We start from the raw sequence: 57,671 nt of genomic DNA on the forward strand, positions 1-57,671 counted from the left end.
CAATGGATTTAACTCGACCTGGCGCTGCCAAGGTTACTTTTGCTATTGGGATGACGGAAGAAATTTTTCCACAAAAGATTGAAAATAAAACACTATTGTCTGATGAAGAACGTCAGACAATCAATGATACTTTAACGGAAAACCAATATTTACGTGGGACAACCGGACGCAAAATTGCGCAAGAACCTTATGTTGCGTATCTCGTCTTTTCTTCAGCGCGAGAACGGTTATATTTAACCTATCCAAGTGTTAAAGACACCGCTCAAGAAGTCAAACCGTCTCCTTATTTTAAAAATATCCAAAAAGATTTAAACTTGCCCGTTTTTGAAAAAAATGAAACAACCATTTTCGATGATGAAACGACCAGTTTAGCCCATATTAGTACGTATCGGACGTTAATCGGTGAATTAACGCGTTTGAAAAGACAACGGAAAGAAACACAAGAAGGATTGTTGCCTTTCTGGTTAAATATGGAAAAAGCGCTAATGAACCAATCAATTGCGCCGCTAGCCAAGCAAGTTTTCGAAAGTTTAACGCATCAAAATATTCCTGAAAAGATTGATGAGGTCTTAGCAGAACCTTTATATGGTAAAGATATTTATACATCCGTTTCTCGGATGGAGAGTTTTTATCGGTGTCAATATCAATACTTTTCTCGCTATGGCTTACGTTTGAAAGAAAGAGATGTCTTTGGGCTTTCGCCAGCAGCTACAGGGGAATTTTTCCATGAAGCATTGGATCAGTTCTTTAAATTATTGATTATGAATCAACGGAACTTATCTGAATTAACCGATCAGGAAGTCAATTTATTGGCGGAGGAAGTGCTAAATAGTATTTTAGGGGATGCGCGTTTTTCTGTATTAACGACCTCTAGTCGCATGAACTATATTCGCTATCAATTGAGTCAAACAATTAAAAAAGTCAGTTGGGCGCTGAAACGTCAAAGCCAACGAAGTGGCATGACGACTGTTCAAACGGAAGTGTTATTTGGCCAAATTGCCGCTAAAAAAGGAATTTCTGGTTTGGAATTACCATTAAAAAATCAAGGGAAGATTCATGTTCGGGGGAAAATCGACCGGATTGATCAATTGGTTACACCCGAATCAACCTATTTAGGTGTGATTGATTATAAATCGAGTCACCGTAAATTTAATATGACAGAAGCGTATTACGGCTTAGCCATGCAAATGCTGACGTACTTGGATGTGGCTTTAATGGATGCTGTGCAATTAGTTGGTCAAGAAGCTAAACCTGCTGGCTCACTTTATCTGCATGTACACAATCCTACGTTATCTTATGAAGGCAAAGACGACATTGAACAACAAATGCTTAAAAAATATCAGTTTGATGGTCTTTTGATGAAAGACCCAGATTTATTGGATCATTTAGATACGAGTCTGCAAGCTAAACAAAGTTCGTTGCTGTTTCCGATTGAAGAATCCGCCAAAGAACAAATTAAACCTGGTCGTCGCCAAGAAGATAAATTTGTGACAGAACCAGAATTAGGCGCGTTGCTTTCCCATAACCGAAATAAATTTATTGAAGCGGGGAATCAAATTATTGGCGGCGAAGTTCAACTTAATCCCGCTTATCAAGGCAAGGAACGGATTGCTTGTCGCTATTGTCCGTTTCGAAGTGTCTGTGATTTTGATGTGATGCTAAAAGAAAATAATTATCATCGTATTGAGAATTTATCCAAAGAGGAAATTATGGCGCGCTTGTTAAACAAAGATGAGGAAGGAGCAACCGAAGATGAGTAAAACAATTCCACTACGTCCAGCCAATGAGCAATTCACCGACAGTCAATGGCAAGCGGTGTTTGATGGCGATGAAAATATCTTAGTTTCTGCTTCGGCTGGCTCAGGAAAAACCACCGTTTTAGTCCGCCGTGTCATTGAAAAAGTCAAAAGCGGCGTCGATATCGATCGTCTCTTGATTGTGACGTACACTGAAGCCGCCGCCCGTGAGATGAAAGAACGTATCCAAGTGGCTTTACAAAAGGCAATGAATGAAGAACAAGATCCAGAAAGAAGACGGCATTTTTCTCGTCAAATTGCTCTTTTGCCAACAGCCAATATCAGCACGTTACATGCCTTTTGTTTAACTGTTATTCGTCGTTTTTATTATTTAATTGACATAGATCCAGTTTTTCGGATGTTAACAGATGAAACAGAAACATTGTTATTAAAAGAAGATGTTTGGGATGCATTACGTGAACAATTTTATGCGGAAAATCAAGAAGCGTTTTACCAATTAACAGCGAATTTTTCCAATGACCGTAGTGATGACGGACTCACTAACTTAATTTTTTCTTTTTATGAATTTGCCAAAGCCAATCCTGATCCAGAGGCGTGGATTAATGGCTTAACACAAGCCTACGAAGTAGGGGATCAGCTAGGCGAATCAAAGTTATTTCAGACGTATTTAAAACCGCTAGCCGTTGAGACGTTACAACGAACTCTTCAGCGTTACGAAGAAATGGTGACCTTAACAGAGGGCGAAGAGAAACTTCAAAAGATTTGGTATTTAGCTCAAAATGAAAAGGAACAAACAAAACAATTTTTACAATTTTTAGAGAGAAATGATTTAGAGAGCGCCTATAATTTGACTGAATTGTTGAGCTTTGACCGCTACCCAACGGTTCGTGCCGAAGAGTTGAAACCAACCGCGGAACAAGCCAAACAGTTACGAGAACAAAATAAAAAAGCGTTAAATGATTTGAAAAAGCAACTGTTTACACTTTCTCCAGATGCCATGAAACAAGTCTTGAAAGAGGCCACGCCCATTGTTCAAGAAATGGCTCACGTGGGGAAACAATTTATGGAGGCCTATGGCGCAGAAAAACGGCTTAAAAATTTAGTGGATTTTAACGATTTAGAACATTATACGTTAGCTATTTTAGCGAAAAATCAGGCAGATGGCTGGCATGCATCAGAAGCCTCTCTTTACTATCGCGAAAAATTTGATGAAGTGTTAGTCGATGAATACCAAGATATCAATCAATTACAAGAATCTATTTTGTATTGGTTGCGCCGTCCGCTTAGCACAGAAGGAAACCTTTTTATGGTAGGAGATGTGAAACAGTCTATTTATTCTTTCCGCTTGGCAGATCCTACATTGTTTATTGAAAAATACAATCAGTATGGGCAAGGCAAAGAGGGCAAACGAATTATTCTAGCTGAAAATTTTCGTTCCCGCAAAGACGTTTTAGACTTTACGAATTTAGTATTTAGTCAATTAATGGATGAGCGAGTGGGCCAAATTGCTTACGATGAGTCAGCCGCTTTGGTTCATGGTTTTGATCAATTTTCGGAGGCGGCTGATTATTCAACTGAATTGCTAATTTATGAAAAAAAAGCAACAGAATCAGTTGAATTTCCAGAATTACAATCCCCTGAGTTGTTGATTGAAGATAAGACAGAAGGGGAACTTTACGTTACTGCTTTGAAAATTCGTGAATTAATTGACCAAAATTTCTTAATTTATGATAAAAAGCTGAAAACGGATCGACCGATTACTTATCAAGATATTGTCTTATTAACGCCTACAAAGAAAAATAATTTAACTATTTTAGATGTTTTTAAATCATTAGAAATTCCAGTTCAAGTCAATGATGCTCAAAATTATTTCCAAGCAACGGAAATTCGTACAATGATTGCCTTGCTTCAATTGATTGATAATCCCTATCAAGACATTCCTTTGGCAGCTGTGTTACGTTCACCAATTGTTGGATTAAAAGAAAACGAATTAGTGCTTATTCGTTTGGCTAGTAAGGAAACCAGTTACTACGAAGCATTTTTAACGTTTAATCAAAAGATGGAACCAACCATGGAGGAAGCAGTTGTTCAGGAAAAAACTATACGTTTTGCTGAATCATTAGAAAAATGGCGGGAACAGGCTCGACGCAACCAGATTAGCACCTTGCTGTGGACGATTTATCGTGAAACGGCCTATCTTGATTATGTTGGCGGGTTGCCTGTTGGCAAACAACGCCAAGCCAATTTATATGCGTTGGTCGATCGGGCCGCGGCGTATGAAAAAACAACCTTCCGCGGATTATTTCAATTTGTTCGCTTCATCGAAAAAATGCAAGAAAAAGACAAAGATTTAGCGGAACCAGTCGTTTTAAGTGAAGAGAATGCCGTACGCGTCATGACGATTCACGCTAGTAAAGGGTTAGAATTTCCGGTGGTATTCGTTTTAGATATGACCAAAGAATTTAATGTCAGTGATTTGAATGAACGCTATATCTTTGAAGAAAATTTAGGGGTAGGCATTCGTTATTTACAACCTGAAGAACGAGTTATGTACGATACTTTACCATTTTTGGCGATTAAACAAGTACGATTGAGAAAATTACTATCCGAAGAAATGCGGAAGTTATATGTGGCGTTGACACGTGCAGAACAGAAACTTTTTCTGGTAGGCTCCTATAAAGACCAAGCGGCAATGTGGAAAGAGTGGCTGAAAGTTGGCGATGTAGAAACACTGGTGCTACCAGCTGAAAATCGCTTGCAAAGTAAAAGTAGTTTAATGAATTGGGTTGGGATGACATTGGTACGCCATCAAAAAGCCGATGAATATCAGCAAGAAGTAGTAGTAAGTAACGTTCCGCAAGTCAAAAAGCACCCAGCTAACTTTCATATTCAGTGGTTCAACGAAGAACAACTACGAGCAGCCATTCAGCAATTACAATTGCCAGAAAGACAAGCAGAGGATTTAGCCGAAAAAGCGCAATTATCTGCTGACAAAATCAATCGTGGTCTTGCACGGTTAAGTTTCAATTATCCGTTTGAAGTGGCTACTCGGACCACCAGTTATCAGTCTGTTTCTGAAATCAAGCGAGTATTTGATGACCCCGATAACAAAGAAATTGGTAAAATTGAGGTTCGGGAAGACAATACTATTCAAGCGCAACCGTTGATTGTCAATCGAATGATTGAAGGAGATTTAAGTAAGCCTAAATTTTTAGATACGGTTCAAGCGCCCTCAGCAGCTGAAATTGGGACAGCAACCCATTATTTATTACAACTAATTGATTTAAGTAAGCAACCTTCTTACGAGGAAGTGCGAGCTGTTCAAGAACGCTTAGTGGAAAATAAATTGATTTTACCAGCAATTGCTGAAAAAATGAATCTGGAACAAATCGTGGCCTTCTTTGACACCGCCTTAGGAAAACAATTGATTCAACACCATCAAACCGTTAGAAGGGAACAACCTTTTTCTATGCTGATTGAAGCAGAAGAGCTCATTCAAAATTATCCAGAGACGACACAAGATGATTTATTAATTCATGGGATTATTGATGGCTATATCGAATTAGACAATCAATGCATTTTGTATGACTATAAAACCGATCATGTAAAAAGCACCTCTCCCCAAGCGATTTCTGAAATTGTCGAACGGTATCGCGGACAGATGAATCTTTATCGTAGAGCACTACAAGAGGCAACGCATAAAGAGGTGTCGCACGTCTATTTAATTTTATTAAATGGAGGAGTAATTATTGACATGCAGACAGGAAATGTTGTAGATTTTATAAAGTAGAAAAAATTAGAAGCAGAAACACTTACATTTTGTAAGGAATGTGCTATACTCATTGAAGAGGTGAGGAAGATGGAAAAAGTAAAAACAGAATCGTTTGTACTTTGTCCCAAATTTGAAAAATCATTTTCAATACTTGGTAAAAAATGGAATGGTTTAATTATTGATGTTTTATTAGAACGAGGTCCTCAACGTTTTGGCGAATTAAAAGAAAAAATTCCAATGTTAAGTGATCGTGTCTTAGTAGAGCGATTGAAGGAACTAGAAGCTGAAGGAATTATCACCAAAGCTGTTCGTTGCGGTGAAGGAAATCGCTTAGAATATTTCCTGACCGAAAAAGGCGAAGACTTGCAATTAGCAATGGAACAAATTCAACATTGGGCAGAAAAATGGGTAAAAGACGAAGAATGCAGTTGACCGCAAGCAAAACTTCTTGTAAACTAAACGTAATTAAATAACTAAAAAAACAGTGATGGAAACAAGTAGTTTGAATTGACGTGTTTTAGGGAGAGTCAGCCAGAGACTGGAAGCTGATTTACACAGTCACCAAGCGAAATTCACTTCCTGAGTTTGTTTGTTTTCAAGAAGAAAGCAAACCGGTAATTGCCGTTAAATGAAATGAGTGCATGACAACAATTTGTTATGAATTAGGATGGTAACACGATAGCTCGTTCCTTTGAAAGGAATGGGTTATCGTTTTTTTTAGTTTAAATAAAAGATAGAGGGGAACGCATAATGACATTACAAGCGCAATTAGAAGCTCTTAGAGACAATACGCTCAAAGAAATCGCACAAGTTGCTACTTTAAAAGAATTAAACCAAATTCGCGTAGAAACATTAGGAAAAAAAGGGCCAATCACCGAAGTATTAAGAGGCATGAAAAACCTTTCACCAGAAGAACGACCAGTGGTGGGGGGCTTTGCAAATGAAATTCGTGATTTATTAACAGAAGCAATTGAAGCGCGCAAAGTTGTTTTAGAAAACGAAGCGTTAAATGCGGCACTAAAAGAAGAAAGTTTAGATGTAACTTTACCTGGAAAACAAATGCCTCAAGGCACACGTCATATTTTGACACAAGTTATGGAAGAGATTGAAGATATTTTCTTAGGCATGGGTTATCAAGTAGTGGAAGGATACGAAGTAGAATCGGATCACTATAATTTCGAACGCATGAATCTACCAAAAGATCATCCGGCACGCGACATGCAAGATACGTTTTATATTTCAGATGAGATGTTAATTCGTACGCATACTTCACCAGTTCAAGCTCGAACAATGGAAAAACACGATTTTTCAAAAGGTGCATTACGAATGATTTCTCCTGGGAAAGTATTCCGTCGTGATACAGATGATGCGACACATAGTCACCAATTCCATCAGATTGAAGGCCTTGTTGTCGATAAAAATGTCACAATGGGTGATTTAAAAGGGACGTTAGAAGTCATGATGAAAAAAATGTTTGGTGAAGATCGTAAAATTCGTTTACGTCCTAGCTATTTCCCTTTTACAGAACCTTCAGTCGAAGTAGATGTTAGCTGTTTTAAATGTGGCGGCGCAGGTTGTAACGTCTGCAAACATACAGGTTGGATTGAAATTTTAGGTGCGGGGATGGTTCATCCAGATGTGTTACAAATGTCAGGGATTGATCCAACAGAGTACTCAGGCTTTGCCTTTGGCTTAGGACCAGATCGCGTTGCTATGTTACGTTACGGTGTAAATGATATCCGTAATTTTTATCAAAATGATTTACGTTTCTTAAATCAATTCAAGGTAAAGGAGTAGTTGAAAAATGTTAGTTTCTTATAAATGGTTAAATGAATATGTTAATCTTTCAAATGTTACTCCGCAAGAATTAGCGGACAAAATGTCTGTGACAGGTATCGAAGTTGAGGGCGTTGCTGTACCTGAAGAAGGATTAAAGAAAATTGTTGTCGGTGAAGTAAAAGAATGTGTTCCTCATCCAAACTCTGACCACTTATCAATTTGCCAAGTAGACATCGGTGAAGAAGAATTGTCACAAATTGTTTGTGGAGCACCAAATGTAAAAGCCGGAATTAAAGTCATCGTAGCATTACCTGGTTCAAGAATTGCAGGAAATCAAAAAATTAAAAAAGGTAAAATGCGTGGCGAAGTCTCTAACGGAATGATTTGTTCGTTAGAAGAGCTAGGATATTCAGATAATGTCGTACCAAAAGCCTATGCTGAAGGGATTTATTATTTACCTCAAGAAGCAGTGAATGGGACACCTGTTTTCCCTTATTTAGACATGGATGATGCGATTATTGAATTATCAATTACACCAAACCGTGCAGATGCACTAAGTATGAGAGGGGTAGCCTATGAAGTTGGCGCAATTTATCGTCAAACACCTCAGTTTAATGATCCCGAACTCAAAGAAGATGCTTCAGATAACGTGGGAAATTACGTAACAGTGACTGTTGAAGATTCACAAGATGCACCAGCGTATCAAATTCGTGTCATTAAAGATGTGACGATTGCAGAAAGTCCTCAGTGGTTGCAAAATCGATTGATGAATGAAGGAATCCGTCCGATTAACAATGTGGTGGACGTGACAAATTATATTTTATTATTATTTGGTCAACCATTGCATGCATTTGATTATCAAAAATTAGATAGCAAAGAAATCTTGGTTCGTCGAGCAACAGCAGCAGAAGAACTAATTACATTAGATGGTGAAACACGTCAATTAACAGAAGAAAATATCGTCATTACGAATGGAAAAACGCCTGTCGGCTTAGCCGGAGTAATGGGTGGGGCTAATTCTGAAATCAGTCAAGAAACAACAACTGTGGCTTTAGAAGCGGCATTGTTCAATCCATTGTCTATTCGCAAAACGTCTAAACAATTCAATTTACGGAGTGAATCTTCAAGTAGATTTGAAAAAGGCATCAACCAAGCGACAGTTGGGCTAGCTTGTGATGTGGCAGCCGCGATGATTGCAGAGTTAGCCGACGGAACAGTGGTCTCAGGCACTGCAGTTGGTTCTGAAGTGGCCGTTAAAGAAGCGCAGGTAGCTGTGACTTTAGAACGAATCAACCAATATTTAGGCACTGCATTAGATGAAGCAACGGTGAATGAAATTTTTGAAGCACTCGGTTTTGCTTATGAAGTAAATCAAGGCGCATATGAAATTACGATTCCACCAAGACGTTGGGATATTGCGATTGAAGCAGATATTATTGAAGAAGTGGCGCGCATTTATGGATATGATCATTTACCTTCAACATTGCCAAGTGGAGAAACAGTTGCTGGAAGTCTAACCAAAGCACAACATGTTACGCGCCAATTAAAGAGCTTACTGGAAGGTCATGGTACGAGTGAAGCCATCAGCTATGCGTTGACAACAGAAGAAAAATCCCGTCAATTTATGATGAAAGAAAGTCAAACAACACGTTTGCAATGGCCAATGAGTGAAGAGCGTTCTGTGTTACGTATGAACTTAATTTCTGGTTTATTAGATGATGTCGCATACAATGTGGCGCGTAAAAATAATAATATCGCCTTCTACGAAGTAGGACGCGTTTTCTACCAAACAGAAGATCCAACAAAAAATTTACCTACAGAAGAAAATCACTTAGCACTTGCTTTAACTGGTAATACAATGGTTAAAGATTGGCAAACAAAAGCAACAGCCGTTGATTTTTATACAGTAAAAGGCTTAGTGGAAAGTATTGTAGCTGTTTTAGGATTAACAGAAAAAATCAGTTATCAAGCGACAACGGCGATTCCAGAAATGCATCCAGGCCGGACAGCATGGATTTATTTAGAAGATGAAGTGGTTGGTTTTGTCGGACAAGTTCACCCAACGACAGCAAAAGCGTACGATATTCCTGAAACATATGTTGCTGAATTAAACTTGCAACAATTAGTAGCCACAGAAGCAGGCGGGGTTACTTATGAAGCAGTTTCTAAATTCCCAGCAGTTTCTCGAGATATTGCTTTATTAGTCGATGAAACAGTTACCAATCAAGAACTAGTTAAAACTATTTCAGATAACGCAGGTAAATATTTGAAAGAGATTCATTTATTTGATGTATATCAAGGTGAAAAACTAGGTGCTGGCAAAAAATCAATGGCGTATAGTTTAACTTTCGTTAATGCAGAAGCGACATTAGTGGATGAAGAAATTAACCGTTCAATGGAAAAGGTTGAAAAAGCGCTAATTGAAAAACATCAAGTAGAAGTAAGATAAAATAAAAACAGGAAAGTGGGGCATAAGTCGAAATGACTTATGCCCCACTTTCTAAATCTTAAGATAATCAGCTGAACAAAAGCAGCTCCTTCGGAAATAAGCCGAAATTCTCCAAAAATTAAAGAACAATTTTCGGAAATTCCTTCTTATTTCTTGGAGCTAAACACTTTTGTCTCAGCCTCCTGTTTTTAACTACATTAATAACTTTTCGCCCAATTTCGTGAAAGCCAACGTGAAAATTGTGAGATACTAAAGTTAATAATGAAATAAATTAGGGCGACGATTCCGTAAATAGTGAATACTTGTCCTGTTTGTGCGTAGCGCCCCATTAAGATATAAGATTTGCCAAAGAGTTCTTGTAAAGCAATCACGGAATACAAGAAACTTGTATCCTTGATGACAGTAACAAACTGAGAAACAATTGCTGGTAAGACATTGCGAATGGCTTGAGGCAAAACAATATGATAAAGAATTTGCCAATTTGAAAAACCTTGAGAACGTGCCGCTTCAATTTGTCCTTTATCAACACCATTTAAACCACCACGAATAATTTCCGCTAAAGCAGCGGTGGTAAACACAGTAAAACTCACAATTCCAGCAGGAGTGGATTTGATTTTGAAAATCAAAAAAATAACATAAATCCACAATAAGTTTGGAATATTACGCACCACTTCTACATAAATACTGGCAAGTAACTTCAGTGGTCCATGGGTTTGATTTCGCAAAACGGCTAGAATGGTGCCAAAAATCGTACTCAAAATAATTGAGACGAAGGAAATATAGAGAGTCAATTTTAAGCCGTTAAATAGAAATTGAAAATTATTTGCTGTCAGTAATTGACGCATTTCTTCTGAAAAAGGCATCTGTTTTCCTCCTATCTGCTATATGCTTTCTTATTTTTTTCTTCCATTTTTCTAGCCAAATTCGCTAATGGGAAGCAAAGAATGAAATATAAGAAACCAGCAAGCGCAAAGGCGGGAATATAGTTCAAGTTGACAGACGACCAACTATTGGCAGCAAACATTACGTCAGCGCCAGAAATAATGGCAACTGTTGACGTATTTTTAATTAGGTTCACTACTTGATTGGTTAAAGGCGGTAACATAATCCGCCATGCTTGTGGTAAAATCACATACCGCATCGTTTGACCATACGTTAATCCTTGGGAGTAAGCCGCTTCAAATTGCCCTCTTGGGACAGCTCCGATTCCTGAGCGAACCACTTCAGAAATGTAGGCGCCATGATAGAGGCCTACACACAGAATGGCAATCGTAGTAATAGAAAATGAAAGCAGCGGGCTTAGCAGAGGAAAGCCGTAATAGACTACGATAAATTGAATCAACAAAGGTGTGTTTTGAAAAAATTCTACATAGACACGACTAATTGCGTGTAAAAGTTTACTTTTGGTCGCTGATAAACTGCCAAAGAAAATGCCTAAAGCAAAGGCAACTAAGATCGCTCCTAAAGAAAGCAGAATAGTATAGAGAAATGCCTGACCAAAAATTCGCCAATCTTGAAATAAAGCTTCCCAACGATATAAGGCAAATGGCCCTTCTTCAAGCCAGGAAATATTGGCTAACAAAAACATAAAAATCCCTCCTAAAATTTTTGATTCTTCAAGTCTTAGGAATGATTAATTTTTTAAGCCCCAGTCTTGATAAATTTTTTCTAGTGTGCCGTCTTTTTCCCATTTTTCAATTAAACCATTTAGATAATCATTTAATTCAGTATTTGCTTTCTTTGTGGTAATTCCATATTCTTGTGGCGAAAAACCATCTTTTAAAATTTCTGTCTTGCCATCCACATAGCCAGATAGGATTGATTTATCCACTGAAAATGCATCAATTCGTTTAGAAGTTAACGCTGTTTTTAATTCTGGATAGGAACCTAATTCTTGATAAGTAAATTTGATTCCTTCCTCTTGCGCTTTTTTCTCTAAGTTTTCTTTTGTCGTAGCAGATTGTGCAACGCCGATTGTTTTTCCGTCTAAATCTTTCATGCTGGAGAAGTTATCCTCTTTGCGCACAAGGAAACCAATCTCATCTGTATAATAAGGAGTTGTAAAATTATAAGTCTTTTTACGTTCATCAGTAATTGTAAATGTAGCAATTACCATATCTAGTTCACCATTGTCTAAAAGGGGACCGCGCGTTTTCGCTGTCACGCCCACAAATTCCACATTCTCTTCGCTGCCGGTAATTTCTTTCGCAATCAAGCGTGCAATATCTGGTTCCATTCCTTCATTTTTGTTTGTATCAGGATTCATATAGCCAAAATTAGGAATGTCTTCTTTGACACCTACTTTAATTTTCCCTGCTTTTTTTAATTGTTCTACTGTGACCGTTTTGTTTGATGAAGCACTTTTGGAAGTTGAGTCATTGTTGCCGCTACCACAGCCCACAATGATGCCTGCTAATACAAGTAAGGAGAGTCCAGCCAGCCATTTATTTTGTTTTTTCATTCCTTCATTCCTCCAATTTTTTGTTTTTTATTCATTACCCGTTATGAATAATTTTACTTAGAAATTCTTTTGCACGAGGGTTTTCAGTGCTTGTAAAGAAATGTTCAGGCGTTCCTTGTTCAATAATCTGTCCTTGGTCCATGAAGATTACACGGTCAGCCACTTGACGAGCAAAGCCCATCTCATGTGTGACACAAACCATGGTAATATTTTGTTTGGAAAGATCGACCATTACATCTAAAACTTCTTGAATCATTTCTGGATCAAGTGCCGAAGTCGGTTCATCAAAAAGGATAATCTCAGGATGCATATTTAAGGCACGAGCAATAGCGACCCGTTGTTGCTGCCCACCAGAAAGCTGCGAAGGATAAGCAGAAGCTTTATCAGCTAAGCCGACCCGTTCTAAATACTCCATGCCAGTACGAACCGCTTCTTCTTTGGAAACGCCCATCACTTTAATCGGTGCTAACGTTAAATTATCAATAATCGTTTTGTGAGCATATAAGTTAAAATTTTGAAAGACCATGGCAACTTTCTGGCGAACCTTTTGAATCGGTGCTTTCGGTTTGGTGATGTCAATGTTATCAATTACGACGGAACCATCATTGACTTTTTCCAATTGGTTCATACACCGAATTAATGTACTTTTGCCAGAGCCGGAGGGTCCGATAATGACAATTTTTTCTCCTTGATCTACATTCAAAGTAATATCTTTTAAAACGTGATGCTCCCCAAAATACTTATTTACATGTTCTAAAGAAATCATAGGCAGTCTCCTTTGCAATCATTTGGTAGAAAAGATAACAGAGGATTCGGTGAGAAACATGTTATTTAAATTAAATTAACCAAATGTATTTCTAATTGTATTCTCAATGTTAGGAATTATAACATACAAAAAAATGAATTACTAGTTTTTTAATCGAAAAAGATTTCCTTCAAAAAAAGAAATAAATGAGAGCAAAACAGGAAAAATTGACAATAGTCCTTAAAAAGTAGAAAATAAAGGCAGTGAATAAAAGGCAAAGGTAGGATGAGAATGAGCAATCAAGAAGCCATTGGATTAATTGATTCTGGCGTTGGTGGATTAACTGTTTTAAAGGAAGCGCTAAAACAATTACCAAATGAACGATTAATTTATTTAGGAGATACAGCCCGTTGCCCATATGGTCCACGACCAGCCGAACAAGTCGTTCAGTTTACTTGGGAAATGGCCGATTTTTTATTGAAAAAACGAATAAAAATGCTAGTAATCGCATGTAATACCGCGACGGCTGTCGCATTAGAAGAAATTAAAGCTGCCTTGCCAATTCCAGTTGTCGGTGTTATTTTACCTGGCGCACGAGCAGCCGTTAAAGTCACAAAAAATAACAAAATTGGTGTCATAGGTACCTTAGGTACAATCAAAAGTGCTTCCTATGAAATCGCCATTAAAAGTAAGGCACCAGCAATTGAGGTGACTAGTTTAGCTTGCCCTAAATTTGTCCCCATTGTTGAAAGTAATCAATATCGTTCTTCCGTAGCAAAAAAAATTGTGGCAGAAACACTTCAAGCACTACAATTAAAAGGACTTGATACGTTGATTTTAGGTTGTACCCATTACCCGTTGTTACGTCCGGTGATTCAAAATGTGATGGGGAGTCATGTGACATTAATTGACTCAGGAGCCGAAACAGTTGGCGAAGTCAGCATGCTTCTCGATTATTTTGACATTGCCCACACGCCTGAAGCGCCTACACAGCCCCATGAATTTTATACAACTGGTTCTGCAAAAATGTTTGAAGAGATTGCAAGCAGTTGGCTTGGTATAGAGAACTTAAAAGCACAACAGATTCACTTAGGAGGAAACGAAAATGATTAGACATGATAGTCGTGCACCAAAAGAATTGCGAAAGATCACTATTGAAACCAATGTTTTTAAACATCCAGAAGGTTCGGTGGTTATTTCGTTTGGCGATACAAAAGTAATTTGCTCAGCCACTGTCGAAGAAAAGGTTCCCCCATTTTTACGAGGCGGGGGAACAGGTTGGGTAGCAGCTGAATATAGCATGCTCCCTCGCGCGACGAACACAAGAAATATTCGGGAAAGTGCGAAAGGAAAATTAACAGGGCGAACAATGGAGATTCAACGTTTGATTGGGCGGTCATTGCGAGCTGTTGTTGACTTAGAAAAGTTAGGGGAACGGAGCATTGTTGTCGATTGTGATGTGATTCAAGCAGATGGGGGAACCCGTACAGCTAGTATTACAGGCGCTTTTGTTGCTCTACGCTTAGCAGTCAATCATTTATTGATGACTGGTGCGCTAGCGGAAGACCCAATTAAAGAGCATTTAGCTGCTGTCAGCGTGGGTATTTTACCCGATGGTTATTGTGTGCTGGACTTAGATTACGCAGAGGACTCGAATGCTGCAGTGGATATGAACATCGTGATGACCGAGTCTGGTGAATTTGTGGAAATTCAAGGAACCGGTGAAGAAGCTACCTTCTCAGGAGATGAGTTAAATGCCATGCTCTTTTATGGAAAAACAGGGATTGAGGAATTAATTACGTATCAGAAAGAAGCGCTTTATGCTTTAGCCTCTGAAGAAGTCCCTTCGCAAGATTCAGAAGAGAAAGTGATTGTCATTGCGACTAGAAATCCTGGTAAAGCGAAAGAGTTTAGTTCAATTTTTGGTGAAAAAGGATATACAGTTAAGACGTTATTAGATTATCCGAATTTGCCAGATGTAGAAGAAACTGGTCGAACATTTGAAGAAAATGCTCGTCTAAAAGCTGAAACAATTGCAGAAATTTTACAGAAACCAGTATTAGCAGATGATTCAGGATTAATTGTTGATGCGTTAGGGGGAATGCCAGGAATCTATTCTGCTCGTTTTGCTGGTGAACCAACTAATGATGCTTCAAATAATGCGAAACTATTGCACGAGTTAACGGGCGTGCCAAAAGAAAAAAGACAAGCGCGTTTCCATTGTACATTGGTTTTTGCTGAACCAAAGAAAGAAAGTCTGGTGGTCGAAGCTGAATGGCCAGGAGAAGTCGGTACGATTCCTCGTGGTGAAGGAGGCTTTGGGTACGATTCACTTTTCTATGTTCCAGAGCTTGGTAAGACGGCAGCTGAATTGTCTGGAGAAGAGAAAAATAAAGTCAGTCATCGTGGACAAGCAGTGGCAAAATTAAAAGAACAATGGGAAGAATGGCTAAAAAAATAGGAGTTGAAACGTATGAAAATCTTGGTAGTAAGCGATAACCATGGCGATCGCGACTGTTTAGTTGACTTAGTGAATCATTATGAAGGACAAGTCGATGCACTCTTTCACTGTGGTGATTCTGAATTAGAACCGACAGATGAACTTTGGCAGAAATTAATTGTAGTCCAAGGAAATTGTGATTTTTATGATGAATTTCCCAAAACTGTGACTAAAAAAGTGGGAGATCAAGTTATTTATATGACACATGGTCATTTGGCCAATGTTAGAATGGGGCTCACGACACTTGCTTTACAAGCGGAAGAAGCAGGAGCGACAATTGCCTTATTTGGTCACACTCATGTACTCGGCGCAGAGCGACACAATAACATTCTCTTTGTTAATCCGGGAAGTATTCGTTTACCTCGTGGACCAGTTCAAGAGAAAACATATGCCATAATTGAAAGTACACCTGAACAATATCTCGTTCAGTACTATAACAAAGAGCACCAACCATTGGAACGATTAAAGGCAACGTTTACGAAGTAAGTGAATGTTAAGAAATAAGTGCTACTTTTTTATTTATCAGATTTTGAGCGTAGGACAAAAATCCAAAAGAGATTTTTGTCCTACGCTCTTTTTTAGTCGACTTGGATAACCTTTAAGCCGGTCTTACGAAGTTCTGTAATTAAAGTTGATGAGCAATGTTTGTCTGTAATCAAACAATCAAAAGCGGTAATATCAGCAATTTTAAATTTAGATGTCAAGCCGATTTTTCGATGGTCCGCGACCAGAATTTTTACTTTTGTTGTTTGTTTTATCATAAGCTCATTAATTTTTGCTTCATTGAAAATTTTTGTAGTGACGCCATGTTCTAAACTGACCCCGCTACAGCCAATTACGCAAACATCGGCATGCGTTGCGGTGATTGTGTTAATGGCAATATCTCCTACCAGAACTTCTTTGGGAAAACGTAATTCGCCTCCGGTCAAAATATAATTGTATTGAGAAACATGAGGCTTGGTGGCAATTTTTAAATTATTCGTTACGATGGTCAGATGATCGGCCTTTAAATAATGGAGAATATTCAAAGCAGTGGAACTTGAATTAATGAAAACGGTATCATAATCACTTAGATAGCTACAAGCAACACGAGCAATGGCTTGTTTTAATAACTCCGGTCCTGATTGATCAAAGTCTTTCTGATTTTGGTCGTTGTAAATACAATACCCATATTTTCGAATGATGTCATTCTTAGTTTCTAAGACATTTAAATCACGACGAATTGTGCTTAAGGAAACATTTAAAACATCTGCTAATTTATAGGTAGTCATTTGTTTGTTTTTTTGCAGCAGCGCGAGAATATTTTGTTGCCTTTTTTCAATGGTTTCTAATGAACTTTTCAAGTAATACAACCTCCTTTAGTTATTTCTTTGGACACGGTCCCCCATGAAATAGTATAACTCATAGGAAAACAAAACACGTAAAAGAATCATTAAAAGTGCAAACAATCATATAAAAGGGTTTTCATTGTGATTTTTTGCGGCTATGATTTTCTTATAAAGCATAACACAATCATTTGAGAAGAGGAGTGGTAGCATGAGCAAATCGATTCATGAAATTACAAAAGAAAGTTGGTTGAAGGCGACATTTCCAGAATGGGGCACTTATTTAAACGAAGAAATTAATCAGACAAATGTGCTTCAAGGAACGGTTGCACTCTGGTGGCTTGGTTGTACAGGCATTTGGCTGAAAACGCATGAGAACACGAATATTTTATGTGATTTATGGTGTGGAACAGGAAAACAAACGCACGGGAACGGCTTAATGAAAAATGGCCATCAAATGATGCGCATGAGTGGTTGCCAAAAAATGCAACCTAATTTAAGAACACAACCTTTTGTGATTGATCCTTTTGAAATAAAAGAGGTAGATGCTTTAGTTGTCACACATATTCATTCAGACCATTTGGATATTCACACAGCTGCTGCTGTTCATCAAAATTGTCCTAAGGCTCTATTTATTGGTCCAAAAGAAGTAGTGAAAACATGGCAGCGTTGGGGTGTTCCGGCAGAAAAAACACGGGTTATAGAACCTGGTCAAGAAATAAAAGTGAATGATGTGAATGTAGTGGCCTTGGAAGCTTTTGATCGAACCGCGCTAATTACTTCTGATGATCCTGAAAATACATTTAAAGGTAAAATGCCTCAGGACATGAATGAACTAGCTGTCAATTATCTATTTGAAACCTCAGGTGGTACGGTATATCACGCCGGAGACTCTCATTATTCTAACTTGTTTGCGAAACATGGTAATCAATATGCAATTGATGTTTGCTTAGGAGCATATGGCGAAAATCCTCGCGGTATCACAGATAAAATAACTTCTGTTGATATGTTGAGAATGGCCGAATCTTTAAATGCGAAAGTAGTCATTCCTGTTCATTATGATATTTGGTCTAATTTTATGGCGGATCCAAAAGAAATCATGGAAATTTGGAAATTTAAAAAAGATCGTTTACATTATCAATTTAAACCATATATTTGGCAAGTGGGTGGCAAATTTGTTTATCCAGATGACAAAGACAACTTAGAATTTAACTTTGATCGTGGCTTTGATGATGTTTTTGTTAAAGAAAATGATACACCATTTCCTTCATTCTTGTAAGAAAGGCTGGATGTACAATGTTAACTTATTTTTGGGAGCAAGAGCTTATTCATTACCCTGATAAAGAACCGGTTAGTTGGCAAGAGGCGATTCAGGAAAGTTGTTTGATTTTACTCCAAAAACACATCATCGATCAGAGTTACGTCGATGAGATTATCCAGTGTGTCGAAACGTTTGGACCTTATATCATCATTGCTCCTGAAGTAGCCATGCCACATTCATCAGAGGAAAGCGCAGGCGTTTTTGGAACGGCCATTTCTTTTACAAAATTTAAGCAAGCAGTCACTTTTGCTGGCGATCAAGAAGCAAAAACAGCAACATTATTTTTTACATTGGCAGCCCAAAATCCCGCCGAACATCTGGAAAATATCCAGCAATTGATGGATTTATTGATGACGGATGGCGTGATTGCTGACTTGTTAGAAACAAACACGCCAATGGATTTTAAAGAAGTTATGGAGAAATATCAATTATAGGGGGAAAAATCAATGGGGGAGTTCTTGTTAAATAGTTGGACTTATTTTGCCACGAACGTTTTAACACAGCCAGCATATTTGATTGGTTTCATCGTGTTATTAGGTTATCTCTTGTTACGGAGGCCCTTTTATGAATGTTTAGCAGGTTTTCTGAAAGCGACAGTTGGTTATTTTATTTTGAGTGTTGGTTCTGGTGGTTTGGTTAATAATTTTCGCCCTATTCTAGTAGGCTTGAAAGAGCGATTTAATTTACAGGCGATGGTTACCGATCCATATTTCGGGCAAAATGCAGTCGATGCAGGATTGATGAAAACCTTTGGACGAACCTTTGGTGATGTGATGATTTTGTTATTGATTGCATTTATTATGAATATTTTGTTGGTTCGTTTTCAAAAATATACAAAATTGAGAGCCGTTTTTACAACAGGGAATGTTCAGATTCAACAAGCAGCTACCGCTTTCTGGATTTTACTCTTTTGTTTTCCTAACTTAGGTAGGATCGAAGTACTAATTTTTATGGGCTTAATTCTTGGGTGTTATTGGGCAGTTGCTTCAAATTTAACGGTAGGGATTACGCAGGAATTAACAGAAGGTGCTGGTTTTGCGGTAGCCCATCAACAAATGTTTGGCATATTTATTTTTGCAAAATTAGCAGAATGGTTGAAAAAACGTGATCAAAAGAAACATCGTTCAGAGAAGGTCGATAAAAAATTGGAAGATATTGAATTACCAGGATTTCTATCCATTTTTAATGAAAATATGGTTGCTACGTCCATTTTGATGCTCTTTTTCTTTGGCATTATCCTGCTTGTTTTGGGACAAGATTATTTAATTCAAGCTAAATTTATGCAAGAAGGGCAGAGTTTCTTCTTTTATATCATGACCACTTCATTAAATTTTGCTGTCTATTTAGCTATCTTACAATTAGGCGTTAGAACCTTTGTCGACGAGTTGACGCAGTCATTCCAAGGGATTTCAAATACCATTTTACCAGGCGCTGTTCCTGGGATTGACGTAGCAGCGACTTTCGGATTTGGCTCGCCCAACGCAGTAACAATTGGGTTTCTCTTTGGCGCATTAGGCCAGTTTTTAATGATTGGCTTACTGATTCTATTAAAGTCTCCGACAATCGTTATTGCGGGTTTTATCCCATTGTTTTTTGATAACGCTGTCATAGCTGTTTATGCAAATAATCGTGGCGGAGTAAAAGCTGCTTGTTTATTCCCCTTCCTTTCAGGTTTAATCCAAGTAGGTGGCTCAGCTTTATTTGCTACATGGATTGGATTATCTCAATATGGCGGTTATTTGGGTATGTTCGATTGGGCAACAGCTTGGCCGTTATTTACAATCATTATGAAAGTTCTAGGCTATGTTGGCGTAGCAGTGGTGGTGATTGGGTTACTAATAATTCCGCAACTTCAGTATCGGAGAAATCCAGAAGGTTACTTTATGATTGTCAATGATTATGAACAATATGCTAAAAAATTTCAAGAGAATTAAAGGAGGAATTTAAAATGAGAATACTTGTTTCCTGTGCCAATGGTTCTGGCACGAGTCTAATGATGATGCGGAGTGTTGAAAAAGCAATGAAAGAACTAGGCGTACCGATTACAAAAATTCATCATTGCGCCATTTCAGAAGGAAAAAGCTCTGCTAGCCAATACGACGTTGTTTTTACTCCAGTCAATTTTTTACAAATGTTTCAGCAAGCAGAAAAACGTGGAGTCACAGTGATTGGCATTAAAAATGTAATGTCTGCAAAAGAAATTCAAGAAAAATATATGGCTTCAGATCGTTATCAAAAATCTGAATAAAAGGGTGGGAAAGATGAAAAGACCAAACTTACAAATCGCTTTAGATCATAATAGCTTAGAAGACGCTTTAGCAGATTGTATGAAAGTTGGAGAAATTGTCGATATTATCGAAGTTGGCACTATTTTGTGTTTACAAGAAGGCCAAAAAGCAATTCGTTGTTTAAAACGCATGTTTCCTAATAAAACGATTGTTGCTGATACAAAATGTGCTGATGCGGGTGGTACAGTTGCTCGTAATGTCGCACAAGCAGGCGCTGATTTCATGACGGTCATTTGTTGCGCCACCTTACCAACGATGGCTGCAGCTCAAAAAGAAGTCCGAGAATTACAAGTAGAACTATATGGAAATTGGACAATGCAACAAGCTCGACAATGGCGAGAATTAGGGATTAATCAGGTGATTTATCATCAAAGTAGAGATGCTCTTTTAGCTGGCGGCAGCTGGGGAGAAAAAGATTTGAATAAAGTTCAAGAACTAATTGACTTAGGCTTTGAAGTGTCCGTCACAGGTGGTTTAACTGTCGAAACGCTTGAATTGTTTCAAACAATGGCAGTTGCAACATTTATTGCGGGCCGTGGGATTACCGAATCAAAAAATCCTGAACAAGCAGCCAAAGATTTTCAAAAAAAAATCGATCAGATTTGGAAGTGATAAAATGGCACGAATTGGACTGTATGAAAAAGCACTCCCGCAAAATTTAACTTGGACAGAACGATTCACATGGGCCAAAAAGTTAGGGTTTGATTTTTTAGAAATGTCAATTGATGAATCCGATGAACGTTTAGCACGATTGGCTTGGACACCAAGCCAGTTACAAGAACTTTCTCAATTAATGGTGAAAGAAGATTTTTTTATCCATTCTTTGTGTTTAAGTGGTCATCGGCGGTTCCCTTTAGGCTCTTTAAATAAAGAAACACGTGAAAAAGGGCGGAAAATTTTATCTCAAGCGATTCGTTTGGCTCATCAATTAAACATACGGGTAATTCAAATAGCTGGCTATGACGTCTTTTACGAAGAAAAAACTGCCGAAACAAGGGAATTTTTTCTTCAAGGTCTGAAAAAGGGCGTTGAGGAAGCTGCACAATACGGTGTCATTCTGGCTGTTGAGATTATGGATGACCCTTTTATGAATAGCATACAAAAATTTCTAGAAATTAAGGAACAAATTCCGTCTCCTTTTTTGCATGTTTATCCTGATTTAGGTAATTTGTCTGCTTGGCCGGAAAATAATCCGGCGGTTGAGCTTGAAAAGGGAATTGCTGAAATCGCTGCTATTCACTTAAAAGATACCTTCGCTGTAACAGACACATTTGAAGGGAAGTTTCGGGAAGTTACTTTTGGAGAAGGCTGTGTTGATTTTACAGGCTTATTAAAAACACTCAAGCGGTTAAACTATAGTGGTCCTTTTTTAATTGAAATGTGGAATGAAACGGATTTGAATTTTCAAGAAAAAATTCAAGCCGCGCAGCAGTATCTCTATCCCAAATTAGCAGAGGTGGGTTATTATGAACAATAAAGCGATCATCCAAGCAATGAAACAACGTGTTTATGAAGCGAATCTGGCTTTGCCAAAACTGGGCTTAGTCAAATTAACGTGGGGCAATGTTAGTGAAATCAATCGGTCATTAGGGATTATCGTAATTAAACCAAGCGGCGTCAAGTATCAAGAAATGACCAAGGAACAGATGGTAGTGACTGATTTAAACGGACAACTATTGGAAACCAATGCATTAAAGCCGTCTTCTGATTTACCCACGCATCTTTATCTTTATCAAAAAATGCCAGAAATTGGAGCGATTGCGCACACGCACTCCCTGAATAGTGTTACGTGGGCTCAAGCAGGGCGAGCCTTACCTCCTTACGGTACCACCCATGCGGATGCTTTTTATGGCGCTGTACCTTGCACAAGAGCGCTCTCTGAAAGTGAAATTAAAGAAAACTATGAAGAAGAGACTGGCAAAGTCATTGTTGAAACATTTCATGAACAAGAACTAGATCCTTTAGCAATTCCAGGAGTGCTAGTTTATGGACATGGCCCATTTACTTGGGGAATGACTCCGGAAAAAGCAGTTGAAAACAGCTTGATTTTAGATGAAATCTGTTCAATGGCACGTTTGACGGAAATAATTAATCCAGCTGTTGAACCAATTGATCATTTTTTATTGGATAAACACTATCTTAGAAAACATGGGATTTCCGCTTATTATGGTCAGTGATGGCTGTGATGAAACGTGTGAAAAAGAAGGATAATTGACTGATTAATTGGTCTTTTATAAAAACTTAGTTGTCTGTTATGGGACAACTAAGTTTTTATTTTTTTAAGAAAGCGTTCTCTTATTTTTGGAGAGAATAGAACAAAACGTTAATTTTCGTTTGTTAAGTTATGAAGAATTTGCGAATTCCAAGACTTTTTCCGCAGAATTAGGTACAATAAGTTACGTGTTAAAGAATTAGAAATGGAGGCAACCCAATCATGATAGGGACTGCTGTAAAAGAATTATTATTAGAAAAACAAGAAACGTTTTTAGTACCCGCCGAAAATGTCGCCAACGTAATGTGTTTAAATCCATTAAGTCATGCGGCATTAGTCTTATCGCAAGTTCGCTATTCCAAGATTCCTGTGTTAGATAAGGGAGATCGCTTTGTTGGCTTAATCGGCTTGACAGACGTTGTAGATAAAATGTTTGATTTGACTTCAGTGGATTTTGAAAAATTGAATGAATTTACTGTGGCCGATGTAATGGAAGTCAATGTTCCTGTAATTGGTGAATCGTGGGATTTAGAAGAAGTGTTACATTTATTAGTAGATGCTTCTTTTTTACCAGTGGTTGATGATAATCAACGCTTTAAAGGTATCATTACACGCAAAGAAATTTTAAAAGCGGTCAATCATATGGCGCATGAATTAGAAAAACATCATCTTGTTCTGCCTAAATCAGAAGAAGAAATGAAAGTAATTTAAATAAAACGCAAGAAACTCTTTACTTTTTTCTCATAAATGCGTTATTCTGTATGATAACACGAAGTAAAGGAGTGCTGTGATTGGACGCATATGAGATTATTCAGTATATTGGCGATGCCGAAAAGCAAACGCCTGTTAAAGTAACACTGAAAGGGCAATTAAAAGAAGTCACGTTTCCGAAAACAATTAAGGTCTTTAATAATTGTAAAACTGGGACATTGTTTGGCGATTGGGCTGACGTAAAACCTTTTTTAGAAGCAAACAAAGAAAAAATTGAGGATTATGTTGTAGAAAACGATGCACGTAACTCAGCAATTCCTTTTCTTGATCTGAAAGACATTAATGCTCGGATTGAACCAGGTGCTTTGATTCGCGAAAAAGTTGAAATTGGCGATCAAGCGGTGATTATGATGGGGGCTATTCTAAATATTGGCGCCGTCGTTGGTGCAGGGACTATGATTGATATGGGCGCTGTTTTAGGCGGTCGTGCAACTGTAGGGAAGCATTGTCATATTGGCGCAGGAACGGTTTTAGCTGGTGTCATTGAACCACCAAGTGCCGCACCTGTGGTTATTGAAAACGAGGTTGTCATTGGAGCGAATGCGGTCGTACTAGAAGGGGTTCGTGTTGGTGAAGGTGCCGTTGTGGCTGCTGGGGCAGTAGTTGTGGAAGACGTTCCAGCGCATACCGTTGTCGCAGGCGTGCCAGCAAAAGTAATTAAACAAATTGATGATAAAACCAAGAGTAAAACAGAGATTTTAGAAGAATTACGTAAACTCTAAAAATAAATTAGTCAGTCGCGATGAAGAAACTTCTTCATGGCGGCTTTCGATTACCCAAAAAATGAAGGAGTGGCTTTTGTGGAGCAAGAAGAATTAATTGCGATTAGACGGCAACTACATCAAATACCTGAAATCGGTTTAGAAGAAAAGGAAACACAAGCCTTTTTACTTAATGAAATTGATAAAATGAAGCAACCTTATCTGCAAGTTCGAACATGGCAAACGGGGATTTTAGTCTTCATAGAAGGCAAAAATCCTCAGAAAACTATCGGCTGGCGTGCTGATATTGATGGTTTACCTATTCAAGAGGAAGTGGTTTCTGCTTTTCAATCAAAACGACCAGGGTTTATGCATGCCTGTGGGCACGATTTTCACATGACAATCGGCTTAGGGGTTTTGAAAGAATTAAGTCAACAGCAACCAGACAATAACTTTTTATTTTTATTTCAACCTGCTGAAGAAAATGAAGCAGGGGGGATGTTGATGTATGAAGACCATGCGTTTGGTGAGTGGTTACCTGATGAATTTTATGCGCTTCATGTTAATCCTGATTTGCCAGTCGGAACTATTAGTACCAGAGTAGGGACGTTGTTTGCTGCCACTTGTGAAGTGAACATTACCTTAAAAGGAAAAGGTGGACATGCGGCTTTTCCGCATCAAGCGAATGATATGGTCTTAGCGGCCACCAATTTAATTCAGCAAGCGCAAACGATCGTTAGTCGAAATGTTGATCCTGTGGTCGGGGCAGTCGTTACCTTTGGGACTTTTCATGCAGGGACTGCCTGTAATGTGATTGCCGAAGAAGCAACTTTATCTGGTACAATTCGCACATTGACACCAGAAACGAATGAACAAACGCAGCGAAGAATTCGCGAAATTAGTGAAGGTATTGCGCAATCTTTTCAATGTGAAGTAACTGTTCATCTTGATCAGAAAGGGTATTTACCTGTAGTGAATGAGCCAGCATGTACCACGAATTTTATTGAATACATGAGCAAACAAGCAACAGTTCAATTTCAACAAGCACCGGTTGCAATGACAGGTGAAGATTTTGGCTATCTATTGTCTAAAGTCCCAGGCACGATGTTTTGGTTAGGCGTGGCAAGTCCCTACAGCCTTCATTCTGCTAAGTTTGAACCGAACGAAGAGGCGTTATTGTTTGGAGTTGAGGCAGTTAGTGGCTTTTTAAAATCATTGGACAATTAGAAAAACAGCCACCAGATAACTAATAAGTATCTGGTGGCTGTTTTTTATTTTGCAATAATGGGCGTATTGGGAATCGTAAAGCCGGCCTCTGTTAATGCTTTGATATATTGGGCTAGAAATTCTTCTTTGACCGCAAATTGTTTGCCGTTTAGTACATACATGGTCGTTCGCACCGCAAAGTTGCCATTGCCTAAATCGACCATACCAAAAATATCTGGCCCAGTTTGAATACTTTCGATATACTTTTCTTTTAATGTTTCATTGACTTCTGTAATCACTTCACAAATTTTTTCATAACCTTCTTCAGGATTGATGCGGACATCAATTAACACTTGCATATTGGCACGAGACAGGTTACTGATTGTGGTGATGTTTCGGTTTGGAATAAAATGAACAGTTCCATCAACCGCTTTAATTTGAGTGGTTCGTAATCCGACAGAAGTAACTGTTCCTTCAATATTTAACGCCAATAAGCGAATATAATCGCCTACATCCATTTGTTGTTCTAAAATAATGAAAAATCCGGTAATTAAGTCATTCATGAATCCTTGAGCCCCTAAACCAATGGCAACACCGGCAATTCCCGCTCCAGCTAATAATGAGCCAACAGGCACACCGACAATGGTCAAAAGAGAATAGATGAAGAAAAAGAACAGCGTATATTGAAATGCATTAATGATTAAAGTGTGTAATGTTTTTAAACGGCTTTCACTAAAATGTTGCTTTTTACTATAATTTGCATAGGTGCGATCAATTAAATATTTCCCGATTCGCTGAATGATAAAAAATAGAAAAATTAAAAATAAAATTGATAAACTTTTTTCAATTAAGGTAGCGACAATGGCATCCCAATTAATATTGTTCCAAAAGCGTTGTAGCGCGCTCACTTTTTTTACGGTCGCTTCTGCTAAATCAGGAGCAGAAGAATCGACTGTTTCAGTACTGGCTAAACCAAGTATCAACATAAAAATCCAACTTTCTCTAAAATTTCTTCTTTTAGTATACTAAATCTCTCGGCGAAAGGGGAAGAAAATAGAAAGTTTTTTTAAAGACTTAACATGTTTTTTTAGGAATGTTATAATTTTGTAAATAAATAATATATTTTATAATTTTGTTAAAGGTTGTGAGTGCTGCGTGAAAGTTTCAATTGAATGGGCAAAAAATGATTTACTTTCTAAATTACCTGTAACAATTTTTATTGATGAGCGATGTGCTACTCGCTTAACGGCTGACAAGCGACGAACATTCATCTTCCATAATCCAGTCGCTTTACGATTAGGGAGTCGTTTTTTTAGTAGTCAGATAATCGAAATTGCGGAATCATGTACATTGAAAGTTTCCTTTAATTGGTCCTGTGTTTATCTCTTTTGTATCTGGTTACTTGCAGTTAAACTGTGGATTGGAAGCGTTAGCGGTCGAACAATTGTAGTTGTGGCACTAATCGGAGTGCTGACTTATTGGCGTCGTTATTTATTAAAAATAAAGAAAATGACCTGACAAGTCGTGATTGTTTCGTGAAAGAAGAATGCGTAGTATACTAAAAGTAATGAAAATGAAGGGACTGAAGAAACACATGACTTTGGATAAAACAAAAAAATTAGCAAACGGCAATGAAATGCCACGCCTAGGTTTAGGCGTTTGGCGTGTAGAAGATGGCTCAGAAGCAACAAATTCAGTAAAATGGGCTTTAGAAGCGGGTTATCGCTTGATTGATACGGCAGCCGTTTATAAAAACGAAGCAGGGGTGGGCGAAGGCATTCGTCAATCGGGTATTCCCCGCGAAGAAATTTTCGTGACGACGAAATTATGGAATGAAGATCAAGGCTATGAAAATGCGATTAAAGCATTTGATAAAAGCTTAGAAAAATTAGGGTTAGACTATGTTGATTTATATTTAATTCACTGGCCTGTTGCTGGTAAATATAAAGAATCATGGAAAGCATTAGAAGAAATTTACGCAAGTGGTCGTGCCAAAGCAATTGGCGTTTCCAATTTTCATCAACATCATTTGGAAGATTTATTAACAGAAGCAAATGTTGTGCCAATGGTGGATCAAATTGAATTACATCCTACGTTAACACAAGAACCGCTACGAAAATATTTAGCCGAAAATAAGATTGCCGTGGAGGCTTGGTCTCCTCTAGGACAAGGTAATTTATTATCTGAACCAGTACTAGTGAAAATTGGTGAAAAATATGGTAAATCAGCGGCCCAAGTGATTATTCGTTGGCACTTACAAAATGATATTATCGTGATTCCTAAATCTGTTCACGAAAAAAGAATTCAGGAAAATTTTGCTGTCTTTGATTTTGAATTAACACCAGAAGAAATAACCGCAATTAATCAGTTAAATAAGGATCATCGTTTTGGTGCAGATCCAGATAATTTTGATTTTTAAGTATGATAGCAAGTAAAAACGGAGGGGCGAAAGACGTCCCTCCGTTTTTACTATAATTTTTGAACAAAGTAGTTAAAGAGTGCTTGGGATTTGGCATCACGTGCGTACATTAGTTCAGGATGCCATTGAACAGCTAATAAAGGCTGCTGTTCATTTGTTGATTCCACTGCTTCTGCAAGGCCATCAGAGGACCAAGCAGTAACGCGTAAATCTTTTCCTAAAGTATGTAGTGCTTGGTGATGGTACGAGTTGACTTGACCAGTTGTACCATATATGTTTGATAATTGACTGTCTGGTTCAACATCAATACGATGCGTCGCAAAGATTGGTTGAGTGGGTTGTTGTCCGTGCTTAACTGACCATTGAGGATACATCGATAAATCTTGATATAATGTGCCACCTAAAGCAACATTGACTAATTGCATTCCACGGCAAACCGCAAAAATAGGTTTGTTTTGTTTTAAGGCTTCTTCAATTAGGGCTAACTCAAACTCGTCACGATCACGATTTGTTTCTTCTAATTTTATATGGGGTTCTTGTCCGTAAAATTCAGGGGCAACATCTTGACCGCCTGCTAAAAGTAGTTTATCAATTTGTTGTATATACGTAGCGGCTAATTCTTTGGGGCCAATTGGCAAAACGAAAGGAACGCCACCTGCGGCTTGAACAGCGCTGACAAAACCTTGTGGGGTGTAAGTCACTTGGTTACCGTGAAACACTTCAGCTGCCTGCAAAAGTTGATTGCCAGCGATTCCAATAATTTTTTTTGTCATAATAACATCACATCCTCAATAAATTCATACGTTCTATTGTAGCACTTTTTTTGAAAAAAGTGTTTGAGAAGAAGTCGAGACAAGTTTTGTCTCGGACAGCTCTCAAACACAAAAAACTCAGTAAGTGAACAAGTGAAACTTTTTAACGTTCACGAATGACTTCGATTTTATAACCATCTGGGTCGACAACAAAGTAATAAGATGGTGCAGTTCCGGGTAAGCCTTTTAAGTCAGTAACAGTTAAGCCAGCCGCTTGATGTTTTTCGTGTAATCCTTCTAAATCATCTGTACTGATGGCGATATGACCATAACCGTTTCCTAAATCGTATGCTTCATGATCATAATTATAAGTTAGTTCTAGTTCGTAGTCGTCTCCTGGTAAAGTTAGATAAACCAAAGTAAATTTATTTTCTGGAAAATCACGACGGCGACTTTCTTCAAAATTGAAGGCTTTTTGATAGAAATCTAATGATGCCTCTAAATCTTTTACACGCACACATGTATGAGCCATTTTCATAGTTAAAAACTCCCTTTCAAACTTAATTATATTTCCAACGTTAATAGTAGCATAGATAAACGTGAAATGTAGAGAAAAACGCTTGGTTTCTGACTTGTTCTAAAGGAATTTCTCAGGTAAAATAGATGAAAAGAGAAGAGGTGCGCCAATGAAAACGCCAACGTTTGGAAAAAGAGAAGAGACATTGACCTATCAAACAAGATATGCTGCATACATTATTGTTTCAAAGCCAGAAAATAACACAATGGTTCTGGTACAAGCGCCAAATGGAGCTTATTTTTTACCAGGAGGCGAAATTGAAGGCACCGAAACGAAAGAAGAAGCGATCCATCGAGAAGTGCTAGAAGAATTGGGAATTAGTGTAGAAATTGGCTGTTATTTAGGGGAAGCTGATGAATATTTTTATTCGAACCATCGCCAAACTGCCTATTATAATCCTGGCTATTTTTATGTAGCGAATACTTGGCGGCAACTTAGCGAACCCTTAGAAAGGACCAATACTTTACACTGGGTTGCACCAGAAGAAGCAGTCCGTTTATTAAAAAGAGGAAGCCACCGCTGGGCCGTTGAAAAATGGCTAGCGGCATCATCATAAAATAACGAATAACCCTCAATCTATGTTGATTAGATTGAGGGTTATTGTTATTGAAAAGAATGTTTAAATTAAAACCATTTTTTCAATAATTTGAGCGACACCATCTTCGTCATTACTAGTGGTATGCACATCGGCAATTGTTTTAACATTTTCTGTCGCATTGCCCATCGCAACACCAATCCCAGCGTAATCAATCATGGATAAGTCATTTTCATTGTCACCAATGGCCATCACTTCGTCTTTATTTAAGCCTAAATGGTCTGCCAATTTTGCTAGAGCATTGCCTTTGCTAGCATTTTTATTCATGATTTCATAGTAAAAAGGCGTACTTTTAACAGTCGTATATTTTTCGGTAAAATGTAATGGTAATTTTGCAATGGCAGGATCTAAAACTTCCGGCTCATCAATCATCATCATTTTAATAATGTTCATCTCTGGTGTCATTTCATCCACCGTACGATATTTCAAAGGCATGTTCACTAAAGATGCTTCGTGAATCGTATATTTACCAATATTGCGATTGGCAGTGTAAATAGCGGAATCATCAATTGTATGCAAGTGAGCGCCGACTTTACGAGAATACATTTCAATTTCTAAAAAATCCTCATAACTCAAGGTATAGCGTGAAATAATCGTATTATCTTTGGTTGCTTGGACAAGCGAACCGTTGTAGGTAATCACGAAATCATTTTCACCATATAAGGCTAATTCATCCAATTGTTCTTTCACGCCTGGCAAAGGACGGCCTGTACATAAAACAATACGAACGCCTTGATCATTTGATTTTTGGAGCGCTTCTTTGACCCGTGGGGTAATCTTGTGTTGTGAATTTAGCAATGTTCCGTCGATATCAATAGCAACTAACTTAATTGACATAGAATCCTCCTAGAAAACCTATTTTTTTAAAACTAACGCACCATTATGAATGTAACTTGAAAACTCACGATACGTCTCATCAAATAAATCGTAATGTTTTTTATTTACTTGGTCAAGCATTTCTTTAGGGAAATAGAAACGTTCATCTCCTTGACTCTGACCAGCAAGTGCTGCAACTAGGGGACTGACCGTTGCCAATTCCACTAATGAGCCATCTTTTTGCATCAATTCAATTTGTGTACGATGACGGTCTTTATTTGGACGATAAAAATCGTAAGGTAAATCATAGCTTGAATTAATGGCAGTATAATATTTAGGGTTGAAACCAACTTTTTCAATCAATTCCCTTAAATAAGCAATCGTTGCTGCGCTCTCTTTTTCGTTCGTAAAGGTGGCTGACTTCAGAGGCTTACGCATAAGGAAACGTTTGGCTAAATCACCTAGAATTGAATCAGGCACATCCATCCATTGTGTAAAGTACGTAGAGAGGACGCCATCATCCAATTTTAAATATTCTTGTAAGGTGAAGTCCCCTTTAAAGAATGGTACAAGCAGAGAGGCTTGTAAATCATAGTCAAATTCAGGGTTTTCAAATAATTCTTTCGCCCGATGCAATAAATGATCAAGAATCACTTCCATCCCTCGAGAAACAGGGTGGAAATAGACTTGGACATACATTTGGTAACGACTAACGATATAGTCTTCCACCGCATGCATCCCATTCATAGCAAAGGCAATGCCTCCTTTGTAGGGTCGAATCACACGTAAGATTCTAGTTAAATCGAAAGTTCCGTATTCCGTCCCTGTAAAGTAAGCATCACGTAACAGATAGTCCATGCGATCGGCATCAATTTGACTAGAAATCATTTGCACCACTTGAGGATTTGGGTATTGTTTAGTAATAACGCTGGCGACTTTTTCAGGAAAATCTGCCGAAACACGGTTTAAAATTTGATAGACTTCCGTTTCTGGTGAGGTGATGATTTGGACCGTGATTGCTTCATGGTTTGTATCAAAAATATGCTCGAATGTATGTGAATAAGGACCATGACCGACATCATGTAATAAAGCTGCGCAAAGTGTAATCAGGCGCTCGTCGTCATTCCAGCCGTTTTCACCTAATCGTTCCACAGAGTAGTTACGTTGGAAAATTTCACAAATCCGACGTGTAATTTCGTAAACACCCAAAGAATGGGAAAAACGACTATGTTCGGCACCGTGAAACGTAAAAGAAGAAGTACCTAGTTGCTTAATGCGACGTAATCGTTGCACTTCAGCAGAATTAATAAGGTCTAAAATCACTTGATGTTGGACATGAATATAATTATGGACGGGATCACGAAAAACTTTTTCGATTGGTAATCGTTGCTCTTTATACGGAATCGTCATACGATCTCTCCTTTAATTAAGGCGTTTCGTTGCGCCATTTTTTCCAGCTGGACAGTTAAATTTGTTTGGAACCATTCTGAGGTTATAATTGGTTCGGTTAAGTTTGGATCAATAGATTTTTCAAATTGTTGAGGTAATGCTTCGATTAAACGGGTTTTTACGGCGTCTATTGTTAATGGAGTCTCAATCAGGGTTTCTAAATTTGCCATCACTGCTGGATCAACGGGTGGATAGCCATTTTCACCAAATTGTTCTTGTAAGCCAGCAAGGTAAAAGTCTCGCACCACTTCTCCACGAGCAAGTTGATTGCCGTTAACGCTGATGTAAATCATGACAGCAATACCGTCTTTGACGCGTCGTTGGGCAATCCCAGCAAACTTTTGACCGCCAATACTTAAATCATAAGTACCGGGACAATAGGATGTAGTAATTTCAAAGGCGTCAATCTCTTTCTCCGGAAAACTCTGACGGAGCCAAGCCCACATTAATTCATAAGCCGCATCGATACTTAATTTGTGTTCAGAATTATTTGGTAAAATAAGTGAAACATTTAAAATACCCGAATCGGCAATCACCCCTAAACCGCCGGCATTGCGAACGACTACAGAATAATCGTTTTCTTGCAGAGAAGTGATGCCTTCTTTTAGATGTGGTACACGGGTATCTTTCATGCCAAGAATCATTGCTTGATCCAATTGCCAGAAATGAATGATTGGTTGGTGCTGCATTCCTGAAAAAGTGGTTAAAACATCGGTCAAGGCAAAAGGTAAAAAATAGTCACTGTTTGTTAAACAACCTGAATCAAGGAGCATAAAGGATTCAGTGTGAAGGGGAAAAGTTGTGCTCATAAAAAACGTCCTGTCTATTTATAATTACGTCATTTAATACGTTTATTTTCTTACTCTCTCTTATATTATATACAAAAAATGCAAAAAAGCATGTTATATAAACGAATTCTGAAGGAATTCTCTAAAATAGTAAACGGTTTTCTTATTAAATAGATGAAACAAATGCTTGCAACCCGTGAAAAGAGCTTATACAATAAGAAAAGGTACATAAGCAAGGAAAAATTGACTTTAGTTGACAAATACATTGAAAAAGTCAACAATAAGAAAGTTATATTTTGGAAAAGGAGTGACCATTATGGATTTATCAACAGGCGTTCCTGTATCGATTCAACTAAAAACGATTGTCCAACAAGGCAACGAACAAAAAGATTTTTTCTTTGACTTAGAAGGTCAATTAGTAAAAATGGGTGATACATTATACATTCGTTACAAAGAAGAATTATTAGAGGATACAGAACCAACCCCCGTAACCATTAAAATTGAACCAGACGGGCATGTTCAGCTGATTCGTGCCGGCGAATTACGGATGCGTTTAAGATTTGGCTATCAGGAAAAATTAGATACAAGTTATCGAACCCCTTATGGCTTGCTACAGATTAGTACGTTTACACATAATTTGCGTGTTAGTTTAAAAGATCAACCAATGTCTGGTAAGATTTTAGTTGATTATGATTTATACTCTCAAACAGAGCGAATCGGAGAATATCATTTAGAATTAGAATTTACTGCATAAATATTGCAGAATAGAATTGATTTTTTTTCAATGTTTTTGTATGATAAGGAGTAGACTGTGAAAGGACGTGTACCTCTTGGAAATTAATGTATTTGAAGGGTTAAACAAAAAAGAATTATCCATGATTGAAGTAGCACACGCTATTTTAGAACAACATGCAGATGTAATGGATTTTTCTGATTTAGTTAACCAAATCCAAAATTATCTTGGCAAGTCTGATAGTGAAATTCGTGACCAATTAGCACAATTTTATACAGATTTAAACATCGACGGTAGCTTTATCTCATTGGGAGACAATCGTTGGGGCTTACGTTCATGGTATCCAATCGATTCAATCGATGAAGAAGTTACACATGGCTTGGAAGAAGACGAAGAAGATGCACCACGTCGTAGAAAACGTAAAAAAGTAAATGCCTTCATCACTAATCCAAACGATGAAGATGTAATTGACTATAACGATGACGATCCAGAAGATGCTGAATTAACAAATGATGATGAAGAAGACATCTTGTACGATGATGAAGAAGATGAAGATGAAGAAATCAAAGCATACAACTCTGACTTACAAGAGATTGGTGCAGATTCAGACGATGATGAAGAAGATATTCCGCAAATCGAAGAAGATTTAACGATCATTGATGACGATGATGTTGAAGATGAAGACGATTTTGATGACGAATATTCTGAAGAGTAAGAAACCAAAAAGCTTGATTCCTAAGAAGGAGTCAAGCTTTTTAGTTGAATGCCCAAGAAAAATGAGAAAATAGAAAAAATTATTTTCTTGAATAGAAGTACTTGACCTGATGTCCGTTTGCTTGTATTATACTACTTGGGCACCTTTAAGAAGGTCAGAAGTTTGAACGAACTTACAAGCTCCCTATTCGTAATGGATAGGGAGCTTTTCTATTTTTGTTTCTTTTTTATTTGGAGAAACGTAAGAGTCTCAAAGTTGTTTTACTTCTCTCTACAAAATATTATCAAAGAAAGGGTTTTTAACTATTATGACAAAATACATCTTTGTTACAGGTGGCGTGGTTTCTTCTATCGGAAAAGGGATTGTCGCAGCATCTTTAGGACGATTATTAAAAAATCGTGGATTAAAAGTAACGATTCAAAAATTCGATCCATATATTAATGTGGATCCGGGGACAATGAGTCCTTACCAACATGGAGAGGTTTTTGTCACAGATGATGGTGCCGAAACAGATTTGGACTTAGGTCACTATGAACGTTTTATTGATATTAACTTAAATAAATACTCAAACGTAACCACTGGGAAAATTTATTCAGAAGTCTTACGTAAAGAACGTAAAGGGGAATACTTAGGTGCAACAGTGCAAGTTATTCCACACATTACCAATGAAATCAAAGAAAAAATCATGCGTGCAGCGAAAATGACGGATGCCGATGTGATTATCACAGAAGTAGGTGGTACTGTCGGCGACATCGAATCATTACCTTTCCTAGAAGCATTGCGTCAAATGAAAGCTGATATGGGTAGTGACAACGTAATGTACATCCATACAACCTTGATTCCTTACTTAAAAGCGGCTGGTGAAATGAAAACTAAACCAACACAACATAGTGTCAAAGAATTAAGAAGTTTAGGGATTCAACCAAATATTTTAGTGGTCCGTACGGAATTACCTGTTTCTCAAAACACTAAAAACAAATTAGCACAATTCTGTGATGTTAATCCGGAAGCGGTAATTGAATCTCGTGATGTTGAAACGTTATACTCCATTCCATTAGCACTTCAAGCACAAAACATGGATCAAATTGTTTGTGATCATTTAAAATTGGATGCACCGGCTGCAGACATGACTGAGTGGCGTGCATTAGAAGAAAAAGTTCTTAACTTGAAAAAGAAAACAAAAATTGCGCTGGTTGGTAAATATGTTGAATTACCAGATGCCTATATTTCTGTTGTAGAAGCATTAAAACATGCTGGGTTTGATTTTGATTCAGATATCGAAATTGATTGGGTTGATTCACAAGAATTAACTGCTGAAAATGTCGCTGAAAGAATTGGTTCAGCAGATGGTATTTTGGTTCCTGGTGGTTTTGGTGATCGTGGAATTGAAGGAAAAATTGAAGCGATTCGTTTTGCTCGCGAAAATGACGTACCATTCCTTGGTATTTGTTTAGGTATGCAAATGGCCTGTGTAGAATTTGGTCGTAACGTTGTGGGCTTAGAAGATGCTGGTTCTGCAGAAACTAATCCTGACGTGACAAATAACATTATTGATTTAATGGCAGATCAAGAAAACATTGAGAATTTAGGTGGCACACTACGTTTAGGTTTATATCCATGTAAATTGAAAAAAGGAACGAAAACTGCGGCAGCATACGGAAATGAAGATGTTGTCCAAGAACGTCACCGTCATCGTTATGAATTTAACAACAAATACCGTCAATTATTTGAAGAAAATGGCTTAGTTTTCTCTGGAGTTTCACCAGATAATCGTTTAGTTGAGATTGTTGAAATTCCTGAAAAACAATTCTTTGTGGCTTGTCAATTCCACCCAGAATTAATTTCTCGTCCAAATCGCCCACAACGCTTAATCAAAGGCTTTGTTGGTGCAGCTTTGGCAAATAAAGAAAGTAAATAAGCAAAAATGGACGAAGTGATTCAGTTCACTTCGTCCATTTTTAATCTAAAAAAGTACGGGGCTCATCATGAGCCCCGTACTTTTTATGCTGCTTTATTTTCATCTGGTTTAGAACTACTTTCAGGTGGTTGCGGCGGTTCTTGTGAACTAGAACTTGATGGTTCAGGTGGTTGTTCCGATGTTGCCGGTTGCTCTGCTGAGGAAGAGCTTGCCGGTTGTTCGGTTGATGATGGCGCTTCAGAGGAAGAAGGCGCACTTTCTGAACTAGAACTTGATGAACTTTCCGCTTCTTTTGTGGAAGAGGATTCCACCGTACTGCTAGATTCCGGCTGTGGTGCTGAAGAGGTAGTACTTGGTAAAACTTGTACATTTGGTACCTCATAGGCATCTTTCACGTATAATTCATTACCTACCCGCACAACACTGTCTGGCTGCACCCAGTCATCGTTTGAAACATTTTGAGACAAGTAACTCATTATTTCACGATAAACATCCGAGGCAATTCCATAGTATTCTTGATAGATTGGTGTATTTCGATCATTGTATCCAGTCCAAACAGAAACGGCATAGTGTGTTGTATAACCAACAAAGGTACTATCCGGGGCAATTCCTTTTTCTGTTGTCCCCATTCGTGCTAAATCTTCATCAGTATAGTTAGAAGTCCCTGTTTTGGCCGCTTGGATTAAGCCTGGAATGGCGCCGTTAAATCCTGTTCCGCCATTTAAAACATCTTTTAACATATCCGTCATCATATAGGCGGTAGAGTCTTTCATCGCACGTTTACCATCAGGTTGATAATCAACGCTAGTTCCATCATTGAAAACGACTTTGTTTACGTAATACGGTTTGTTATAAATCCCGTTATTGGCGAAAGCCGCATAAGCTGCTGCTAACTTCAATGAGGAAATCCCGTATTTATCGCCATCTACATCGCTTGTGTTACTTGAAATGGCATTCGAGGCTTCTAAGTTTTTATAGTCAATTCCTAGTCCTTTAATGAAAGGCATGATGTTTTCTTTACCAACTTCATCAAACGTCTGGACCGCGGTGGTGTTACGAGAACCCATAATCGCACGGCGCATAGTAATGACGCCTTGGTATGTTAAATCAGAGTTGAAGACATCAATGTCGGTACCAGGATATTTCGTTGGTTTATCCACCATGAGGCGACCTGTCGAATAATTTAAATTCTCAATTGCGGGACCATAATCCATGATTGGTTTCACGGTTGAACCAACATCACGTTGGGTGTTAACAGCTAAATTGTTTCCTAATTGCACATCATCAGGAATGTGACGACCACCAATCTGTGCTCGGACTTGTCCAGAGGCAACATCAATAACGGTTGAAGCCACTTGCATTTTATCATCTGGAAACGCAACGTATTGATCACTGTTGACAATATCGTAAAGTTGTTTTTGGGCATTCATATCTAAGTTTGTGTAGATATCTAGTCCGTCTGTGTAAACATTTTTACCAGTTTTTGCTTTCACTTCATTGATTACTTCTTTGACATAATTATCTACGACTTTTCGATTGTCATCACTGGCTTTTAATGGCACTAAGCCTTCATCGATTGGGGTAGCTTTAGCTTTTTCGTACTCTGCTTTCGAGATTTTTTTATTGTCGTACATTGTGTAGAGTACAACATCCCGGCGTTCTTTAGCAGTATCTGGCTTTGTATAGGGATCGTATGAGTTTGGCGCTTGTGGCATTCCTGCCAGTAGGGCCGTTTGTGGTAAATCAAGTTCAGATAAATGTTTACCATAATAATTTTCAGCCGCTGTTTCCATTCCATAAAAACCATTCGCCATGTAGACTTTGTTAATGTAGTAAGTTAAAATTTCTTCTTTTGATTTTTCACGTTCTAAACGAACAGCCATCCATGCTTCTTGTGCTTTCCGTTTCAAGGTTTGGTCAGATTCTTTTGTAGAGAAGTAGGACAATTTAATTAATTGTTGGGTTAAGGTACTTCCGCCTTGTAATCCACCATTTTTGACATTTGAAAGGGCAGAACCGATAATCCGAATCGGATCCACACCAATGTGTTTATAGAAACGACGGTCCTCGACAGAAACAATGGCATCTTTTAATAATTGAGGCACATCATTTGGTTGAATTAATTCACGCTTTTCTGCGCCTAAATCCTCAAAAATTTCATTATTAATATCGTAAAGCTTCGATGAAACTGTCGCATTCAGTTTGTCATCTTCTAATTTTGGGGCTTGTCGTGCATAGAACCAAAAAAGACCAACGCCTGCTAAAAAAGCGACCATCCCAGCGATAAGTAAGCCAAGAAAGATTTTTAAAACAAGCCGTTTTTTCTTTTTCGGCGGTTGTGTCTTTTTCTTGTAACTCGACTTCGATGAGGTGTTGGATGCATGTCTAGCAGCTCGCGAGCCTGAATTTGCGGTTGGCATAAATAGCAACTCCTTTGTTATACTTTCAAAACTTTATGAATCTAGTGTGTCTGAATATATTGTTCCACTGCGTCGAGATAAGGGATTCGCGGTGCGATTCCAAAAGATAATTCAATTCCTTCTTTCTCGATGAGTGCAAGCGGCATAGATTTTTTCCCAGTAACTGCTTGGTTTTTCCAATGCGTTATTAGATTTTCACCACTAAAAAAGAAGCAGCGTTTTAAGCTTGAAAACCATAATAGCACAAAACAAATCCCTTGTTGTGCTATACATTGTTCCATATGATCAATTTGATGTTGATGAAAATTTTTAAAGGGAAAGGACGTGGTATTTTTCGTTTCTTTCGCTTCAAAATCTATGTAACGGCCTTGATATACACCGTTATAATCAGTCGTTGAAGCTTGTCTAAAGTAGGCCTCCTTAATAACAGCCGCACTTCGTTTGGGATAATCTACTTTAACAATTTGAACAGGAGTGGGTTTCTTATGAACGATTGCTTGCTTATTCAATAGATAATATTGATTGCTTTGATTGATCGCTTCTTCGAAATCCATCCCGCGATTACCAAATTCAACGGGGCGTTTCTTTTTTACTTGTTTTTTTGGTGATTGTGCTTCATGATGATTATAAGGTATTCCGTTAGGATAATGGAACGTCACGTTTATCACACTCCTAGCCTGTATTATACCAAAAAAAAGACCTGAAAGAAAAGGGATGACTTATGGAAATGATAAAAACCCTCTATGTCACCGGTTATCGCAGCTTTGAATTGGGGATATTTCAAGGAAAAGACCCGAAAATCACAGTTATTAAAAATGTCTTAAAAAAAGAGTTAGCCAGTTATATTGAAGCGGGAGTAGAATGGATTTTGATTTCTGGCAATTTAGGTGTTGAACTTTGGACAGCTGAAGTAGTTGGGGAATTAAAAACGGAATATCCAGAAGTCCAGCTAGGTTTGCTTTATCCATTTAAAGACTTTGGCAATAATTGGAATGAACAAAATGGAGAACTGTTAACGAAAGCGGAAAGTTTGGCTGATTATATCAACTCAGTAAGTCACCAGCCCTATCAATCGCCAGCACAATTAAAAATGCATACAAAATTTCTTTTGGAACATTCTGGGGGCAGCTTACTTATTTATGACAAAGAGTACCCTGGCAAAACGGAGTATTTTTTAAAGGACGCACAACATTTTTCGGAACGAGAACCCTATGATATTCGCTTAATTACAATGGATGATTTACAAAACTCGGTGATTGATTAGAGAATCTGTTTGATTTTCTAGCTATTTTTCGTTACAATAGTATTTGTGGAACTATGAAATTTTCTATCGTAAATAAACAAATGAGGTGTAAACATGGCAAATTTAGTATATAGTCCTAAAGACATTTTACAAAAAGAATTTAAAACGAAAATGATGAACGGGTATGACCCAATTGAAGTAGACGAATTTTTAGACAATGTCATTAAAGACTACGAAGCTTATAATAAAGAATTATTAAGCTTGCAAGAAGAAAACAGCCGCTTAATGGCAAAATTAGACCAATTATCAAAAGCCCAACCAACGCCTCGTGTTGCTCAAGAAGTACCAAAAAGTGCAGCAGTGACCAACTTTGATATTTTAAAACGTTTATCAAACTTAGAGCGTGAAGTTTTTGGTAAAAAGTTAGATGAAACACCTTCAACACCTGTAACGCCTTCCGCACCGTCAATGACTGCAGAACCAGCGAACCATGATGTTGATAATGCACAAACTCGTCAATTTTAGCAAGACAATTTAAGTCAAGTTTTCACGAGGAACAAAAAGCATTTGTTAGAATAGCGGACACTTGTTTTAGTGTATAAATTTTTGCTGTTCGTTTAAACAGATTTGTAATTTTCGGGTGATCGCGGTTTGCTTTTGCAAGCTGAGGAAAGTCCATGCTCGCACAAGCTGAGATGCTTGTAGTGTTCGTGCTTAGCGAAATCATAAGCTAAGGTACTCTTTTAGAGTAACGGCAGGAAAAATGACTAAGGTTTCGACTATGTCAAAGTATCCTTGAAAGTGCCACAGTGACGAAGCGATGTGGGAAACTCCATCGGTGGAACGCGGTAAACCCCTCGAGCGAGCAACCCAAACAATGGTAGGGGCGCTCTTCTAAAGGAAATGAACGAGTAGAAGAGGCAGAGTTTACTCTGCAGATAGATGATGACCGTCACCAATTTTTCCTGAAGAATTGGTGATACAGAACATGGCTTATAGAAAATTACAAGTAATTCAGGAAGACCTTCCAACGTAGTTGTGAAGGCTTTTTTTACGAAAAGAATAAAAAAATGTTAAAATAAAGAAACTGAGATAAAAGTAGTAAGCTGTCTGTTCTAAAGATGGCGGGACAGGACCGTTTAGTTCAGAGAAAGCGGACAATTATAAAAAACAAGCGGAGCAGTAGTCGGCAGGACTGTTAGCTCCAGACAATAAAAAAGAGTCAAGAAGGAGTTTTTATGACGAAAGAAAAAACATTCAAACTTGTTGCAACGGCTGCTAGTGGCTTAGAAGCATTAGTTGGAAAAGAATTGCGTGATTTAGGGATTCCCTGTGAAGTAGAAAATGGCCGGGCCGTCTTTGAAGGCACTGTTGAAACAATTGCTACTGCCAATTTATGGCTACGGACAGCAGATCGGATTAAAATCGTCGTTGGCGAATTTAATGCCTATAGTTTTGATGAATTATTTGAAAAAGTTAAAGCACTTCCTTGGGAAGATTATTTGCCTTTAGATGCAGAATTTCCAGTTGCAGGTAAATCAATTAAGTCAAAATTGTATAGTGTTCCTGATTGCCAAGCCATCACCAAAAAAGCCATTGTTAACCGTTTAAGAGAAGTTTACCATCGTCCAGCGACGGTGCCTTTAACCGAAACAGGAGCTTTGTTTAAATTAGAAGTGGCTCTTCTAAAAGATAAAGTGACGTTGACGTTGGACACGACTGGACCAAGTTTATTTAAACGAGGCTATCGCATTGAAAAGGGGGGCGCACCTCTTAAGGAAAACATGGCAGCTGCTTTAGTGATGTTGACCAATTGGCGCAAAGATCGTCCTTTTTATGATCCAGTTTGTGGTTCTGGAACAATTTGTATTGAAGCAGCATTAATTGGCCATAACATTGCCCCTGGCTTTAATCGTAGTTTCACTTGTGAAACATGGAATTGGGTTGATCCAGCGATGTTTGAAAAAGTACGTAACGAAGCCGAGGCAAAGGCAGACTACGATGTTGAATTAGATATCTGTGGTTCAGATGTTGATGGGCGAATGATTGAAGTCGCACGAGCGAATGCTGAGGAAGTTGGTTTAGGTGATTCAATTACCTTTAAACAATTGGCATTAAAAGATTTTACAACCGAGAAGGAATATGGTGTAATGGTAGCTAACCCGCCTTATGGTGAGCGTTTAGGAGAAGAGGAAAGTGTTCGTCGTTTGTATAAAGAAATGGGCCATGTTTTCCGTCCGTTAACTACTTGGAGCAAGTATATACTGACGAGTGATCTTGCTTTTGAAGAATATTATGGTGCCAAAGCTACTAAAAAACGGAAGCTTTACAACGGAGCCTTACGAACAGATTTATTCCAATACTGGGGAACACGTCCACCAAGAAAACCACGGGAAGACTAAGAAAGCTGGTGTAAAAAAATGAAGGAAGCTGTATTTTTACAAGAAGTGAAAGAAATTCAATTACTAAAAAATGCCTTGACATTATTAGACTGGGATTCATCAACTGGGATGCCAGAAAAAAGTAGTCCTTTTCGAGGAGAAGTAGAAGGGTATTTAACCGGATTATATTTTGAACGAAGTATTGGCCCAGTTATTCAAGAAGCATTGGCCTATTTTGAGACACGCCCTGAAGAATTATCTGAATTAGGGAAACTGGTTTTTGAAAAAGTAAAAGAAGAATATGCTTTGAATAAAAATGTTCCAGCTGAACGTATGCAAGAATATGTTAAAGTATTAAACCAAGCACATACAGATTGGCTAAAAGCACGCGCTGCACAAGATTTCGGCTTGTTAGAAGAAACCTTAACGAAGGTCGTTGCGTTCCAAAAAGAGTTCATTCCTTATTGGCAAAAAGAAGAAAAAACACCGTACGATGTGTTATTAAATCAATTTGAACCGGGAATGACGGTTGAGAAGCTAGACCAAGTATTCGACCAAGTAAAACAAGGGATTCAAGAAATTCGGACCGTTTTAGCGGAAAAAGGTACGCCGCCTAGAACTGACTTTTTATCTAGAAAAATGACCAAAGAACAACAACGCCGTTTTGTGATTGGTGTGGTTGAACAATTAGGCTATGATTTTTCAAAAGGCCGATTAGATGATACAGTTCATCCATTTATGACAGCTCTAAATCGAAATGATGCGCGGATTACTACGCGCTGGGAAGAAAATAATTTCTCAATGGCAACATTTGGTGTGATTCATGAAGCGGGTCATGGGATGTACGAACAAAATTTTGATCCTAAATTTGACTTTACGCCGCTAAGCGAAGGTGCCTCTATGGGGATTCACGAATCACAATCGCTCTTTAATGAAATTATCATTGGTAGCAACCGGGCTTTTTGGCAAAAACAATACCCGTTTTTCCAAGAATGCGCAGAAGGTACTTTTGATGATATTGCTTTTGAAGATTTCTATGCTTCTTTAAAAGAAACGAAAGCAAGTTTGATTCGGATTGATTCCGATAGTCTCACCTATCCTTTGCATATCATTATTCGTTATGAAATTGAAAAAATGTTATTTAATGGTTCTTTGGAAGTCGCTGATTTGCCAAAAGTGTGGAACGAAAAATACCAAGAGTACTTAGGCGTATCACCTGAAAATGATTTAGAAGGTGTCCTTCAAGATGTTCATTGGTCTGGAGGTAGCTTTGGTTATTTCCCATCTTATGCCTTGGGTTATATGTACGCCGCGCAACTATTTCACGCAATGAAACAAGAATTATCTGTTGATGAAATTTTAGCTTCGGAGGATTATTCTGATATCCGTAAATGGTTAACACAACATATTCATCAGTACGGCGCTTCACGTAAACCAAATCAATTAATTTATGATGCAACGGGAGAAGAATTGAATCCTAGTTATTTAATTGATTATATGAAAGCTATTTATTTTGATGTTTATCAAGTGCAATAAGTGAAACAAGCAAGGGGAAGTGGACAACAACAATGTTATCAATTCGTGAATATTTAGAAGCTGGTGAAACAACAATCTCAAACTTACTATTTGATCATTACCAAAAAATTGGTTTGAAAGATGATGAATTTCTCTTTTTACTGCAACTTTTTCGTTCGCAAAATGCAGGCGATTTATTTCCAGACTTAATGGCGATTGCAGAGACGATGGGTAAAACGCCAGATACGATTTATAAGTTGTTAAATCAATTGGTTTCTCGCGGATTTATTCGAATTGAAACACAACAAAACCAAAAAGGTCAAATGATGGATACGTATGATTTACTGCCTGTTTTTCAAAAGATTCAATTATTTTTACAAACGAGCAAAGAAAAACAAGTTGTCGCAAACCACGAAGATGAAATTAAACAGCTTTACCAAGGCTTTGAAAAAGAATTCGGACGTCCACTTTCACCAATTGAATTAGAAATGATTGGTCAGTGGTTGAACACGGACCATTATTCCCCTGAATTAATCCGGTTAGCGTTGCGAGAAGCCGTTTTAAATCAGGCGTATAGTTTGAAATATATTGATCGTATTTTACTTGCGTGGGAGCGTAAAAATATTACCACCAAAGAACAAGTGGCTGCTGATCAGAAAAAACGAAAAGATTCTATGATTCAAAATGAGATTGAACAACAAGTTCAGACACAAGAATCGTTACCAAAGGTTACATTACACAATTGGTTAAATCCAGAAGACAGTGAATAAAAAGGAGGTGGGCCATGCTATCAAAAGAGAAAACAATGGAAGCTATTGAAATTATGTATGAGATGTTTCCAAATGCAGAATGTGAATTAAAACATAAGAATCCTTTTGAATTATTAATTGCTGTGATTTTAAGTGCGCAAGCAACCGATGTATCGGTAAATAAAGCGACTCCTGGTTTATTCGCAGCTTTTCCAACACCAGAAGCTTTAGCAGCTGCGCCGGTGGAGGAGATTATTGCTAAAATAAAAACCATTGGCTTATATCGCAATAAAGCAAAAAATATTAAAGCGTGCGCACAACAACTTTTAGAACGTTTCAATGGAGAAGTTCCGCAAACCAGAGATGAACTGGTCAGTTTACCTGGCGTGGGGAGAAAAACAGCCAATGTAGTAATGGGAGATGCTTTCGGCGAACCGGCTTTTGCAGTAGATACACATGTGGAACGAGTGTCCAAGCGCCTTAGAATTTGTAAGCTAAATGCGAATGTTACTGAAGTTGAGCAAACCTTAATGCGTAAAGTTCCGAAAGAACTCTGGGTGAAAACGCACCATACCATGATTTTCTTTGGGCGTTATCACTGCCTAGCAAGAGCGCCTAAATGTGAAGCCTGTCCGCTACTCTATATGTGTCAAGAAGGCAAAGAACGGATGAAAGGGAAATAACACATTTTTTCCTAAAAAAGCGAGCCACAAGTCCAACCGACTTGTGGCTCGCTTTCTTTTTTTGATTTTTAAGAAACGCAACAAATGATTGCGGTTTCTTAAAAATTGATTTAGTATAGACAGTGTGGTATATACTAGAAAATTTATTTTTTTGAAGAAAGATAGGCGATGAAATGACAGAAAATGCACCCAAATTTAAGCAAATTTCTGCAGAAATTGAAAAGAAGATTCGAGACGGTCTGTATGTAAGTGCACAAAAATTACCTTCAGAATATGATTTAGCTAAAGAATATAACTGCAGTCGCTTGACCATCCGTAAAGCGATTGATGATTTGATCCGCAAAAATATTTTGGTAAAACGACATGGTAAAGGTAGTTATGTGATGTCGCAAGCGAAAATTCAAAGTGGTCGCGCTGGCTTACAAGGTTTTACTGAGGCAGCCAAAGCTTACGGGAAAAAAAGCCAGACAGAAGTCATTTCCTTTGAAGAAGTAGTACATCCCGCTGAGAAAATTCGGGAGGCGCTCCAAGTAGGCAAAAATGAGGCAATTTATGAACTGATTCGCCGCCGAATGTTAGACGGCGAACCAATGACAGTTGAAAAAATTTATTTGCCACAGGCATACGTACAAGGCCATACGAAGCAAGACTTCGAGGGCTCTCTTTTCTGCTTAATCGAGAAGAACGTCGAGATTGCTTATTCGCATCAAGAAATTGAAGCAATCTTAGTTGAAGCGGAAATTTCAGAATTATTGAATGTTCCTGTGGGCCAACCACTTTTACAAGTCCACTCTATCACCTATGCGCTTGATGCAACTCCTATTTTATATGATGTCTCTTTATATCGAGCAGATCGGTACACGTTTAAAAACACACTGACCCGCTATAGCCCGTCTGAAAACAACCAAGTGGAGCTAGGAGGTTCTTGGAACGAATGAAGATCAAAGAAGAAATAGCCGCTCAAAAAGATTTATTTTATGAAGACTTAAACAAAATTATCGCGATTCGAAGTGTGAAAGGGTCGCCTAAAAAAGAGGCGCCTTTTGGCGAAGGACCGAAAAGAGCCTTGGAAGAAACGCTGAAACTTGCAGAGCGTTATGGCTTTCAAACTGGGATTGTCAATGACGCAGTTGGCTATGCGCAATGGGGAACAGCGGAAGAATATCTGGGAATTATTGGTCATTTAGACGTAGTACCAGAAGGTTCTGGCTGGTCAGTGCCGCCCTTTCAATTAACGAAAAAAAATCAACGTTTGTATGGTAGAGGAATTCTAGATAATAAAGGTCCTATCTTGGCTTGCCTGTATGGAATGAAATTACTGAAAGAACTTGGTTACCAACCAAAGAAAACCATTCGCTTAATGTTTGGCACGGATGAAGAAAGTGGGAGTGGAGATATCCCCTTATATTTAGAGAAGGAAAACGCACCCGTTTTTGGATTTACTCCAGATTGTAAATATCCAGTAGTTTATGGGGAGCGAGGGATTGTTAATTATGAGATCACAACGACCATCCCAGATGATTCAAGTGAACAAATTGGTCAGATTATAGGTGATCAAGCAAAAGACCACGTACCTGATCAATTAAGTGTGGTGATTGCGGGAAAAACAACAGCAATCACGGGAAAACGTGCTCCTTCCAATGCGCCAGAACTAGGCAAGAACGCGATTACTTTATTGGCACAGAAAATTAGCGAGGAACAGTTAGTCAAAGGAAATTTATTACAGTATTTCGACTGGTTAACCGCTAGTTTTCACGAAAAGCACTATGGCGAAGGAGTAGCTCTAGACTTTAAGGATCAGGATAGTGGGCAATTGATTTTAACGCCCTATGCGTTGGAAAAACGAGGACAGCAATTGGTGTTATCATTGGCCGTGCGTTATCCTGTTTCTATTACAGAAAACGAAGTAACCACGCAGCTAACGAAGGCACTATTTCCAGAAAGTGAAGTGACCGTCATCCGCCGCCTCCCTAGTACGCTGTTTCCAAAAGATGAGCGCAATGTTCAAAAATTAACCAAGGTTTATGAACAAATTACTGGCTTAGATGGGACGCCAGTCACAACTACAGGTGCTACGTATGCTCGCTTTATGCCGAATATCGTTGCTTTTGGTCCATCATTTCCTGGTCAAAAAGGCATTGCGCATAACCAAGATGAATATATGGATGAAAAAGATTTACTGCTTAATCTGGAAATCTATATGCAAGCGATGATTGCATTAACAGAAGCATAAAACCAATAGAAGATACACGTATGAGAAGAAGCCAATGTGTTTCGTAGAGGTCGCATACGTGTATCTTCTATTTTTCTGTATAAAATTTCATTTTCAGTATATACAAAACAGTATATACTAGTTTATAATGGTGGAGAAATGTAAGCGTTAACGAAAGGGCGGATGGAAAATGACTTGGGGTGCAATTGCGACATGGCGGATGGCACATGATGGGTTACTAAAAGCTACAGAAGAATTACAACAAGGAGGTGCTGCAGGCACGGCCGTGGAACAATTAATTAAAGAAGTAGAAGACTATCCTTTTTATAAGTCAGTGGGCTACGGCGGTTTACCTAATGAGGAAGGGATTTTAGAAATGGATGCTGCCTATATGGATGGAGACACATTTGCAATTGGTGCTGTGGCGGGAATTACAGATGTTAAAAATCCGATTTCAGTAGCTAAAGCATTAAGTAAAGAGAAGTTTAATAGTTTTCGTGTTGGCGCAGGTGCAACGAAATATTCAATGTTGCACGGTTTTGAAAGAAAGAATATGTTGACAGAACGCGCTAATCAATGGTGGCAAAAGCGTTTAAAAGAAATTCAGGAAAATCAGTTGAACCCCTATGATGGGCATGATACTGTCGGCGCTATTACGTTAGACCAAACAGGATCAATGGCAGCTGGCACTTCCAGTTCGGGACTCTTCATGAAAAAAGCAGGACGTGTTGGCGATTCACCACTGTCAGGTTCTGGTTTTTATGTTGATAGCGAAATTGGTGGTGCTGCGGCTACAGGCTTAGGTGAAGATTTAATGAAAGGCTGTCTTTCTTATGAAATCGTTCGTTTAATGGGGGAAGGGCGCTCGCCACAACAAGCATGTGATCAAGCCGTCTATGCTTTTCATGAAAAATTGACCCAACGTTATGGGAAAGCAGGAGCTTTTTCACTAGTGGCCATGAACAAACAGGGAGACTGGGGCGTAGCTACGAATGTGGAATTTACTTTTACGGTTGGTACTGATATGCAGCAACCAGAAATCTATATTGCAAATCCAGGCAAGAATCATACCACAGAGATTCAGCCGATTTCACAAGAATGGTTAGCGGCCTATGAAAAAAGAATCAAAGCACCAATTGAATAAATGAGGAGAGTGAAGGAACATGAGTAAAAAACAAATTTATCTTTTTTGTGATGCAGGGATGTCTACAAGTATTATGGTAAATAAAATGATGGAAGTGGTGGAAAAACATCAAATGCCTTTAATGATTACTGCTTTTCCTATTGCAAGAGCACAAGAAGTGGTTGAAGCAGAGAAGCCTGTTGCTATTTTATTAGGACCACAAGTCCGTTTTTTATTAGAAAAAACAAAAGAACAATTTGCTCCTCAAGGGATTCCTGTCGCTGCAATTGCGCCAGAAATTTATGGCATGATGGATGGCGAAAAAGCATTGAAAGAAGCGCTGCGGTTAATTAAGCAAAATAAAAAATAATAGATAGGAGTGACGACCGTGCAAAAATTTTTGGATTGGTTAGAGCGCGTATTGACCCCTTTGGCAAAAGTGATAGGAGAAAATAAGTATTTAGTAGCGATTCGTGATGGCTTCCTTTTATCAACGCCCTTGTTGATTGTTGGTTCGGTCTTCTTATTAATTGCTAATTTTCCTTTGCCACAATGGGATACTTGGATGTCTCATTTGCTTGGTAAAGACTGGGCGACAATGATGTCTGTTCCAGCTAGTGCTAGTTTTGATGTAATGACTATTCTGGCCGTTGTCGGTATTGCCTATAGTTTAGGAAAACAATTCAATGTGGATGCAATGCAAGCAGGAATTATCGCATTGGTTTCATTTTTTATTGTAACGCCTTATCAAACATTATTTACACCGGAAAATAGTTCAAAGGTTTATGAAGTTACTAGTTTACCTTTAAAATGGATGGGTTCCAGTGGCTTGTTTTTAGGAATGATTGTCGCATTAATTGCGACTCGTTTATTTGTGGCCATTGTTCGTAAAGGGTGGACAATAAAAATGCCAGAAGGAGTGCCACCAACAGTGGTTAAGTCTTTTGAGGCCCTGATTCCGAGTTTTTTAGTTGTTACTCTCATGTTTTTAGTCAATTGGCTGGCTGCTTTAACTCCTTATGGTAATTTACAAGATGTTATTTTTGAATTTCTACAAACGCCCTTATTGAGTCTTGGTAATACCTTAGGTGCGATGAGCATTGCTTATTTATTTTTACACTTCTTTTGGTTCTTTGGCATTAACGGAGGTAGCGTGGTTGGCGCAGTCTTTAATCCTGTTTTGCGGGCATTGTCTGTTGAAAATTTACAAGCATTTAAAGACGGTCATGAAATTCCCAACATCATCACTGGACAATTTCAAGATATGTTTGCAACATTTGGTGGCGCCGGTTCCACACTCTCATTAATCATTGTGATGGTCTTATTCTGTAAAAGTCAACGAATTAAAAAGCTTTCGCAACTTTCACTAATTCCTGGTGTTTTTGGGATTAACGAACCAATCATTTTTGGGTTGCCAATTGTTTTAAATCCAATCCTTTTAATTCCATTTGTATTAGTACCTGCGATTAATATTATTATTGCCTATTTTGCTATGGATTGGGGCTTAGTTCCATTGACGAATGGTATTCAATTGCCGTGGACGACCCCGCCAATTATCTCAGGATTTTTAGTCAGCGGTTGGCAAGGATCAATTCTGCAAGCTCTCTTATTGGTACTAGGAATGTTCATTTACTATCCTTTTATTCGAGTTATGGATGACCAATATTTACGTGAAGAATGGAAAGCACAAGAAGAAGAGAGTGAAGAAATTGATTTTGATTCCTTTGACTTCGATGATTTATAAAAAAGGAGGAAATAGGCGTGAAAAAAATCCTTTTAGTCTTAAACCACAGTTTAGCAGGATTTGGCAGTGATGAACAAGCTCAGCTGAAACCAAGTGGTAAAAAAGCTCCCTTAGGTCCAGGGGTAACATTGCTACCATTTTTACAGAAGTAAGGAGCGGAAATTGTTGCGACACTTTATTGTGGTGACCAATATTATTTGGAAAACGAGGAAGAGGTAGCAAAGAAATTTATTGGCTTTGCAAAAAAGTTTCATGCCGATGCGGTTCTTTGCGGACCTGCCATGCATTATCCTAATTTTGGAGAAATGGCCGCTCGTCTAGCTTGTAAGTTTAATGCTGCGGGCATTCCTGCAATTGTAGCGATGGCAGAAGAAAATCCAGCAGTTAGTCACTATTATCAGCAAGTACCGATTGTGAAGATGCCCAAAAAGGGCGGCATTGGTTTAAATAATTCGTTTAAACAAATGGCGCAATTGGTCGTGGCAAAAGCAAATGGAAAAGAAACCAAACAGTTAGAAGAAACAAGTTGTTTTTAATTGTTGATAATCTAAAGAGAAATCCAGAATGAACGCATGATTGTGTTCGTTTTGGATTTTTTGCTTTTGTTTAGCGAATGTATGTTCTATAATAGGGAGGCAGATAGGTGGGATTACGTGAAATCAACGAGAAAAATTGCGGTGCGTCAAGTGGTCGAATTTATTTTAAGGCGGGGAAGTATCGATTCTCGCCATGTGAGTGAACATACACCACAAGAAGGTAGTCGCCTTCATCGAATGTTGCAAAAGGAAGCGGGGAGCCTTTATCAAAAGGAAGTATCTTTAAAAATTGAGGTGCCTTTAAATGGCCATAATTATTGTGTAGAAGGTCGTGCAGACGGCATTTTTGTGAAAGAAACTGGACAAGTGGTCATTGATGAAATTAAAACATCCGAACCAGCGTTTGAAGAATTACCGCCAGAAAAGGTCGAATTGTTTTGGTATCAAGCGATGTGTTATGGTCACATGTATTGCCAACAAGAACAACTTTCTGAAATAACGCTTCAACTCACTTATTATCAGACCACCACAAAACAAATCACACGACAAGAACGCCATTTTACAGAAGCTGCATTAGCGGAGTTTTTTACTGATTTGATGAAGCGCTATGAACAGTGGGTAATTTTTAAAGAAGAGTGGCGTATTTTGAGAAATAAATCATTAAAAAATCTTAGTTTTCCTTACGGGGAGTATCGCAAAGGGCAACGAGAATTGGCGGTAGCCGTCTATAAAACAATTCTTAGTAAACAGCGGCTCTTCGTGGAAGCACCAACTGGAACAGGCAAGACAATGTCCACTCTTTTTCCAGCGATGAAAGCAATTGGTGAAGAAGAAGGTGAACGGATTTTTTATTTAACAGCTAAGACCATCACGCGGCAAGTGGCTGAAGATGCCGTCAAAGCGCTGTCCGAAAAACAAGCGCAAACTAAGAGTATTACGTTAACAGCAAAAGATAAAATTTGTTTTTTAACTGAACGAAATTGTACACCAGAACATTGCCCGTTTGCTGACGGCTATTATGATCGTTTAAATGAGGGACTGTGGGATTTATTGCAACATGAAAATCATTTAACGAGAGAGGTTATTGAACGGTATGCACAAAAGCACCAATTGTGTCCATTCGAGTTGTCGCTAGATGCAAGTCTTTGGTGTGATTTAATTATTGGCGATTACAATTATCTATTTGATCCAACGGTTTATTTACGGCGCTTCTTTGAAGAACCCCAAAGTGCAGAAGAGAATATTTTTTTAGTGGATGAAACCCATAATTTGGTTAATCGTTCACGGGAGATGTATTCGGCCGCTATTTCTAGGAATGCGGTTTTGCAAATTCAAAAAAGATTGCAAAAAGAATCTGTTCAATTGAAAAGTGCTTGTCAAAAAGTCTTAACTACGTTTGATGATATTGAAGCAATCTGTGAAGAAAAAGACACGGATTTTTTTGCCCAACGTGCGCCAATTGATTCATTAGTTAAACAGATACATCGATTAACAGAAGTAATTGCAGAATGGTTGCCAGAAAATCAACACATTGAGGAATTGGCGTCGATTCTCAGTTTTTATTTTGATTGTTTAAGTTATCTTCGAATCAGCGAGTATTACGACAACGGCTTTTATACGTCTATTTCTTTGCGAAACTATGACTGCGTTGTGAAACAATTTTGTGTCGATCCGGCTTATTTATTGTCACAACGATTAGATAAAGGGAAAGCGAGTATCTTATTTTCGGCAAGTTTAACACCTCTGAATTATTATCAAGAAGTGCTTGGTGGAGGTGAAGAAAGCCTACGTTATCGGATTCCGTATCCTTTTCCAGAAGAAAATCAATTGTTGATGATTGGTAGTCATCTTCAAACAACCTATAAAAACCGTGAAAAAAGTTATCCACAGATTAGTGAACTTTTAGGGAAGTTAAGTGAAACAAAAACAGGTAATTATTTAATTTTCTTCCCTTCTTATGCCTATATGGATGATGTCTATCAAGTATTTAGCCAACGTTACCCGCAAGTAAAAACTCAAATTCAGGGAACGGACTTAAACGAAAAAGAGCGAGAAGCATTTTTAGCTGAATTTAAAGAGAATCCTCAAGAAACTTTCATCGGTTTTTGTGTTTTAGGTGGTATATTTTCAGAAGGAATTGACTTGAAAGGTACCCGATTGATTGGTACGATAATTGTTAGTGTCGGGCTACCACAAATGAACCCAGAGCAAGAACTGATTCGCACTTTTTATCAAGAAGAGCGAGGGCAAGGGTTTCAATTTGCGTATCAAATTCCTGGCATGAATAAAGTCTTGCAAGCGGCTGGACGTGTCATTCGAGATGCGCAAGATAAAGGCTTTGTGTTGTTATTAGACGAACGATTTGAATTACCAAGTGTCCAGCGTTTCTTTCCGCCGCATTGGTTGGCGCATCGAAAGGCAAACACCAGTGAACAACTCATTCAACAAGTGAAACAATTTTGGTTAAAAAATAAAGAAAACAAAGGAGGAAACAAATGAAGACCATTTTAGTCCTTCATACAGGTGGGACCATTTCCATGTCGAAAGTAGCAGGAGGAAGTGTTGCCCCGAATGAAAAAAATCCGTTGATGGAACAAGAAGCATTATTTTCTGGCAAGGTTCATTTAGTTGTTGAAGATATTTTTAATATTCCCTCACCACACATGACCTTAGAACGGATGTTTCAATTAAAAGAACGGATTCAAAAAGCTTATTCTGAACCAATTGATGGCGTGGTTATTACGCATGGAACAGATACATTAGAAGAAACTGCTTATTTTTTAGATATAACCTTAGAGAAAAAAATCCCCATTGTTTTAACAGGAGCAATGCGGTCAAGTAACGAAATCGGTAGTGATGGCTTGTATAATTTCATCAGTGCTATTTGGACTGCTTGTTCAGACGAATCGTACGATAAAGGTGTTTTAGTCGTGATGAATGATGAAATTCATACGGCGCGTTATGTGACAAAAACACATACAACGAACGTAGCGACGTTTCGGACGCCAACTTTTGGACCAATAGGAACCATTGCGAAAGAACGTGCTTTTTTTGCGAAAGAGGTCTTACCGCAAGAAGTTTGCGATGTTTCTTCTGTGAAAGGAAATGTTCACGTAGTGAAGGCCTATGCGGGGATGGGTGAACGGATGTTTGAATTATTAAACACCCCAGAAACGGATGGGTTAGTAATTGAAGCGCTAGGCGCGGGTAATTTACCGCCAGAAACGCTCCCAGCATTACAAAAAATGCTAGACAACGGGATTCCAGTCGTTTTAGTTTCTCGTTGTTCCAATGGCATTGCTGAAGATATCTATGATTATGCTGGTGGTGGCGTTGGCTTGAAAAAAATGGGGGTCGTTTTTGCCCGTGGTTTAAACGGACCGAAAGCGCGGATTCGTTTAATTGTTGGTTTAAACAGCGAAAAAAATCCTGCAGAGTTAAAAGAATTTTTGGAACAGTAACTAATTTTAAGGAGAAAATAAATGAAGCTGTTTGAACGCATTCATCAAGATACTGAAATTCGACAAATTTATGATGCAATTGGTCAAATGGAAGATGAAGAAGCTGGGTGGGCATACCATAATTGGTTTCATGTAACCAATGTCGTAGCCATGACGGAAATGATTTTGAAACAACTTGCTGTTTCAGAGGAGTATTTAGAGGCGGCAAAAATTGCGGCACTGCTCCATGATGTGGGTGCGCTACAAGGAAAAGCAGGACATGCACTTCGTGGGAAACAATTTGCAGAAGCATATTTTCGTAAGCAAAAGATTTGTTTGCCTTATCAAGAAGAAATTTTATCTTCTATAGAAAATCATAGTAATGGCTTTGATTCGGAAGAGTTAATGACACTAGCGCTAATCATTAGTGATAAGTTAGATATTACAACCTCTCGTGTTGCCAAGGCTGGTTATTTCGTGCCAGGAATGCGGCAATTTCAATTTTTAAAGAAAATTGAAATTATGCTTTCAGAACAAGAGGTTTGTGTCTCGTTTACGGCAGAAGAAGAACTGGATTTAGAAGAATTAAATGCGTTTTATTTTATGCCAAAGGTTTTCAAAGCAATTGCCGCTTTTTCAGAAAAAATCCAACGCCGACCAATCGTTTTATTGAATAATCAAGAATGGCCGGTACCAAAACTAAAAAATCCTTCAACTGTTCATTAACAGTTGAAGGATTTTTTTAGCGATAATTATTAAACTCAAGAGCCATTGGTAAATCTAATTCTCGTAAAAGAGCCATGACTTTTTGTAAATCATCCCGACTTTTTCCAGTTACCCGAATTTTGTCTTCTTGGATTTGTGACTTAACTTTAATCCCAGAGTTTTTGATAGCTGTGTTGATTTTTTTCGCATTTTCTTTATCAATACCACTGATTAAATCACCATATTGGCGAGCAGTACCGCCTAAGGCTTTTTCACTTTCTGAGAAATGAATATTTTTAATCGGAACATTGCGTTTGACTAATTTTCCAAATAAAATATCCTTCACTTGCTCGACTTTATAATCATCTTCAGCTACGACTACTAGTTTATCGTTTTCCAATTTAATATCAGCAATTGACCCTTTAAAGTCAAAACGATTTTTCAATTCTTTCAAGGCAATTTGAATCGCGTTTTTGACTTCCTCCATATTGACCTCTGAAACTACATCAAAACTTGCTTCTTTTGCAGCCATGTAAAAACCTCCTAAAATATTCTTTGCTTCATCATATCATGAAATAGTAAAAAAGGTTAGGCTAGAATCATTTTGAATAGAGAAATAAGAAGATCAATTTTTAGGGATATCTTCTCGCATTCTTTCATGGAAACGTTGCAAAAAAATTTTTTTCAATGTTCGCTTTTAGCCCCTTTTCTTTTAGGATAGAACCTGTTATTCTAAGTCAGAAGAATAGCGAAGGAGCGAAGAAAAATGAGTCGATTGGTTAGTACTTACCAAAGGAATGAATCGATAAAAAAAATAGCAGTGATGGCGATAACCGCTTTGACTTCTGCGGTCGGTTTGAATTTCTTTTTGATTCCGGCAAAAGTTTTTTCGGCAGGGATGAACGGAATTGCGCAAATCATTGCTACATTATTATATACAAATTTAGGAATCCATATTAATACAGGGATTTTCATTTTATTTTTAAACATTCCCGTCTTCATTCTAGGGTTTGTAAAATTAGGGAAACAATCAACGATTCTTAGTTTCATCAATGTTATTGGTATTTCCGTTGTCACTATGTTTGTGCCAATCGTAACAGTCACAACGAATCCTTTGATGAACGCAATTATGGGTGGTGTCTTAGTCGGCGTTGGCGCAGGGCTTTCATTGAAAATGGGCTTTAACACTGGCGGCATGGACATTATTTCACTGATTCTTTCAAAAACAACAGGGAAAACAGTTGGTAATTTTATGTTCTTATTAAATGGTATTATTGTGCTGTTGGCTGGTTTTGTATTTAACTGGGAAAGTGCGTTGTATACTATTATTTCTATTTACTGTTTGAGTCAGGTGGTCGACATGATTCATACCAGTCACCAAAAAGTCACAGCAATGATTGTCACTACGAGACCAGAAGCCGTTGCCTTAGAAGTTTCTCAACAAATCGCTCGTGGCATGACCTTGTTGCCTTCAATCGGCGGCTATTCAGGTGCAGAAGGTCGGATGATTATGATGGTCATTACTCGCTACGAACTCTATGATTTAGAACAAGCAGTTTACAGTATCGATGAGAATGCTTTTGTAAATATTTTACCAACACAATCGGTTTTAGGGCGTTTTGCCAATGAAGATGAACAACGGATTTTTCATAGTACTGGAACATTTCCTGAGCTTCAATCCTACAAGGTGAAACGTTATCCGCCAAAGAAAAAATTAAAATAGCAAGTCGGCCTTCAGATCCCAAAGTGATAACGGGAAAACTGGAGGTTTTTTTATAAAAATGAAGGTTATGTGAAAGAATAGACAAAAATTTTCTGAAAAAGGGAATTTTACTAGAAAAGTGTCAGGAATTCTGCTAAAATAGAACCGTTGGTTAGGGAACACCTAACAAATAAAGTTTTTAAAAACTTAGGAGGAATTTTTTATGCCAGTAGTATCAGGAGCAGAATTCTTAAAAGCAGCACGTAAAGGCGGCTATGCAGTAGGTGGCTATAACACAAATAACTTAGAATGGACACAAGCGATTTTAGAAGCAGCAGAAGCTAAAAAAGCACCAGTTCTAATCCAAACATCAATGGGCGCTGCTAAATACATGGGCGGCTACAAAGTAGCTAAAGACATGATTACTAATTTAGTAGACTCAATGAATATCACAGTTCCAGTAGCAATTCACTTAGACCACGGTGACTACGAAGCTGCTTTAGAATGTATCGAAGTTGGCTATACTTCAATCATGTTTGATGGTTCTCACTTACCATTCGAAGAAAACTTAAAATTAGCGAAAGATGTAGTTGAAAAAGCTCACGCTAAAGGTATTTCTGTCGAATGTGAAGTTGGTTCAATCGGTGGTGAAGAAGACGGAATCATCGGTACTGGCGAATTAGCTGATATCGAAGAATGTAAACAAATGGTTGCTACAGGTATTGACTACTTAGCATGTGGTATCGGTAACATCCATGGTCAATATCCAGAAAACTGGAAAGGTTTAGCATTTGATCACTTACAAGCAATTGCTGAAGCTGTCGGTTCTGATGTACCTCTAGTATTACACGGAGGTTCTGGTATTCCTCAAGAACAAATTGAAAAAGCAATTTCAATGGGTATCTCAAAAGTTAACGTAAATACAGAATTCCAATTATCATTCGCTAAAGCAACGCGCGAATATATTGAAGCTGGTAAAGATTTAGAAGGTAAAGGATTTGACCCTCGTAAATTATTAGCACCAGGTAAAGCTGCAATCATCAAAGATGCAGAAGAACACATTGATTGGTTCGGTTCAGCTAACAAAGCTTAATCAACTAGTTACGTTAAAGACAGCCACAGCACGTGGCTGTCTTTTTTATTTTTTGTTATTTTTTCATTCTATTAAA

General features: G+C 38.1%; 54 protein-coding genes, 1 other RNA gene, 1 pseudogene and 1 other annotated feature (1 of these 57 only partly in view). Of the genes and pseudogenes, 42 read left to right on the forward strand and 14 right to left on the reverse strand.

Annotated elements, in window-relative coordinates; genetic code table 11:
• The 5 genes from IGJ46_RS04350 to pheT form a co-directional block, all read left to right on the forward strand.
• Positions 1-1,760, forward strand: partial view of a PD-(D/E)XK nuclease family protein gene (locus tag IGJ46_RS04350; RefSeq protein ID WP_002371333.1) — the final stretch only. Its footprint begins 1,831 nt before the window's first position; 1,760 of the gene's 3,591 nt are visible here — the last part of the coding sequence; the start codon falls outside the window, past its left edge; its stop codon occupies positions 1,758-1,760.
• A complete protein-coding gene (gene addA / locus IGJ46_RS04355) occupies positions 1,753-5,547 on the forward strand; it encodes a helicase-exonuclease AddAB subunit AddA (RefSeq protein WP_218391487.1) in 3,795 nt (1,264 codons plus the stop codon). The genes IGJ46_RS04350 and addA overlap by 8 nt, the downstream gene beginning before the upstream one ends.
• Before the next feature lie 69 nt (positions 5,548-5,616).
• A complete protein-coding gene (locus tag IGJ46_RS04360; protein WP_002358035.1) occupies positions 5,617-5,961 on the forward strand; it encodes a winged helix-turn-helix transcriptional regulator in 345 nt (114 codons plus the stop codon).
• 43 nt (positions 5,962-6,004) lie between these two features.
• Positions 6,005-6,223: a binding site (T-box leader), on the forward strand.
• Positions 6,224-6,279: 56 nt separating this feature from the next.
• Complete coding sequence (pheS, locus tag IGJ46_RS04365) at positions 6,280-7,326, forward strand: phenylalanine--tRNA ligase subunit alpha (RefSeq protein ID WP_002358034.1); 1,047 nt, start codon at positions 6,280-6,282, stop codon at positions 7,324-7,326.
• A 7-nt stretch (positions 7,327-7,333) separates the two neighbouring features.
• Positions 7,334-9,757, forward strand: a complete 2,424-nt coding sequence (gene pheT / locus IGJ46_RS04370) for a phenylalanine--tRNA ligase subunit beta (RefSeq protein WP_016627398.1) — start codon at positions 7,334-7,336, stop codon at positions 9,755-9,757.
• Between the two features lie 197 nt (positions 9,758-9,954).
• Here pheT and IGJ46_RS04375 read toward each other — a convergent pair whose 3' ends face one another.
• From IGJ46_RS04375 to IGJ46_RS04390, 4 genes are read right to left on the reverse strand one after another with little or no spacing between them, the layout of a single operon-like run.
• Positions 9,955-10,620, reverse strand: coding sequence for an amino acid ABC transporter permease (locus IGJ46_RS04375; RefSeq protein WP_002382114.1), 666 nt, complete (start codon positions 10,618-10,620; stop codon positions 9,955-9,957).
• 11 nt (positions 10,621-10,631) lie between these two features.
• Positions 10,632-11,345 (reverse strand): amino acid ABC transporter permease, encoded by a 714-nt coding sequence (locus IGJ46_RS04380; protein ID WP_002363695.1) that lies wholly within the window; start codon positions 11,343-11,345, stop codon positions 10,632-10,634.
• 45 nt (positions 11,346-11,390) lie between these two features.
• Complete coding sequence (locus tag IGJ46_RS04385; protein ID WP_002360586.1) at positions 11,391-12,218, reverse strand: transporter substrate-binding domain-containing protein; 828 nt, start codon at positions 12,216-12,218, stop codon at positions 11,391-11,393.
• Between the two features lie 34 nt (positions 12,219-12,252).
• Entirely contained in the window at positions 12,253-12,984 is a 732-nt protein-coding gene (locus IGJ46_RS04390) for an amino acid ABC transporter ATP-binding protein (RefSeq protein WP_218391488.1), read from the reverse strand.
• Between the two features lie 264 nt (positions 12,985-13,248).
• On the opposite strand from IGJ46_RS04390, the gene racE reads away from it, so the two are divergent.
• From racE to IGJ46_RS04405, 3 genes are read left to right on the forward strand one after another with little or no spacing between them, the layout of a single operon-like run.
• Positions 13,249-14,076 (forward strand): glutamate racemase, encoded by an 828-nt coding sequence (gene racE / locus IGJ46_RS04395; RefSeq protein WP_002358027.1) that lies wholly within the window; start codon positions 13,249-13,251, stop codon positions 14,074-14,076.
• Positions 14,069-15,424 (forward strand): ribonuclease PH, encoded by a 1,356-nt coding sequence (rph, locus tag IGJ46_RS04400; protein WP_002409873.1) that lies wholly within the window; start codon positions 14,069-14,071, stop codon positions 15,422-15,424. Before racE ends, rph begins: the two co-directional genes overlap by 8 nt.
• Positions 15,425-15,436: 12 nt before the next feature.
• Complete coding sequence (locus IGJ46_RS04405; RefSeq protein ID WP_002381991.1) at positions 15,437-15,949, forward strand: metallophosphoesterase; 513 nt, start codon at positions 15,437-15,439, stop codon at positions 15,947-15,949.
• 92 nt (positions 15,950-16,041) lie between these two features.
• Here the strand turns inward: IGJ46_RS04405 and IGJ46_RS04410 are convergent, their stop codons facing one another.
• Positions 16,042-16,806, reverse strand: a complete 765-nt coding sequence (locus IGJ46_RS04410; protein WP_002381990.1) for a DeoR/GlpR family DNA-binding transcription regulator — start codon at positions 16,804-16,806, stop codon at positions 16,042-16,044.
• Positions 16,807-16,999: 193 nt separating this feature from the next.
• Here IGJ46_RS04410 and ulaG point away from each other — a divergent pair, with 193 nt between their 5' ends.
• The 10 genes from ulaG (at position 17,000) to IGJ46_RS04460 (ending at position 25,308) form a co-directional block, all read left to right on the forward strand.
• Positions 17,000-18,067 (forward strand): L-ascorbate 6-phosphate lactonase, encoded by a 1,068-nt coding sequence (ulaG, locus tag IGJ46_RS04415; RefSeq protein WP_002360582.1) that lies wholly within the window; start codon positions 17,000-17,002, stop codon positions 18,065-18,067.
• Positions 18,068-18,084: 17 nt separating this feature from the next.
• Positions 18,085-18,543 (forward strand): PTS sugar transporter subunit IIA, encoded by a 459-nt coding sequence (locus IGJ46_RS04420; protein ID WP_002358021.1) that lies wholly within the window; start codon positions 18,085-18,087, stop codon positions 18,541-18,543.
• A gap of 12 nt (positions 18,544-18,555) precedes the next feature.
• Complete coding sequence (locus tag IGJ46_RS04425) at positions 18,556-20,043, forward strand: PTS ascorbate transporter subunit IIC (RefSeq protein ID WP_002361608.1); 1,488 nt, start codon at positions 18,556-18,558, stop codon at positions 20,041-20,043.
• Positions 20,044-20,057: 14 nt separating this feature from the next.
• A complete protein-coding gene (locus IGJ46_RS04430) occupies positions 20,058-20,357 on the forward strand; it encodes a PTS sugar transporter subunit IIB (protein ID WP_002358018.1) in 300 nt (99 codons plus the stop codon).
• A gap of 13 nt (positions 20,358-20,370) precedes the next feature.
• The gene (locus tag IGJ46_RS04435; RefSeq protein WP_002381985.1) at positions 20,371-21,009 is read left to right on the forward strand and encodes a 3-keto-L-gulonate-6-phosphate decarboxylase UlaD; all 639 of its coding nucleotides are present in this window, start codon (positions 20,371-20,373) and stop codon (positions 21,007-21,009) included.
• A gap of 4 nt (positions 21,010-21,013) precedes the next feature.
• The gene (locus IGJ46_RS04440; RefSeq protein WP_104845561.1) at positions 21,014-21,874 is read left to right on the forward strand and encodes an L-ribulose-5-phosphate 3-epimerase; all 861 of its coding nucleotides are present in this window, start codon (positions 21,014-21,016) and stop codon (positions 21,872-21,874) included.
• Positions 21,864-22,574, forward strand: coding sequence for an L-ribulose-5-phosphate 4-epimerase (locus IGJ46_RS04445; RefSeq protein ID WP_002375178.1), 711 nt, complete (start codon positions 21,864-21,866; stop codon positions 22,572-22,574). Before IGJ46_RS04440 ends, IGJ46_RS04445 begins: the two co-directional genes overlap by 11 nt.
• A 257-nt stretch (positions 22,575-22,831) precedes the next feature.
• Entirely contained in the window at positions 22,832-23,320 is a 489-nt protein-coding gene (gene cbpB, locus IGJ46_RS04450; RefSeq protein WP_002358013.1) for a cyclic-di-AMP-binding protein CbpB, read from the forward strand.
• Between the two features lie 80 nt (positions 23,321-23,400).
• Entirely contained in the window at positions 23,401-24,102 is a 702-nt protein-coding gene (dapD, locus tag IGJ46_RS04455; RefSeq protein WP_104842309.1) for a 2,3,4,5-tetrahydropyridine-2,6-dicarboxylate N-acetyltransferase, read from the forward strand.
• Positions 24,103-24,138: 36 nt separating this feature from the next.
• Positions 24,139-25,308 carry an N-acetyldiaminopimelate deacetylase gene (locus IGJ46_RS04460; RefSeq protein WP_113844181.1) on the forward strand — a complete coding sequence of 390 codons (1,170 nt, stop codon included), beginning with the start codon at positions 24,139-24,141 and terminating at the stop codon, positions 25,306-25,308.
• A gap of 44 nt (positions 25,309-25,352) precedes the next feature.
• On the opposite strand, the gene IGJ46_RS04465 is transcribed toward IGJ46_RS04460, so the two are convergent.
• On the reverse strand, positions 25,353-26,273 hold the full coding sequence (locus IGJ46_RS04465; RefSeq protein ID WP_002382128.1) for a mechanosensitive ion channel family protein: 921 nt from the start codon (positions 26,271-26,273) through the stop codon (positions 25,353-25,355).
• Positions 26,274-26,442: 169 nt separating this feature from the next.
• Here IGJ46_RS04465 and IGJ46_RS04470 point away from each other — a divergent pair, with 169 nt between their 5' ends.
• Positions 26,443-26,805, forward strand: a complete 363-nt coding sequence (locus tag IGJ46_RS04470; RefSeq protein ID WP_002358008.1) for a hypothetical protein — start codon at positions 26,443-26,445, stop codon at positions 26,803-26,805.
• A 28-nt stretch (positions 26,806-26,833) separates the two neighbouring features.
• A complete protein-coding gene (locus tag IGJ46_RS04475; protein ID WP_002382129.1) occupies positions 26,834-27,706 on the forward strand; it encodes an aldo/keto reductase in 873 nt (290 codons plus the stop codon).
• A gap of 50 nt (positions 27,707-27,756) precedes the next feature.
• Here the strand turns inward: IGJ46_RS04475 and IGJ46_RS04480 are convergent, their stop codons facing one another.
• Both IGJ46_RS04480 and gloA read right to left on the reverse strand, forming a co-directional pair.
• Entirely contained in the window at positions 27,757-28,479 is a 723-nt protein-coding gene (locus IGJ46_RS04480) for a gamma-glutamyl-gamma-aminobutyrate hydrolase family protein (RefSeq protein ID WP_218391489.1), read from the reverse strand.
• 142 nt (positions 28,480-28,621) lie between these two features.
• Complete coding sequence (gene gloA, locus IGJ46_RS04485; protein WP_002358003.1) at positions 28,622-28,996, reverse strand: lactoylglutathione lyase; 375 nt, start codon at positions 28,994-28,996, stop codon at positions 28,622-28,624.
• A 148-nt stretch (positions 28,997-29,144) separates the two neighbouring features.
• Here gloA and IGJ46_RS04490 point away from each other — a divergent pair, with 148 nt between their 5' ends.
• A complete protein-coding gene (locus IGJ46_RS04490) occupies positions 29,145-29,591 on the forward strand; it encodes an NUDIX hydrolase (protein ID WP_002384709.1) in 447 nt (148 codons plus the stop codon).
• Positions 29,592-29,654: 63 nt separating this feature from the next.
• Here the strand turns inward: IGJ46_RS04490 and yidA are convergent, their stop codons facing one another.
• The 3 genes from yidA to IGJ46_RS04505 are packed head-to-tail and all read right to left on the reverse strand — an operon-like array spanning position 29,655 to position 32,668.
• Entirely contained in the window at positions 29,655-30,467 is an 813-nt protein-coding gene (yidA, locus tag IGJ46_RS04495; protein WP_218391491.1) for a sugar-phosphatase, read from the reverse strand.
• A gap of 18 nt (positions 30,468-30,485) precedes the next feature.
• Positions 30,486-31,856 (reverse strand): dNTPase, encoded by a 1,371-nt coding sequence (locus IGJ46_RS04500; protein ID WP_002407097.1) that lies wholly within the window; start codon positions 31,854-31,856, stop codon positions 30,486-30,488.
• Positions 31,853-32,668 carry a lipoate--protein ligase family protein gene (locus tag IGJ46_RS04505; protein ID WP_002385999.1) on the reverse strand — a complete coding sequence of 272 codons (816 nt, stop codon included), beginning with the start codon at positions 32,666-32,668 and terminating at the stop codon, positions 31,853-31,855. The genes IGJ46_RS04500 and IGJ46_RS04505 overlap by 4 nt, the downstream gene beginning before the upstream one ends.
• Before the next feature lie 331 nt (positions 32,669-32,999).
• Here IGJ46_RS04505 and IGJ46_RS04510 point away from each other — a divergent pair, with 331 nt between their 5' ends.
• The 3 genes from IGJ46_RS04510 to IGJ46_RS04520 all read left to right on the forward strand — a co-directional run bounded on the left by IGJ46_RS04510 (position 33,000) and on the right by IGJ46_RS04520 (position 36,049).
• The gene (locus IGJ46_RS04510; protein WP_002382132.1) at positions 33,000-33,437 is read left to right on the forward strand and encodes a DUF1934 domain-containing protein; all 438 of its coding nucleotides are present in this window, start codon (positions 33,000-33,002) and stop codon (positions 33,435-33,437) included.
• A 76-nt stretch (positions 33,438-33,513) separates the two neighbouring features.
• Positions 33,514-34,131 (forward strand): DNA-directed RNA polymerase subunit delta, encoded by a 618-nt coding sequence (rpoE, locus tag IGJ46_RS04515; RefSeq protein ID WP_002357996.1) that lies wholly within the window; start codon positions 33,514-33,516, stop codon positions 34,129-34,131.
• Between the two features lie 307 nt (positions 34,132-34,438).
• The gene (locus IGJ46_RS04520) at positions 34,439-36,049 is read left to right on the forward strand and encodes a CTP synthase (RefSeq protein ID WP_002357995.1); all 1,611 of its coding nucleotides are present in this window, start codon (positions 34,439-34,441) and stop codon (positions 36,047-36,049) included.
• A gap of 83 nt (positions 36,050-36,132) precedes the next feature.
• Here the strand turns inward: IGJ46_RS04520 and IGJ46_RS04525 are convergent, their stop codons facing one another.
• Entirely contained in the window at positions 36,133-38,469 is a 2,337-nt protein-coding gene (locus IGJ46_RS04525; protein WP_375343102.1) for a PBP1A family penicillin-binding protein, read from the reverse strand.
• 41 nt (positions 38,470-38,510) lie between these two features.
• On the reverse strand, positions 38,511-39,128 hold the full coding sequence (recU, locus tag IGJ46_RS04530) for a Holliday junction resolvase RecU (RefSeq protein ID WP_010819920.1): 618 nt from the start codon (positions 39,126-39,128) through the stop codon (positions 38,511-38,513).
• A gap of 62 nt (positions 39,129-39,190) precedes the next feature.
• Here recU and IGJ46_RS04535 point away from each other — a divergent pair, with 62 nt between their 5' ends.
• From IGJ46_RS04535 to IGJ46_RS04610, 16 genes and pseudogenes are all read left to right on the forward strand, one after another.
• Complete coding sequence (locus IGJ46_RS04535; RefSeq protein ID WP_010822702.1) at positions 39,191-39,733, forward strand: DUF1273 domain-containing protein; 543 nt, start codon at positions 39,191-39,193, stop codon at positions 39,731-39,733.
• A 93-nt stretch (positions 39,734-39,826) separates the two neighbouring features.
• Entirely contained in the window at positions 39,827-40,237 is a 411-nt protein-coding gene (gene gpsB, locus IGJ46_RS04540; protein WP_002357990.1) for a cell division regulator GpsB, read from the forward strand.
• Between the two features lie 107 nt (positions 40,238-40,344).
• Positions 40,345-40,713: RNase P RNA component class B (gene rnpB, locus IGJ46_RS04545), an RNA gene on the forward strand.
• A 237-nt stretch (positions 40,714-40,950) separates the two neighbouring features.
• Complete coding sequence (locus IGJ46_RS04550; RefSeq protein ID WP_218391494.1) at positions 40,951-42,114, forward strand: THUMP domain-containing class I SAM-dependent RNA methyltransferase; 1,164 nt, start codon at positions 40,951-40,953, stop codon at positions 42,112-42,114.
• An 18-nt stretch (positions 42,115-42,132) separates the two neighbouring features.
• Positions 42,133-43,629, forward strand: coding sequence for a carboxypeptidase M32 (locus IGJ46_RS04555; RefSeq protein WP_002377826.1), 1,497 nt, complete (start codon positions 42,133-42,135; stop codon positions 43,627-43,629).
• Positions 43,630-43,661: 32 nt separating this feature from the next.
• Complete coding sequence (locus tag IGJ46_RS04560) at positions 43,662-44,378, forward strand: DnaD domain protein (RefSeq protein ID WP_218391496.1); 717 nt, start codon at positions 43,662-43,664, stop codon at positions 44,376-44,378.
• Between the two features lie 14 nt (positions 44,379-44,392).
• Complete coding sequence (nth, locus tag IGJ46_RS04565) at positions 44,393-45,040, forward strand: endonuclease III (RefSeq protein ID WP_002357985.1); 648 nt, start codon at positions 44,393-44,395, stop codon at positions 45,038-45,040.
• Between the two features lie 173 nt (positions 45,041-45,213).
• Positions 45,214-45,978 carry a GntR family transcriptional regulator, LSA1692 subfamily gene (locus IGJ46_RS04570; protein WP_002357984.1) on the forward strand — a complete coding sequence of 255 codons (765 nt, stop codon included), beginning with the start codon at positions 45,214-45,216 and terminating at the stop codon, positions 45,976-45,978.
• The gene (locus IGJ46_RS04575) at positions 45,975-47,273 is read left to right on the forward strand and encodes a Sapep family Mn(2+)-dependent dipeptidase (RefSeq protein ID WP_002386630.1); all 1,299 of its coding nucleotides are present in this window, start codon (positions 45,975-45,977) and stop codon (positions 47,271-47,273) included. The genes IGJ46_RS04570 and IGJ46_RS04575 overlap by 4 nt, the downstream gene beginning before the upstream one ends.
• A 169-nt stretch (positions 47,274-47,442) precedes the next feature.
• The gene (locus tag IGJ46_RS04580) at positions 47,443-48,396 is read left to right on the forward strand and encodes a N(4)-(beta-N-acetylglucosaminyl)-L-asparaginase (RefSeq protein ID WP_002361636.1); all 954 of its coding nucleotides are present in this window, start codon (positions 47,443-47,445) and stop codon (positions 48,394-48,396) included.
• A gap of 19 nt (positions 48,397-48,415) precedes the next feature.
• Positions 48,416-48,745 (forward strand): PTS sugar transporter subunit IIB, encoded by a 330-nt coding sequence (locus IGJ46_RS04585; protein WP_002357981.1) that lies wholly within the window; start codon positions 48,416-48,418, stop codon positions 48,743-48,745.
• 18 nt (positions 48,746-48,763) lie between these two features.
• Positions 48,764-50,119 carry a PTS cellobiose transporter subunit IIC gene (gene celB / locus IGJ46_RS04590; RefSeq protein ID WP_002384702.1) on the forward strand — a complete coding sequence of 452 codons (1,356 nt, stop codon included), beginning with the start codon at positions 48,764-48,766 and terminating at the stop codon, positions 50,117-50,119.
• A gap of 17 nt (positions 50,120-50,136) precedes the next feature.
• Positions 50,137-50,655 (forward strand): annotated as a pseudogene (locus tag IGJ46_RS04595) (GrdB-related putative oxidoreductase).
• A gap of 36 nt (positions 50,656-50,691) precedes the next feature.
• Positions 50,692-53,154 carry a helicase C-terminal domain-containing protein gene (locus IGJ46_RS04600; protein WP_430613962.1) on the forward strand — a complete coding sequence of 821 codons (2,463 nt, stop codon included), beginning with the start codon at positions 50,692-50,694 and terminating at the stop codon, positions 53,152-53,154.
• On the forward strand, positions 53,151-54,116 hold the full coding sequence (locus IGJ46_RS04605) for an asparaginase (protein ID WP_002357976.1): 966 nt from the start codon (positions 53,151-53,153) through the stop codon (positions 54,114-54,116). The genes IGJ46_RS04600 and IGJ46_RS04605 overlap by 4 nt, the downstream gene beginning before the upstream one ends.
• 21 nt (positions 54,117-54,137) lie before the next feature.
• Complete coding sequence (locus tag IGJ46_RS04610; protein ID WP_002407101.1) at positions 54,138-54,821, forward strand: HD domain-containing protein; 684 nt, start codon at positions 54,138-54,140, stop codon at positions 54,819-54,821.
• Positions 54,822-54,837: 16 nt separating this feature from the next.
• On the opposite strand, the gene IGJ46_RS04615 is transcribed toward IGJ46_RS04610, so the two are convergent.
• Positions 54,838-55,332, reverse strand: a complete 495-nt coding sequence (locus tag IGJ46_RS04615) for a YajQ family cyclic di-GMP-binding protein (RefSeq protein WP_002357974.1) — start codon at positions 55,330-55,332, stop codon at positions 54,838-54,840.
• A 234-nt stretch (positions 55,333-55,566) separates the two neighbouring features.
• On the opposite strand from IGJ46_RS04615, the gene IGJ46_RS04620 reads away from it, so the two are divergent.
• Positions 55,567-56,523, forward strand: a complete 957-nt coding sequence (locus IGJ46_RS04620) for a YitT family protein (protein ID WP_002381974.1) — start codon at positions 55,567-55,569, stop codon at positions 56,521-56,523.
• 202 nt (positions 56,524-56,725) lie between these two features.
• A complete protein-coding gene (locus tag IGJ46_RS04625) occupies positions 56,726-57,595 on the forward strand; it encodes a class II fructose-bisphosphate aldolase (protein WP_002357972.1) in 870 nt (289 codons plus the stop codon).
• The last annotated feature ends 76 nt before the right edge of the window (positions 57,596-57,671 follow it).

Origin of the sequence: Enterococcus sp. AZ120 (assembly GCF_050546165.1) — a bacterium.
GTDB lineage: Bacteria > Bacillota > Bacilli > Lactobacillales > Enterococcaceae > Enterococcus > Enterococcus faecalis.

Coding starts and splice junctions, on each gene's coding strand:
- IGJ46_RS04575 (WP_002386630.1), top strand. CDS start 45,975: ATGAAGATCAAAGAAGAAATAGCCGCTCAAAAAGATTTATTTTATGAA.
- IGJ46_RS04500 (WP_002407097.1), bottom strand. CDS start 31,856: ATGACGATTCCGTATAAAGAGCAACGATTACCAATCGAAAAAGTTTTT.
- ulaG (WP_002360582.1), top strand. CDS start 17,000: ATGAGCAAATCGATTCATGAAATTACAAAAGAAAGTTGGTTGAAGGCG.
- IGJ46_RS04430 (WP_002358018.1), top strand. CDS start 20,058: ATGAGAATACTTGTTTCCTGTGCCAATGGTTCTGGCACGAGTCTAATG.
- IGJ46_RS04560 (WP_218391496.1), top strand. CDS start 43,662: ATGTTATCAATTCGTGAATATTTAGAAGCTGGTGAAACAACAATCTCA.
- IGJ46_RS04440 (WP_104845561.1), top strand. CDS start 21,014: ATGGCACGAATTGGACTGTATGAAAAAGCACTCCCGCAAAATTTAACT.
- racE (WP_002358027.1), top strand. CDS start 13,249: ATGAGAATGAGCAATCAAGAAGCCATTGGATTAATTGATTCTGGCGTT.
- IGJ46_RS04435 (WP_002381985.1), top strand. CDS start 20,371: ATGAAAAGACCAAACTTACAAATCGCTTTAGATCATAATAGCTTAGAA.
- IGJ46_RS04475 (WP_002382129.1), top strand. CDS start 26,834: ATGCGTAGTATACTAAAAGTAATGAAAATGAAGGGACTGAAGAAACAC.
- pheS (WP_002358034.1), top strand. CDS start 6,280: ATGACATTACAAGCGCAATTAGAAGCTCTTAGAGACAATACGCTCAAA.
- IGJ46_RS04405 (WP_002381991.1), top strand. CDS start 15,437: ATGAAAATCTTGGTAGTAAGCGATAACCATGGCGATCGCGACTGTTTA.
- IGJ46_RS04490 (WP_002384709.1), top strand. CDS start 29,145: ATGAAAACGCCAACGTTTGGAAAAAGAGAAGAGACATTGACCTATCAA.
- IGJ46_RS04570 (WP_002357984.1), top strand. CDS start 45,214: ATGACAGAAAATGCACCCAAATTTAAGCAAATTTCTGCAGAAATTGAA.
- IGJ46_RS04460 (WP_113844181.1), top strand. CDS start 24,139: ATGGCGGCTTTCGATTACCCAAAAAATGAAGGAGTGGCTTTTGTGGAG.
- pheT (WP_016627398.1), top strand. CDS start 7,334: ATGTTAGTTTCTTATAAATGGTTAAATGAATATGTTAATCTTTCAAAT.
- IGJ46_RS04425 (WP_002361608.1), top strand. CDS start 18,556: ATGGGGGAGTTCTTGTTAAATAGTTGGACTTATTTTGCCACGAACGTT.
- IGJ46_RS04505 (WP_002385999.1), bottom strand. CDS start 32,668: ATGCTCCTTGATTCAGGTTGTTTAACAAACAGTGACTATTTTTTACCT.
- IGJ46_RS04385 (WP_002360586.1), bottom strand. CDS start 12,218: ATGAAAAAACAAAATAAATGGCTGGCTGGACTCTCCTTACTTGTATTA.
- addA (WP_218391487.1), top strand. CDS start 1,753: ATGAGTAAAACAATTCCACTACGTCCAGCCAATGAGCAATTCACCGAC.
- gpsB (WP_002357990.1), top strand. CDS start 39,827: ATGGCAAATTTAGTATATAGTCCTAAAGACATTTTACAAAAAGAATTT.
- IGJ46_RS04555 (WP_002377826.1), top strand. CDS start 42,133: ATGAAGGAAGCTGTATTTTTACAAGAAGTGAAAGAAATTCAATTACTA.
- IGJ46_RS04360 (WP_002358035.1), top strand. CDS start 5,617: ATGGAAAAAGTAAAAACAGAATCGTTTGTACTTTGTCCCAAATTTGAA.
- IGJ46_RS04535 (WP_010822702.1), top strand. CDS start 39,191: ATGGAAATGATAAAAACCCTCTATGTCACCGGTTATCGCAGCTTTGAA.
- IGJ46_RS04600 (WP_430613962.1), top strand. CDS start 50,692: ATGATTGTGTTCGTTTTGGATTTTTTGCTTTTGTTTAGCGAATGTATG.
- rph (WP_002409873.1), top strand. CDS start 14,069: ATGATTAGACATGATAGTCGTGCACCAAAAGAATTGCGAAAGATCACT.
- IGJ46_RS04525 (WP_375343102.1), bottom strand. CDS start 38,469: ATGCCAACCGCAAATTCAGGCTCGCGAGCTGCTAGACATGCATCCAAC.
- IGJ46_RS04585 (WP_002357981.1), top strand. CDS start 48,416: ATGAGTAAAAAACAAATTTATCTTTTTTGTGATGCAGGGATGTCTACA.
- gloA (WP_002358003.1), bottom strand. CDS start 28,996: ATGAAAATGGCTCATACATGTGTGCGTGTAAAAGATTTAGAGGCATCA.
- IGJ46_RS04510 (WP_002382132.1), top strand. CDS start 33,000: ATGGATTTATCAACAGGCGTTCCTGTATCGATTCAACTAAAAACGATT.
- nth (WP_002357985.1), top strand. CDS start 44,393: ATGCTATCAAAAGAGAAAACAATGGAAGCTATTGAAATTATGTATGAG.
- IGJ46_RS04520 (WP_002357995.1), top strand. CDS start 34,439: ATGACAAAATACATCTTTGTTACAGGTGGCGTGGTTTCTTCTATCGGA.
- IGJ46_RS04615 (WP_002357974.1), bottom strand. CDS start 55,332: ATGGCTGCAAAAGAAGCAAGTTTTGATGTAGTTTCAGAGGTCAATATG.
- yidA (WP_218391491.1), bottom strand. CDS start 30,467: ATGTCAATTAAGTTAGTTGCTATTGATATCGACGGAACATTGCTAAAT.
- IGJ46_RS04610 (WP_002407101.1), top strand. CDS start 54,138: ATGAAGCTGTTTGAACGCATTCATCAAGATACTGAAATTCGACAAATT.
- cbpB (WP_002358013.1), top strand. CDS start 22,832: ATGATAGGGACTGCTGTAAAAGAATTATTATTAGAAAAACAAGAAACG.
- IGJ46_RS04580 (WP_002361636.1), top strand. CDS start 47,443: ATGACTTGGGGTGCAATTGCGACATGGCGGATGGCACATGATGGGTTA.
- IGJ46_RS04375 (WP_002382114.1), bottom strand. CDS start 10,620: ATGCCTTTTTCAGAAGAAATGCGTCAATTACTGACAGCAAATAATTTT.
- IGJ46_RS04420 (WP_002358021.1), top strand. CDS start 18,085: ATGTTAACTTATTTTTGGGAGCAAGAGCTTATTCATTACCCTGATAAA.
- IGJ46_RS04465 (WP_002382128.1), bottom strand. CDS start 26,273: ATGTTGATACTTGGTTTAGCCAGTACTGAAACAGTCGATTCTTCTGCT.
- IGJ46_RS04480 (WP_218391489.1), bottom strand. CDS start 28,479: ATGACAAAAAAAATTATTGGAATCGCTGGCAATCAACTTTTGCAGGCA.
- IGJ46_RS04445 (WP_002375178.1), top strand. CDS start 21,864: ATGAACAATAAAGCGATCATCCAAGCAATGAAACAACGTGTTTATGAA.
- IGJ46_RS04620 (WP_002381974.1), top strand. CDS start 55,567: ATGAGTCGATTGGTTAGTACTTACCAAAGGAATGAATCGATAAAAAAA.
- IGJ46_RS04380 (WP_002363695.1), bottom strand. CDS start 11,345: ATGTTTTTGTTAGCCAATATTTCCTGGCTTGAAGAAGGGCCATTTGCC.
- IGJ46_RS04390 (WP_218391488.1), bottom strand. CDS start 12,984: ATGATTTCTTTAGAACATGTAAATAAGTATTTTGGGGAGCATCACGTT.
- IGJ46_RS04550 (WP_218391494.1), top strand. CDS start 40,951: ATGACGAAAGAAAAAACATTCAAACTTGTTGCAACGGCTGCTAGTGGC.
- IGJ46_RS04625 (WP_002357972.1), top strand. CDS start 56,726: ATGCCAGTAGTATCAGGAGCAGAATTCTTAAAAGCAGCACGTAAAGGC.
- IGJ46_RS04605 (WP_002357976.1), top strand. CDS start 53,151: ATGAAGACCATTTTAGTCCTTCATACAGGTGGGACCATTTCCATGTCG.